This window comes from Burkholderia puraquae, from assembly GCF_002099195.1.
GTDB lineage: Bacteria > Pseudomonadota > Gammaproteobacteria > Burkholderiales > Burkholderiaceae > Burkholderia > Burkholderia puraquae.
In genome coordinates this window covers 1-57,411 of the sequence record NZ_NBYX01000029.1, presented here as the reverse complement: position 1 = coordinate 57,411, position 57,411 = coordinate 1, and the positions used below count along the sequence as shown (strand labels likewise).

Below are 57,411 nucleotides of genomic sequence, written 5' to 3'. Positions count from 1 at the left end.
TCGCGAAACGCGTGATGCCGAGCAGCGGCACCTCATAGCGCGGAAAGAGCGGCGATGCATCGAGATCGTGCTGCAGCAGCGTATCGGCCACGACGACATCGCCCACGCGCACCGTGCGCGACACGCCACCCGCGACGCCGGTAAACACGACGCCCGCCACGCCGAACACGTGGATCAGCGCGCTGACCGTCGCGGCGGCCGCCACCTTGCCGACCCGTGCGAGCGTCACGACGCAGGCCGCGCCGTGCACGGTGCCGACGTGATAATCGCGACGGCCGAGCGTGACCGTCTTCATCGCACCGTCAGCACGCATCGCGGCGATCAGGTCGCCGAGTTCCTCGGGCAGCGCGGCCAGAATGCCGAGCGGACGGGGCGAAGCCGTACCCGCCATGTCGATGCCCATCATTCCACCGCCTGCAGTTTCGCGACCGCGAGCGCAAGCCACTTCTCGCCGTGCCGCTTGAATTTCACCTGCGCCTTCGCATCGGTGCCGTTGCCTTCGAGCGCGGTGACCGTGCCTTCGCCGAACTTGGTATGGAACACCTGCTGGCCGACCCGGAAGCCGGCGTCGGCCGCGCGCTGCTTGTCGGCAAATGCGGGCAGCGGCGCGGACACGGCCGGGTCGACGATCTGCTCGCGGCTGCCGCCGCCCGGCCGCGCGAACCAGTCGCGCCCGTACCCGGCGTTGTCCGACCGGCCGCCCCAGCGCGAACCGGCCTCGACCTTCGGCGTCAGCCACTTGAGCACGTGTTCGGGCAGCTCGTCGAAGAAGCGCGAGCGCACGTTGTAGCGCGTCTGGCCGTGCAGCATCCGGCTCTGCGCGAACGACAGGTAGAGCCGCTCCTTCGCGCGCGTGATCGCGACGTACATCAGCCGGCGCTCTTCTTCCAGGCCGTCCGATTCGAGCACGCTGTTCTCGTGCGGGAACAGCCCTTCCTCGAGGCCCGTGATGAACACGGCCGAGAATTCGAGCCCCTTCGCCGCGTGCACCGTCATCAACTGCACGGCGTCCTGCCCGGCCTGTGCCTGGTTGTCCCCGGCCTCCAGCGACGCGTGCGACAGGAAGCCGGCGAGCGGCGTCATCGTGTCGGGGTTCTGTGCCGGGTCGGCGGGCGATACCGGATCGAGCACGTCGACCGCCGGATCGTCCGTCGCGGTGCCGAGCTCGGGCGCCGCGATCGCACCGGCGCGCAGCGGGATCGAACGGGCCGGCGTGTCGAGCCCGTAGCCTTCCTCGGCGATGAACGCGGTGGCCGCGTTCACGAGTTCCTGCAAGTTCTCGAGACGGTCCTGGCCTTCGCGCTCGCCCTGGTAGAAATCGGCGAGACCGCTGGCGCGCACGATGTGCTCGACGGTGTCGGGCAGGTTCATGTGCTGCGTATCGGCGCGCATCTTCGCGACCAGGTTCGCGAACCCGCCGAGGCTCGTGCCGGCCTTGCCGGTCACGTACGGAATCGCGGCGGCCATCGAACAGCCGTACAGGCGCGCGGCGTCGGCCAGCTGCTCGATCGAGCGCGCACCGATCCCGCGGGTCGGGAAGTTCACGACGCGCACGAACGCGGTGTCGTCGTTCGGGTTGTCGATCAGGCGCAGGTACGCGAGCGCGTGCTTCACTTCCTGGCGCTCGAAGAAGCGCAGGCCGCCGTACACGCGATACGGGATGCCCGACGACATCAGCGTGTGCTCGATCGAGCGCGACTGCGCGTTGCTGCGGTACAGGACGGCCACTTCGCTGCGCGCCATCCCCGTGTTGATCAGCGAGCGGATCTCCTCGACGATCCAGCCGGCTTCCTGCGAATCGGTGCTCGCCTCGTACACGCGCACGGGCTCGCCGTGGCCCGCATCGGTGCGCAGGTTCTTGCCGAGACGGTGCGCGTTGTTCGAGATCAGCTGGTTCGCCGCGTCGAGGATGTTGCCGTGCGACCGGTAGTTCTGCTCGAGCTTGATCAGGTTGCGCACGCGGAATTCGTCTTCGAAGTCGCGCATGTTGCCGACGTTCGCGCCGCGGAACGCGTAGATCGACTGGTCGTCGTCGCCGACCGCGAAGATCGCGTTCTCGCCGCCCGCGAGCATCTTGAGCCACGCGTACTGCAGCTTGTTGGTGTCCTGGAACTCGTCGACGAGGATGTGCCGGAAGCGCGCCTGGTAGTGCGCACGCAGCGGCGCGTTGTACGCGAGCAGCTCGTAGCAGCGCAGCAGCAGCTCGGGGAAATCGACGACGCCCTCGCGCTGGCACTGCTGGTCGTATGCCTGGTACAGCTCGACGAACTTGCGGTTGAAGTTGTCGGACGCGTCGACCTTGTCGGGGCGCAGCCCCTGCTCCTTCGCGTTGTTGATGAAGTACTGCACGTTCTTCGGCGGGTACTTCTCGTCGTCGACGTTCGCCGCCTTCATCAGCCGCTTGATCGCGGACAGCTGGTCGGCCGTATCGAGGATCTGGAAGGTCTGCGGCAGGCCGGCGTCGCGCCAGTGCGTGCGCAGCATCCGGTTGCACAGGCCGTGGAACGTGCCGATCCACATCCCGCGCGTGTCGATCGGCATCATCGCGGACAGGCGCGCCATCATCTCGCGCGCGGCCTTGTTCGTGAAGGTCACGGCGAGCACGGTGGGCGGCGACGCGTAGCCCTGCTGGATCAGCCACGCGATGCGGGTGATCAGCACGCGGGTCTTGCCGCTGCCCGCCCCTGCAAGGATCAGCGCCGGTTCGTTCGGCAACGTGACGGCGGCGAGTTGTTCGGGGTTCAGATTGGCGAGCAGGTCGGGCATGGAGCGGCAGCTAACGGGCGAGAAAAATGCGGACCCGACATTATAAGTCGACCGCGCGATGCCGTTCCCGATCCGTTCGATCGACCGTCGCAGCCGCGTGGCGACCGCGTCGCGACGGGCCCGCGCCGGCAACGCGATGGCTGGTCGATGTGCATCCATTTATAATTGTCAGATTCGGCATCCAATTCACGCATTTTTCGGCAGATTTCCAACATGAGCGACAACACGCTTGCGAAGAGTTTCGAACCCCACACCATCGAGTCCCAATGGGGGCCGGAGTGGGAAAAACGCGGCTATGCGGCCCCGGCATTCGACCCGGCCCGCCCCGATTTCGCGATCCAGTTGCCGCCGCCGAACGTGACGGGCACGCTGCATATGGGGCACGCGTTCAACCAGACGATCATGGACGGCCTCGCCCGCTACCACCGGATGCTCGGCGAGAACACGCTGTGGGTGCCCGGCACCGACCACGCGGGGATCGCGACCCAGATCGTCGTCGAGCGCCAGCTCGACGCGCAGGGCGTGTCGCGCCACGACCTCGGCCGCGAGAAGTTCGTCGAGCGCGTGTGGGAATGGAAGGAAAAATCCGGTTCGACGATCACCGGCCAGGTGCGCCGTCTCGGTGCGTCGACCGACTGGTCGCGCGAATACTTCACGATGGACGACAAGATGTCGGGCGCCGTGCGCGACGTGTTCGTCACGCTCTATGAACAGGGCCTGATCTATCGCGGCAAGCGCCTCGTCAACTGGGATCCGGTGCTGCTGACCGCCGTGTCGGATCTCGAAGTCGTGAGCGAAGAGGAAAACGGCCACCTGTGGCACATCCGCTACCCGCTCGTCGACGGCTCGGGCTCGCTGACCGTTGCAACGACGCGCCCGGAAACGATGCTCGGCGACGTCGCGCTGATGGTCCACCCGGAAGACGAGCGCTACGCGCACCTGATCGGCAAGCTCGTCACGCTGCCGCTGACGGGCCGTGAAATCCCGGTGATCGCCGACGACTACGTCGACCGCGAGTTCGGTACGGGCGTCGTGAAGGTCACGCCCGCGCACGACTTCAACGACTACCAGGTCGGCCAGCGCCACAAGCTCGCACCGATCGAGATCCTGACGCTCGACGCGAAGATCAACGACAACGGCCCCGAGCAGTATCGCGGCCTCGACCGCTTCGACGCGCGCAAGGCGATCGTCGCCGACCTCGACGCGGAGGGCTTCCTCGACTCGGTGAAGCCGCACAAGCTGATGGTGCCGCGCGGCGACCGCACGGGCGTCGTGATCGAGCCGATGCTGACCGACCAGTGGTTCGTCGCGATGACGAAGCCGGCGCCGGAAGGCACGTTCCATCCCGGCAAGTCGATCACGGAAACGTCGCTCGACGTCGTGCGCAGCGGCCAGATCAAGTTCGTCCCGGAAAACTGGACGACCACCTATTACCAGTGGCTCGAGAACATCCAGGACTGGTGCATCTCGCGCCAGCTGTGGTGGGGCCACCAGATTCCCGCGTGGTACGGCGAGAACGGCGAGGTGTTCGTCGCGCGCAACGAGGAAGAAGCGCGCGCGCAGGCTGCCGCGAAGGGTTATGCGGGGGCGCTGAAGCGCGACGAAGACGTGCTCGACACGTGGTTCTCGTCGGCGCTCGTGCCGTTCTCGTCGCTCGGCTGGCCGAACGAAACGCCTGAACTGAAGCACTTCCTGCCGTCGTCCGTGCTCGTCACGGGCTTCGACATCATCTTCTTCTGGGTCGCCCGGATGGTGATGATGACCACGCACTTCACGGGCCAGGTGCCGTTCCATACCGTCTACGTGCACGGCCTCGTGCGCGACGCGGAAGGCCAGAAGATGTCGAAGAGCAAGGGCAACACGCTCGACCCGATCGACATCGTCGACGGCATCGACCTCGACACGCTGGTCGCGAAACGCACGACGGGCCTGATGAACCCGAAGCAGGCCGCGACGATCGAGAAGAAGACGCGCAAGGAATTCCCGGACGGCATCGCTGCGTTCGGCACCGACGCGCTGCGCTTCACGATGGCATCGATGGCGACGCTCGGCCGCAACGTGAACTTCGACCTCGCACGCTGCGAAGGCTATCGCAACTTCTGCAACAAGCTGTGGAACGCCACGCGCTTCGTGCTGATGAACTGCGAAGGCCACGATTGCGGCAGCGACAAGCCGGAAGTCTGCGGCGCGGGCGATTGCGGCCCGGGCGGCTACCTCGACTTCTCGGCGGCCGACCGCTGGATCGTGTCGCTGCTGCAGCGCACCGAGGCGGACATCGCGAAGGGCTTCGCCGATTACCGCTTCGACAACATCGCCAGCAGCATCTACAAGTTCGTGTGGGACGAGTACTGCGACTGGTATCTCGAACTCGCGAAGGTGCAGATCCAGAACGGCACGCCGGAACAGCAGCGCGCGACGCGCCGCACGCTGCTGCGCGTGCTCGAAACGGTGCTGCGCCTCGCGCACCCGATCATCCCGTTCATCACCGAAGCGCTCTGGCAGAAGGTCGCGCCGCTCGCGGGCCGCTATCCGCAGGGCATGGCCGAGGGCGTTGCGTCGCTGATGACGCAGGCGTACCCGGTCGCGAACCTGCAGAAGATCGACGAGGCGTCCGAGCAGTGGGCGGCCGACCTGAAGGCGATCGTCGACGCGTGCCGCAACCTGCGCGGCGAGATGAGCCTGTCGCCGGCAACCAAGGTGCCGCTGCTTGCAGCCGGCGATGCCGAACGCCTGCGCTCGTTCGCGCCGTACGTCCAGGCCCTCGCCCGCCTGTCGGAAGTGCAGATCCTCGCGGACGAAGCGACGCTCGACAAGGAAGCGCACGGCGCGCCGATCGCGATCGTCGGGCCGAACAAGCTGGTGCTGAAGGTCGAGATCGACGTCGCGGCCGAGCGCGAGCGCCTGTCGAAGGAAATCGCGCGCCTGACGGGCGAAATCGCGAAGTGCAACGCGAAGCTCGGCAACGAGGCGTTCGTCGCGAAGGCACCGCCGGCCGTGGTCGAGCAGGAGCAAAAGCGCGTCGCGGAATTCCAGAGCACGCTCGAGAAACTGCGCGCGCAGCTCGATCGGTTGCCTGCGTAACAAACCGTAAGGTCGTTTGCGTTCACTATAATGCGAACGTGAACATAGACCCGTCTGACAAGTCGATTACAGGAATAAAGGTTCGATCATGTTGAAAGTTACCAAGGCGGTGTTCCCCGTGGCCGGTCTCGGCACGCGGTTCCTCCCGGCTACGAAAGCAAGCCCGAAGGAAATGCTGCCGGTCGTCGACAAGCCGCTGATCCAGTACGCAGTCGAGGAAGCGATCGCCGCCGGCATTACCGAGATGATCTTCGTCACCGGGCGCAGCAAGCGCGCGATCGAGGACCACTTCGACAAGTCGTACGAGGTCGAGGCCGAACTCGAGGCGCGCGGCAAGGAAAAGCTGCTCGAACTCGTGCGCAGCATCAAGCCGAGCCATGTCGACTGCTTCTACGTACGCCAGCCGGAAGCGCTCGGCCTCGGCCACGCGGTGCTGTGCGCGGAAAAGCTCGTGGCCGACAACCCGTTCGCGGTGATCCTCGCCGACGACCTGCTCGACGGCAACCCGCCCGTGATGAAGCAGATGGTCGACGTGTTCGACCACTATCACAGCTCGGTGATCGGCGTCGAAGAGATCCCGCCGTCGGAGACGAAGTCGTACGGGATCGTCGACGGCAAGGAGTGGGAGGAATCGATCGTCAAGATGTCGGCGATCATCGAGAAGCCGGCGCCGGAAGTCGCGCCGTCGAACCTCGGCGTGGTCGGCCGCTACATCCTGAAGCCGCGGATCTTCGAGCACCTGCGCGCGCTGAAGCCCGGCGCGGGCGGCGAGTTGCAGCTCACCGACGCAATCCAGGCACTGCTCGCCGATGAACAAGTGCTCGCCTACAAGTACCAGGGCACGCGCTACGACTGCGGCAGCAAGCTCGGCTACCTGAAGGCGACGGTCGAATTCGCACTGCGCCACGCGGAAGTCGGCGCGGAATTCGACGCGTACCTGCGCGCGCGCGGAGGCGCACACCCGGCCGACTGAACACGGCAAGGGCACAAGGGCTCGCCCCGCGGCGGCCCCGCCCTCACCTCACCGGCCGCCGCTCAGCGTGCTTCGGCCGGCTTCACCGAGACGACGCCCGGCATCCCGCCCGCGTCGTCTTTTTTCGTCTTGACGAGCCAGCCGCCGCCGTCGCCGAACGGCACCTTCGCGAGCGCGCTCTTCACGAGCGCCGGCACGGCCTGCTGTGTACCGGGGTCGCGATCGCGCAGCGCGGCCGATACGCGATAGACGTCCGCGCCCGATTTCGCGTCGACGAAACGCAGCGTCAGCACATGGCGATAGACGCGGCCCATGAACGGCAGCGCGAACGGCGCCGGCCCGTCGACCGTCACGCATGCGCTGCTCGCGGCACCGCACCCGTCGGCGCTCGCCGCGACCGCGGCCGGCTGCGTTGCATACGCGATCGACAGCCGGTAGCGCGCAGCCGCGAGCGGCTTCGCATCGAAGCCGCGGTGCGCGAGTTCGTCACGCACGAGCGTCTCGATCCGCCGGTATTCGGCATCGTCGGCCTGTGCGGCCGTCCGCACGAAATCGTAGCCGTGCGCGCCGGATGCGAACGCGCTCGGCTGCCCGACCGTGCTCACGCCGCTCGTCACGCCGGCGCAACCCGTCAACAGCGACGCCGCCAGCGCGGCCGCTGCCCATTCCTTTCTCATGGCTTTCCCCAAATGCCTGCCGTCGTGCCCGGCCCTGTCAGGCGGACGGCTCGTCGATCGCGGGCAGCGACACCGTCACCGCGGTGCCGACACCCACCTCGCTGTCGACCGACACGCTGCCCCCATGGCGCGTGACGACCGTCTTCACGAATGCCATGCCAAGCCCGGAACCCGAGATTTCGGGCCGCTCGCCGGCATGGAATCGCTTGAAACGCTCGAACAGATGCCGCTGATCCTCCGGCGCAATGCCGTATCCCTGATCGCGAATCGTACAGAACAACCGTTTCGACACGTGCTCGACCGCCAGCGTACACGTGATCACGGTATCGGACGGACTGTATTTGACTGCATTGTTGAGCAGGTTCACGAACGCGCGCGTGATCAGCGAGCGGTCCGCGCGCACCCAGCACATGCCGGTGCCGACGTCGGTGTCGACACGGATACGCTTCGCCTGCGCCTGCGGCCACACCTCGTCGCTCGCATCGATCAACACGTCGACGAGGCTCGTCACCTCGAGCTGGTACACCTGCGACTCCGCACGCGCCAGCTGCACGAACTCGTCGGCCAGCGACAGCGCACGGTGCGCATAGCGCTCGATCCGCGCGAGCAGCCCGCGCATCGCATCGCTCTCGGCGCGGTCGCGCTCGATCTCGACGAGCGCGAGAATCGACGACTGCGGCGAGCGCATGTCGTGCGACAGCAGGTGCAGCGCTTCCTCGCGCTGCCGCTCGGCCGCGTGCAGTTCGGTCACGTCGACGAGGCCGGCGATCCAGCCCGTCACGCGGCCCTGCGCGTTCGTGCAAGCTGCGTAGCGTAGCAGATGGTCGAGCCCGTCGCGATCGCGCACCTCGATGCCGCGCGCCATCGCGTCGTGTTCGGCCTCGAGCGTCGGGTCGAGCACCGCCGGCCAGTGCTCGCGGATCGCCACGTCGTGTTCGGTGTTGCCGTCGACGGTCTTCATGAAGGTCAGCTCGCCGAGCGCGGTGCGCAGCGGCCGACCTTCCGGCAGCGGCAGCGACAGGCGTGACCCGTAGCGCTTGGCCGCATGGTTCGCGATCAGCACGGTGCCGGCCAGGTCGGTCACGAAGATCGGCTCGGGCATGCTGTCGAGGCTGTCCCACACGAAGCGCTTCATGTCCTGCACGCGCTGCGCGGCTTGCGCCATCAGCGCCATCTGCCGCTCGAGCACGTCGCCGCCGACGCTGCGCGTGCGCGGCGCCTCGGGCAGCAGGTGCGGCTCGTCGGCGAGCCGCTGCAGCTCGCGTCGCAGGTACGACATCGTCATTTCCAGGCGCCGCCAGTTCCAGATCGGGTAGACGGCGACCAGCCCGAAAATCGCGGGCGCCGGCGACAGCCAGATGCGCGCCTCGAACAGCAGCGCCAGGCTCGCAACGACAGCGAGCACGGCAAGGCTCAGCGTCAGCAGCAGCGCGCGCCACGGCGACAGCATCAGGAAGCCGCCCAGCAGCACGGCGAGCGGCAGCAGCGACGCGACGAACAGCGCGGCGCGAGACGCGGGCGAGATCGCGCTGCCGGTCGCCAGCATGTCGAGCACGTTGGCATGGATATACACGCCGGCGAGCGGCCCGAACTCGCCGGACACGGGCGTCGCGAAACGGTCGTACAGCCCCGACGCCGTCACGCCGACAACGACGATCTTGCCGCGCAGCGCGTCGGGCTTCACGCGCCCTTCGAGCACGTCGTCGAACGACAGCGTCGGGTACGCGGGCGTGTTGCGGCTGAACGGGATCAGGTAGCGGCCCTCGCCGGCTGCGTCGCGCGACAGGTCGTGCGCATGCGCGCCGGGTGCGCCGCCGACCGGATGCAGGCGGCCGGCCTGGATCGTGCGATACACGGGCACCATCAGTTGCGGCCAGCGTACGCGGCCGTCGCTTTCGAACAGCGCAACGCTGCGTACGATGCCGTCGCGGTCGACTTCGAGGTTGATGTGGCCGAGCCCCACCGCGCGCGCCGCGAGCGCGGCCACCGGCGGATCGACCACACGCGAGCCGTCGGCCTGCTCAGGGCTCAGCAGCACGGGCAGGAAGGTCGGCACGCGGCTCATCGCGTCCGCGAATGCGCGATCTTCCGGCGACGGTTCGGTAAACAGCACGTCGTAGACGACGGCGGCCGGCTGCGCGCGCGCCAGCGTGTCGAGCAGCCGCGCATGCACGTCGCGCGACCACGGCCAGCGGCCGAGCGCGGTCACGCTCTGGTTGTCGATGTCGACGACGACCACGTCGGGCGACAGCGGCAGGCTGCGCAGCATCAGTAGCCGGTCGTAGATCAGGCCATCGACGCTCGACGACAGGCGGCCGAGCGCGCACGCGAGGATCACCGCGATCCCGAGGCAGCCGATCGCGATCCATTCGATCAGGAAGCGGCGGCCGAGGTGCCGCCGCGGGGAAACGGAATCGGGTTTCATGCGCCGCGGATCAGCGCGACAGCGTGAACGCGCTGACCGGACTGGTCTTCTCGTAGAACTTGCCGCCTTCGAACTCCTCGACGGTCACGGCCCAGAAATAGTCGCCCGGCGGCAGGTGCGCGACGGTGATCTGGCGCGCATGCAGGCCAACCTGGTCGATGACCGGTGCGCTCAGGTCCTTCGAGCGCGACAGCACGAACCGGTAGCGCGCATCCTTGCCCGAACCGTTCGGCGACCAGCGGAACTCATAGCCGCCGGCACCCGGCGACGCGCTCGCGTCGAGCCCCATCACGCGGCGTTCGAACGCGTACGTGCGCGGCCGGCCCTCGAGGCCGTTCGAATCGATCGCGGCGACCCGCACGAAGTAGTTCCCGTTCGGTACGTCGTGAAAGACCGCGCGCGGCGAATCGGTACGTGTTTCGCGGAACAGGTCGAGCAGCCCCGCGTCGTGCGCGAGCTGCACGCGGTACGCATGCGCCTGTGCGAGCGGTGCGACGTCGAATGCGACGTCGGGCTCGTCCTGCACCTTGTCGGGATGCGCGAGCGCCGGCGCAGGCAGCAGCTCGACGGGCGCACCGACCGCGCCGGACGATGTCGCGACGCTACCGAAATTCGCATGCACGAGCGTCGGGTCGGCCGGCTGCTGGCCGCCCGCGACGCCGACGGTGCCATCGAGCACTTCGACGCGCGTCGACGCATTGCCGGCCGCGTCGTAATTCACGCGAAAGTGCGTGCCGCGCACGCCGGCCACGACCGACGGTGAACGGATCTGGAAGCGGTCGTCGCGTTTCTTCAGATGAGTGACCTCGCTGTCGACCGAGCCGCGCGTGAGTATGAACTCACGATCGAGCGTACCGGTCAGCACCGTGCGGCGCAGCGCCTTCAGGTCGAGCTGGCTGTCGGGCGGCAGGCTCATGTGCGTGCCGTCGGCGAGCTCGATCGTCACGAAGCCGTTCGGGCCCGTGCGCACGCGATCGCCCTCGGCGAGCGTCGCATCGTTCGCGAGCGGCGCGTAAGCGTCGCCGGACGCGCGTTCGGCCGTGCCCTGCACCGCGATGACGCGTGCGGTCAGCTTTTCCTTGCGCAGACGCGCGACCGGCAGCTTCAGCGCGATGCCGGGCTGCAGGTGCTTCGGTGCGGGCACGCCGTTGATCTGCTGAAGCAGTTGCCAGTCGTCCGCGCCCTGCAGGTAGCGTGCGGCGACGTCGTACAGCGTGTCGCCCGCCTGCGTGCGGTAGACGACCGTCTTGCCCGCCGCCGCGGGCGGCTGGGCCACTGCATGCTGCGCGGCGAACGAAAACGCGACCGCGCAGGCTGCGCGCAGCGCTGCCGTGCGCAGGCCCGCCGTGCGCTGCGTGATTCCCGTGGTCACTCCGGTTCTCCCTGGCCGACCCGCTCGAGCCGGTAGCCGTAGCCGTAGATCGGCGCGAGGCGATAGCCGTTTTCGGGCCGCAGGCCGAGCTTGGTGCGCAGCATCGAGATGTGCGTATCCATCGTGCGCGACGGGATGTCGGTCGCCTGTTTCCACACGAGATCGAGAATGTGCGCGCGCGACAGCGGCCGGTCGAGGTGCTGGAACAGCAGCAGCGCGAGTTCGAATTCCTTCTGCGTGAGGCTCACGGCCTTGTCGCCGACGTAGGCCTGCTTCAGGTTCACGTCGAAACGGAACTGATCGAATTCGCGGACCGTGGCCTCGGCATTGACCGGATACGCGCGGCGCAGCAGCGAGCCGATGCGCGCACGCAGGATCGGGCCCGACACGGGCTTGACCACGTAATCGTCGGCGCCGGCGTTGAGGATCTGCGTGATCCCGGCCTCGTCGTCGCGGCTCGTCATGAAAATGATCGGCAGGCTGTGCTCGGTCTGATTGGCACGCACCCACTTCAGCACTTCCTCGCCGGACATGTCGGGCACGTTCCAGTCGAGCACCAGCAGATCGAACGTCTCGCGCTGCAGACGCTTCTTCAGGGCCTTGCCTTCCTTGAACGCATAGCACGTATGGCCAACGGCCGTCAGCGTTTGACTGACGAAATCCGTCTGGGCCGGATCGTCATCCAGTACAGCAATTCTCATAGCACCCCGCAAATCGAAAACGATTCGTCCAGTTCAGCTCCCCGCCCCCACCCGGCCGCGCAGCACGCACGCGGCTTCCGGATACCGGCCGGCGAGCCGTCGTTCGCCGCTCGCGCCACCTGCGCAAACCGGCGACCCCGGCTGAATATCTCAAAAACGGGGTACGGACGAACCGGCGATTTCATCATAGTAGTATGAAATTCGCCAATAAATTGCGCGGACTACCGTCTTTTCTTCGAATAATCCTTCCCGCCGCGCAATCGAGCGCCTAGTCGATGCCCGCCACCGGCTCGGCGACATCGTCGGCCGGCACGCGCTGCGACAGCGGTTCCGGACGCGCCGGTTGTGCAAGCATCTGCTGCAGCTGGCCGCGCACGCGCTCCCACGCGGTGGCCGCGTAGTCCGGCTGGCTCGCCGCCCATGCCTGCGCCAGATCGAACACGCGCTCGATCGTCGCACCGCAGTAGGTCAGGCCCGAGCCGTCGTCCTGTGCAGCATCGCGCAGCCGTTCGTCGAGCCACTCGGCCAGCCACGGCATCTCGGCCGCGGCCGAATCCGCGTAGGCCTCCAGCGCAGCACGCGCGTGGCGATCCTGTTGCGGGTCGAGCTCGATACGGCTCAGTCCCGATACGCTGCGTTCCGCTCCGGACGGACTTCGAATGGTCCCTGGTCTGAAGGACATGTCCTCTCCCGTTGTACGACGGTAGCATCAGGCATGGCCCCCGTGCCCGCCATACGACGTACCGTGGCCGGCGCATCCGCCTGGAGCGGACGACCGGCCGGGTCAGTATACGCAGCCGATCACGAAGCGAGGTTTAAGAATTGTCAGAGAAGCGTGGCCGGTGCCAGGGGCAGCCGGCACCGTGATGCGGGCCGTCAGCGGCGGCGCATCAGGAACACGAAGGTCTTGTCCTGCGTCGTCGATTCGACGATCTCGTTGCCCGTCTGCTTCGCAAACGCGGCGAAATCGCGCTGCGAGCCCGGATCGGTCGCGAGCACCTTGAGGATTTGCCCGCTTTCCATATCGGCGAGCGCTTTCTTGGCACGCAGGATCGGCAACGGGCAATTAAGCCCGCGCGCATCCACTTCCTTGTGAATCTGCATCGGCTGTCGACCTTCGAATGACGCGCCATCCAAGGCGCGGGAAGAAGCCGGGATTTTACCGCAGCGCCGCCATGCCTGCCCGGGCCGCCCGCGGCCCGACGCCCTCGGGCACCGGGCTCAGGTACCCGAAAAGCCGCCCGCGAGCCGTTCGCGCAGGTGCCGCACGAGCGCACGCACCGCGCTCGGCACGACCGGGCTGTACGGGCGGATCGCGAAGATGTGGTCGCCGAACGCGCCCGACGGCCGCCAGCCATCGAGCAGCGCGACCAGCCGGCCGGCGTCGAGATCGCGCTGCGCGCTGAAATCCGGCAGCAACGCGATGCCGAGACCGCCGAGCGCGGCTTCGCGCATCGCCTCGCTGTTGTTCGCCGCGAAGCTGCCGCGCACCGGCACGCTCACGCGCTCGCGCCGCCGGCCGTGCGGCTCGAAGCTCCATGCGGCCGGTTCGTTGTCGCGCAGGTAGCACAGGCAGCTGTGCTCGACGAGTTCGCTCGGGTGGCGCGGCGCGCCGCGCGCGTCGAGATAGTCGCGGCTCGCGACGAGCAGCGAGCGCGTGTCGCACAACTTCCACGCGACGTGGGTCTGCGGCGCGGTGGTCGTATGGCGGATCGCGAGGTCGAAACCTTCCTGCGTCAGCGAATGCAGCCGGTCCGACAGGTCGAGCTCGATCTGCACGCCCGGATGCTGCCGCAGGAAATCGGGCAGGTGCGGCACGACCTGCTGGCGCCCGAGCGCGACCGGCACCGTCACGCGCAGCAGGCCGCGCGGCTCGCCGGCCAGGTCCTTCACGCGTGCAAAGTGCTGCCCGATCGACTCGAACGCGTCGCGCGTGCTGTCGACGAGCGTCTGGCCCGCGTCGGTGAGCCGTACGCTGCGCGTCGTGCGGCGCACGAGCGGCACGCCGGCTGCCTTCTCGAGATCGGCGATGCGCTGGCTCATCGCGGCCTTGCTAATGCCGAGCCGCTGCGCGGCGGCCGTGAAACTGCCGGCCGCGGCCAGCACCGTCAGCGAATGGATATGCGGCCAGAGCGCCTGGACATTTTGCTGATTCATCCAGTGATTATTCAGAATTCTGAACAGTGAATCAAGCTGCGCGGCCTTCTCCCGCCCTGCGCGTTTGCCTAGACTGGGTGCTGTCCACCCCACCCCGATCCCCCAGGAGACACGATGAATCCGGTTCCCGCGTATACCTCCGACGCCGACGTCGGCCACTATGTCGACGGCGCGCCCGTCGCCGGCCGCAGCGGCCGCTTCCAGGACGTCCTCAATCCCGCGCTCGGCCGCGCGGTGCGCCGCGTGGCGCTCGCCGACGACAGCGAAGTGCAGCAGGCCGTCGCGTCGGCCCATGCCGCGTTCCCGGCCTGGGCCGCGACGCCGCCGATCCGCCGCGCACGCGTGCTGCACCGCTTCCTGCAACTGATGAACGAGCACCGCGACACGCTCGCGGCAATCATCACGGCCGAGCACGGCAAGGTGTTCTCCGACGCGCAGGGTGAAGTCGCGCGCGGCATCGACATCATCGAATTCGCATGCGGCGTGCCGCAACTGCTGAAGGGCGACTTCACCGACCAGGTCAGCACCGGCATCGACAACTGGACGATGCGCCAGCCGCTCGGCGTGGTCGCGGGCATCACGCCGTTCAACTTCCCGTGCATGGTGCCGTGCTGGATGTTCCCGGTCGCGATCGCGACGGGCAACACGTTCGTGCTGAAGCCGAGCGAGCGCGACCCGTCGGCGGCCTTGTTCATCGCCGACCTGCTCACGCAGGCAGGCCTGCCCGCCGGCGTGTTCAACGTCGTGCAGGGCGACAAGGGTGCGGTCGACGCGCTGCTCGACCACCCCGACGTGCAGGCCGTCAGCTTCGTCGGCTCGACGCCGATCGCGGCCTACGTGCAGCAGCGCGCGGTGCAGTCGGGCAAGCGCGTGCAGGCGCTCGGCGGCGCGAAGAACCATCTGGTCGTGATGCCCGATGCGAACCTCGAGCAGGCCGTCGACGCGCTGATCGGCGCCGCGTACGGCTCGGCCGGCGAACGCTGCATGGCGATCAGCGTCGCGGTGCTGGTGGGCGACGTCGCGGACCAGATCGTGCCGCTGGTGGCCGAGCGCGCGCGCAAGCTGGTGATCGGCGACGGCATGTCGCCGGAAGTCGAGATGGGCCCGATCGTCACCGGCGAGGCGCTCAAGCGCATCGAAGGCTATATCGAGCAAGGCGTGAACGAAGGCGCACAACTGGTGGTCGACGGCCGCGGGCTGCGTGTGCCGGGCCGCGAGGCAGGCTTCTTCACCGGCGGCACGCTGTTCGACCACGTGACGCCCGACATGCGCATCTACAAGGAAGAAATCTTCGGGCCCGTGCTCGGCTGCGTGCGCGTGAAGGATTTCGGCGAGGCGGTCGACCTGATCAACGCGCACGAATTCGGCAACGGCGTGTCGTGCTTCACGAGCGACGGCGGCATCGCACGCGAGTTCGCACGGCGCATCCAGGTCGGCATGGTCGGCATCAACGTGCCGATTCCGGTGCCGATGGCGTGGCACGGCTTCGGCGGCTGGAAAAAGAGCCTGTTCGGCGACATGCACGCATACGGCGAGGAAGGCGTGCGCTTCTATACGCGCCAGAAGTCGGTGATGCAGCGCTGGTCGTCGAGCATCGGCAAGGGCGCCGAATTCGCGATGCCGACCGCGAAGTAACCGCCTGACGGCACGCCGCCCGCCGATCGGTCACGCGGGCGGTGCGCCGGCAGCCTGCGTCAGCCGGCCTGCGTGCCGTGCGCGCCGTCGGCGGTGGGCAGGTACGACAGTTCGAGCCGGTACGCGAGCGCGACGAACAGGCTCTGCGCAAGGCCCATCGTGGCCGTCAGCGCGCGGAAGCCGAACGTCGCGCTGTCCTGCACCATCAGCGTCACCTCGGCCTCCCGCGCAAGCGGGCTCATCCGGCTGTCGGTGATCGCGATCAGCCGCGCGCCGCGCTGCACGGCCTGCTGCGCGACCTGCACGGTTTCTTCCGCATACGGCATGAACGAGATGACGATCATCACGTCGCCCTCGCGCACCGAGCGGATCTGCCCGAGATGCATGCTGCCGAGCGCGCTGAACAGCCCGATGCGCTTGTCGGTGTGCTGCAGCGCGTAGTCGAGGTACACGGCAATCGGAAACGCGCGCCGCGAGCCCGCGATCCAGATCGCCTGCGTATCGGCGAGCAGGTCGACGGCCTGCGCAAGCGCCTGCGAATCGAGCGTCTGGCGCAGCTGCTGCATCCCCGCGATGCTGCCCTTGATGAACTCGTCGGCGATCTGCTCGGGCTGCAGGCTCGACGAGCCCGATTCGATCACGTCGCGCAGCCGCAGGTTGTACGCACGGCCCGGCGCGATCTGCTGCGCGAGCCCCTCGCGGAACAACCGCTGCATCTCGGAGAAGCCGGAGAAGCCGAAATGCTTCGCGAAGCGCACGACGGCCGACGGCTGGACGCCGCACGCTTCCGCGAGCGACTGGATGCCTTCCAGGCCAAGCTGGTCCCGATGCGTTTCCACGTGGCGCGCAATCACCTTCAGGCGATTGCTGAGGCCGTCGTACTCCTGCGTCAGATGCTGCAGGAACTGCTCGACGGTGGCGGGAGGTTTCTCGGATGAACTCATCGGATAGCGCGAAGTTGACGGCCCCGGCATGCGCGCAATGTCGACGAACGCGGCGCGGGGCTCACCTGGATACATGCATGAAGGGCGAATTTAATCACGTTTGCGACGCGGCCCGCGCCGCGTGCTCGCTCCCACGCGCTCGATCATCACTTGCCTACGCTCCACGGCGATACTGGAAGCGATTGTCCAACGCTCTCGCGGCGTCGTAAAGATTAGGGCGTCTACCAAGCCGGCCATCGGTGCGAAGCAGCGCGAAATCGCCCGCCGCGCGCCGATGGCCGGCCCGTGCCGCTGGTTCAACGATAGTCGACCCACACGCCGCCCGCATCGGCGGAACGCACGCAGTTCTCGACCCAGCGCACGCCTTCCACGCCTGCGTGGACGTCCGGAAAGTGAATGCGCTTCAGCGCCGCGGCGTCGCCGCGATCGGCTGCATCCATCGCGAGCGCGAAGCGCGCATAGAGATTCGACCAGGCCTCGAACAGCCCTTCCGGGTGCCCGGCGCCGATGCGATCCTCGCGCAATGCGTGCGGATGCAGATAGCCCATCCCGCGATCGAGCACCTGCGCGGGCTGCCCCTGCACTTCGTAGCGCAACTGGTTCGGATGTTCGTCCCACCACTCGACGCTCGCCTTCGAGCCGATCACGCGCACCTTCTGGCTGTGCATCGAGCCCGCGTTCACCGCGCTCGACCACACGTAGCCGACCGCACCCGTGTCGTATTCCATGATCGTGAACGCGTTGTCTTCCAGCGGCGCGCGGCTCTTCACGAAGCTCTGCCGCGAACACATCAGCCGCCGGATCTTCAGTTCGGGCGCCATCACCTCGGAGATGTACAGCGGATGCGTGCCGATGTCGCCGAGCACGTAGCTCGGCCCCGCGAACTTCGGGTCGACGCGCCAGCGCGCGGCCGCGCTCGCCGCCTCGACACCCTCGCTGTGGAACCCGTGCGCGAACTGCATCTGCACGATGCGGATCTCGCCGAGATCGCCGCGTGCGATCATCTCGCGCGCCTGTTCGATCATCTGGTGTCCGGAATAGCCGTACGCGACGCCGACGATCAGGTTCTTCTCGACCGACAGCCGCTCCAGCGCCTCGGCCTCCTCGGTCGTGAAGCACAGCGGCTTCTCGCAGACCACGTGCAGCCCCGCGTTCAGCGCGGCGCGGCAGATCTCGAAGTGCGTGTTGTTCGGCGTTGCGATCGACACCGCGCGAACGCCGTCCGGGCGGCGCGACTCGGCGTCGAACATCGTCGCGTAGTCGGGATAGCAGCGCTCTGCCGCGACGCCGAGCTTCACGCCGAACTGGCGGCCGCGCTCGGGATCGATGTCGAACGCGCCGGCGACCAGCTGGAAGCTGCCGTCGCGCAACGCGGCCGACCGGTGGCTGTAGCCGATCTGGCTGCCGAGCCCGCCGCCGACCATGCCCCAGCGAATCGAATGTCCAAGCAGAATCTGTCCGTCAATCATGATGGTGGTGTTCCTGGTCCGTTTTCAGGGTGTGCGTGATGCGGTGGATCATGCGAAGCCGGCCGATGCAAGAAACGCGCGGCTCGCGGCGACGTCGCGCAGGCTCGTGCCGGCATTGCGCGGGTCGCGCTCCTGCTCGATCGTGATGGTGCCGGCGTAGCCGATCTCGTCGAGCGCCTGCTTGATCGATCGGTAGTCGAGCACGCCGGTGCCGATCGGGCACATCACGCCGCGCGCGCATGCGGCGAAGAACGCGATGTGCTCGCCCATCACCGCGTCGTACACGGCCGCGTCGATGTCCTTGAAATGCACGTAGTCGAGGCGTGCCGCGTGGCGGCGCAGCCACGTTTCCGGATCCATGCCCGAGTAGTACAGGTGGCCGGTGTCGAGACAGAGGCCGGCCGTGTCGGCCGGAATGTCGGCGACGATCCGGTCGATCTCGTCCGCGAACTCGATGTAGCCGCCCGCATGCGGATGGATCACCGTGCGCACGCCGAATTCGTCGCGCGCGATCGTCGCGATCTGCCCGATGTGCCCGATCATCGTTGACCAGCTCTCGTCCGATAGCCGCGGCGCGCGATCGGCGTGGCCGGCCGCGTAATCGCGCGCTTCATGCCCCCAGTCCATCACGACCAAGTACGGCGCAGCGTAGCGCTGGCCGTCCTGCGTCGGCAGTTTCGGCAGCCGTGTGATCAGCGCGCAGATGTCGCGCGTCTGGCGCAGCAGGTTCGGCAGGTTCTCGGGCGACACGAGATCGTCGAAAATCGTGCCGGCCGTGATGCTCAGGCGCTGCCGCTCGAGCTCGGCGCTCACCACGTCGAGGTCGAGCGGGATGTAGCCGTACGGCCCGAGCTCGATCCCCGAGTAGCCGGCCTGCGCGGCCTCGGCGAGCACCTGGCGCCACGGCGGCAGGTGCGGGTTCTTCACGTCGTCGACGCCCCAGCAGCACGGGGCGCAACCTATCTTCATCGTCATGTCGGTCGATCCGGTAGATAAGTGTTGCGGTTCAGCCGCGATAGAACGCGGGGCGTTCGGCCATCGCGATCGGCTCGACCGCCCCGCTCTTTTGCGCACGCACGCAGGCGTCGGCCGCGACCGCCGCCGCGTAGCCGTCCCAGGCCGACGGCCCGGTGAGCGCGTGTGCCCGCACGCCGTCGATGAACGCCTGCAGCTCGACGTCGTACGACGCGATGAAGCGCGCCTTCCAGTCGGTCATGATCTCGACCGACTGTCGCGCCGCATGCTTGAGCCCCACGGCCGGCGGATCGGGCAGCTTCGCGATGCCCTGCTCGCCCACCACCTCGCACTGGATGTCATAGCCGTACTGGCAGTTCACGAAGATCTCGACGTCGATGCGCACGCCGCTCGCGGTTTCCAGCAGCACGATCTGCGGATCGGCGAGATGCGCGGACGCATGGCGCGTCTTCTTCGGATAGACGACTTGCGTGCTCACGTAGTCCTCGCCGAGCAGCCAGCGCAGCACGTCGAGCTCGTGGATCAGCGTGTCGGTGATGGCCATGTCGGTCGTGTAGCGCTCGCCAACCGACTGGTTGCGGTGCGCGCAATGCAGCATCAGCGGTGCGCCGATCTCGCCGCTGTCGATCACGCGCTTCAGCGCGCGATAGCCTTCGTCGTACGGACGCATGAACCCGACCTGCACGAGCCGCTTGCCGTGCGTGACTTCGGCTTCGACGATCCGCATGCAGCCTTCGGCCGTGACGGCGAGCGGCTTCTCGCAGAACACCGGCTTGCCGTGCGCGATCGCATCGAGCACGAACGCTTCGTGCGTCGGCCCCCACGACGTGACGAGCACGGCCTGCACGTCGGCAACCGCGACCACCTCGTGGCCATCGCCGTAGATCTCGGCGTCGAGCCCGTATTTCGTCACCGCGTCGCGCGCCTGCTGCGGATCGATGTCGTTGACGGCCACGACACGCGCACCGGACAGCGTGCGGGTCAGTCTACGAATATGGTCCTGGCCGATCGCGCCGCAGCCGATCACGCCAATTTGCAAGGTCATCTGAAAGTCTCCAGTCGTTCATTTGCGGTGCGGCATTCGCCACACCGGTCAGTCATCCTTCAGCGCGCCGTACGATCGAAATGACTCTCGACGTAGCGCCGGATCGTGTCGCACATGTAGCGCGACGACGCTTCCGCGCGGTCCTCCCACGCGAACACGCACGACGACATCACGCCGTCGAAGCCTGCCGCGCCGAGCGCGCGGAAAAACACGTCCCAGTCGATCTCGCCCTGCCCGATGTCGAGATGCTGGTGCACGCGGATCTGGTTCGAACCGGGCGGGTTCACGATGTAGCGCAGCTGGCTGCTCTTGCGGTGGTCGAAGGTGTCGGCCACGCGCACGTGCGCGAGGATCGGCGCGGCCTGCGCGATCATCGCGGCCATGTCGTCGCCGTAGTAGAACGTGTGCGGCGCGATGTACGACAGCTTCAGCGACGGCGAAGCGAGGTTCGTGACGATGTCGATCGCCGGCTGCAGCTGCTCGATCCAGTCCTCCGGATGCGGCTCGACCGACAGCACGATGCGTTCGCGCTCGAGGATCGGCAGCAGCTCGTCCATCGACCGGAACCACGCGGCTTCGCACAGCTCCTTCGGGTTCGCACCCGGCCGTTCGCCGACCGAGCGCTCGGGCGACGCGCCGCGCCCGAACTCGGACACCATCAGCGCGCACTCCATCTCGACCGCCACTTCGATCGCCTTCTTCCAGCAGCGCACCGCCCATTGGCGCTCGTCCTCGAACGGGCTCGCCCAGCGGTACATCGGCTGCAGCGACGCGAGGCCGACGCCGCTCGCGCGCATCGCCTGCCGGAACGCGGCCATCCGCTCGCGCGTCGCGCGCGGCATCACCCACCAGTCGAGGAAGTCGCTGCGCGGCGACAGCTCGATCTGGTCGTAGCCGAGCTCGGCCACCGCGTGCGGCAGGCGGTCGAGCGGCAGGTGGCGAATCATGTAGGGGTCCAGAGCAATCTTCATCGAATGTCCTCGTCGGTGGCGGGTTCCGGACGAAGGCGGCGGCACGTGCCGCCCTCGTCCGGCGATGCATGACAGGTCAGCGGCGCTTCTTCTTGTTGCGGTACTGGTCGGCGATCACGGCCGCGACGATGATCGCGCCCTTGACCATCTCCTGGTAATACGCGTCGATGCGGATGAACGTGAAGCCCGACGTCATCACGCCGAGGATCAGCACGCCGATCACGGTGCCCGTCACACGGCCGAGACCGCCCGACAGCGACGTGCCGCCGATCACGACGGCCGCGATCGCGTCGAGCTCGTACATCACGCCCATGCCCGACTGGCCCGAGATCGCACGCGCGGCCGTCACGGTGCCGGCGATCCCGCTCAGCAGGCCCGCGATCGCGTAGACGAAGATCAGGTGGCGCGTGACGTTGATGCCCGACACGACGGCCGCATGACGGTTCGCGCCGATCGCATACGTGTATTTGCCGAAGCGCGTGTAGCGCAGCACGACGTGGAAGATCGCGGCGACCACGAGAAAGATGATCACCGGATTGGCGCCTGCGCCGATGGCCGCGAACGAGTCGGTCAGCATCGACACCGGCATCCCGTTGGTGAACCACTTCGCGAACCCGCGCGCGGCCACCATCGTGCCGAGCGTCGCGATGAACGGCGGGATGCCCGTCATCGCGATCAGCGAGCCGTTCAGCAGGCCGACCAGCAGCCCGACGCACACGCCGGCCAGCACGGGCCAGATGATCGGCAGGTCGGTCAGGTGCGGAAACACCGCGCGCGGGAAGTCGGACACCTGCGCGAGACTCGCCGAGACGACCGCCGCGGCGGCCACGACCGAGCCCGACGACAGGTCGATCCCGCTGGTGATGATCACGAGGTTCACGCCGACCGCGATGATGCCGATCACGGCCATCTGCAGCACGATGATCTCGAGCCGCTCGGTGTTGAACAGGAAGCTCTGGCCGACGACGATCCAGCCGACGATCTCGAAGAACAGGCTGATGCCGACGAGCACGAGGAAGATGCTCAGCTCCGGCGGCCACTTCGTGTGCCGCGCCTTGATGGTCATGGTCTGCGCATCCGCGACCGGGTTCAGGTTGCCCATTTCTTTGTCTCCAATCTTGTTTCGGCTCAGCGCGACGCGAGATCCATGATGCGGACCTGGTCGGCGTCCTTGCGATCGACGATGCCGGTCATGCGCCCTTCGTGCATCACCATCACGCGATCGCTCATTCCCAGCACTTCCGGCATCTCCGACGAGATCATCAGCACCGCGACGCCCTTGCCGGCGAGCGCGCTGACGAGCCGGTGGATCTCGGCCTTCGCGCCGACGTCGATGCCGCGCGTCGGTTCGTCGAGGATCAGGATGCGCGGCTGCGTGAGCAGCCAGCGGCCGATCAGCACCTTCTGCTGGTTGCCGCCCGACAGGTTCTGGATCTCCTCGTGCAGCCCGGGCGACTTCACGCGCAGCATCCGGCTCATTTCCTCGCAGTCGCGCTTCAACTGCGCCTGCCGCACGAAATTGAACTTCACGTAGCGATTGCTGAGCACTGCCGCTTCCATGTTCGCGAGCAGGTCGAGATTCAGGAAACAGCCGGTGTCCTTGCGGTCTTCGGTCAGGAAGGCCATTCCGTGCTTCATCGCCTGCGCCGGCGTCGCGATGCGCACCGGCTTGCCGTCGATCCGGATCTCGCCCGACGTGGCCGGCACGACGCCGAACAGCGCCTCCGCGACGTTCGAGCGCCCCGAGCCGACGAGGCCGGCCACGCCGAGGATCTCGCCCGCGCGCAGCTCGAAGCTCACGTCGCGGAACACGCCGTCGACGCCGAGGTCCTTCACCGACAGCACGACGTCGCCGATCGGCACCTCCTCCTTCGGGAACATCTGCGTGATCTCGCGCCCGACCATCATGCGGATGATGTCGTCGCGCGTGACGTCGCTCGACGCATGCGTGCCGATGTACTTGCCGTCGCGGAACACCGAGAACTCGTCGGCGATCTCGAACAGCTCGTTCATCTTGTGCGTGATGTAGACGATGCCCTTGCCCTGCTCGCGCAGCTGCCGAATGATCCGGAACAGGTGCGTGACTTCCTTGTCGGTCAGCGCAGAGGTCGGCTCGTCCATGATCAGCACGTCCGAGTCGAACGACACGGCCTTCGCGATCTCGACCATCTGGCGGCTCGCGACGGTCAGCGTGCGCACGTCGGTTTCCGGATCGATGTCGATCGACAGCCGCTCGAACAGCTCGGCCGTCTGGCGGCGCAGCGCGGCGTGATCGATCAGGCCGAAGCGGTTCTTCGGTTCGCGGCGGATCCAGATGTTCTCCGCGACCGTCATGTACGGCATCAGGTTGAGTTCCTGGTGGATCATCGCGATGCCGCGGTCGAGCGCATCGAGCGGGCCGTTCAGCACGACGGGCTCGCCGTTGATCAGGATCTCGCCCTGGTCGGGCGTGTAGACGCCCGCGATGATCTTCATCAGCGTGGACTTGCCCGCGCCGTTCTCGCCCATCAGCGCATGGACGGTGCCGCGGCGCACGCGGAACTGCACGCCGTCGAGCGCGACGACGCCGGGAAAGGACTTGCCGACGCCGCGCACCTCGAGCACGCAGTCGGCCGCGGAAGAAGCCGGCGGGGCCGACGAGCCGGACGAAGCGGCCGGCGCATCGTCGCCGGCCATCGGGCGCGCGATCCTGGCTGTAAACATGGACGTTCCTCGACGAGTCGCGCGCGAGCCCGGTCATGCCGGGCCCGCGCAGTTCAACGGATCACCGGTCAGTGCTTCGCGTACTGGTTCATGTTCTCTGGCGTCACGAGCTCGAACGGCACGTTCAAGTAGCGGTCGACGGGCTGCTTCTTCGCGAGCTTGAGCGCGGCCGCGACGGCCTGCTGCCCCTGCCCGGCCGCGTTCTGGTACACCGATACCTTCAGGTCGCCGCTCTTCATCGATGCGAGGCCGTCCGGCGTCGCGTCGATGCCCGCGACGATCGTCTTCGGCGTCCACTTGCGCGCGGCCTTCAGCGCATTGATCGCGCCGATCGCCATCTCGTCGTTGTTGGAGATGATCGCGTCGTACTTCGTGCCGGAGCTCAGCCAGTTCATCGTGATGTCCTGGCCCTGCGTGCGGCTCCACTTGCCCTCGCGCTTGTCGACGATCTTCATGCCCGCGCAATCCTTCGTCGCGATCACGTCCTCGATGTCCTTGGTGCGGGCGCGCGCCGATTCGTTGGACAGCTCGCCCATCAGCACGAGCAGGTCGCCCTTGCCGCCGAGCAGCTTGCACACCTGGCGCGCCTGCAACGTGCCCGACTGCTTCTCGTCGGACGCAACGACCGCGACGCCGGCCGGCAGCTTGTCGAAATCGACCGGCTTGCGGTTCACGTAGATGAGCGGGATCTTCGCCGCGGTCACCATCTTCGTAATCTTCGGCGTCGCGTCGGTATCGACCGGATTCACGATGATCGCGTCGACTTTCTGCGCGATCATGTTCTGGACCTGGCTCAACTGCTTGCCGACGTCGTTGCCGCCGTCCTCGATCTGTACCGTCGCGCCGTCCTTCTTCGCCGAATCGGCGATGCTGTTGCGCAGGATGGTCAGGAACGTGTCGTCGAACGACGCCATCGTCACGCCGATCTTCTCGGCATGCGCGAGCGGCGCAGCCAGGATCGCGGCGGCCGCGACGGCCATCAGCTTGGTCTTCATGATCAATCTGTCTCCTCATCTCCGGGGGGCGGAAGACGGCACGTTGCGCGCCGCCGGGCCGAGTCCGATCGAATCCGATGCGGACTGAAGCATCCGGATGAAACTGTAGATCACTTCCTCGAAAATTTGGAAATTTATTTCTACGTGATTTCACCTAGGGAACTGGATTTCCAAAAAGTCTAGACTCCGTTCCGTAGCCCGATTCCTTGCGGCAGGCAGTCCCGCGTCGTGCAGTCGACGTTGCGGACGGCTGCGATCGGATCGGTCCCCTAATCCGCCGGCATCGCCGACCGCCGGCCGCGAGCGTGACACGTGATATGAGCCTGCTGAACTTTCCGAGTGACCGCCCCATCGATCTCGCCTGCCTCGGCCGCGTGGCCGTGGATCTCTATGCGCAGCAGTACGGCAGCCGCCTCGAAGACGCGCGCAGCTTCCAGATGTATCTCGGCGGCTCGTCCGGCAACGTCGCATTCGGCGTAGCCCGGCTCGGGCTGAAGACCGCGATGATCTCGCGCGTCGGCGACGAGCAGATGGGCCGTTTCCTGCGCGAGACGCTCGAGCGCGAAGGCTGCGACACGAGCCAGCTGCAGACCGACCGCGAGCGACTCACCGCGCTGGTGCTGCTCGGGCTGAAGGATCGCGACACGTTCCCGCTGCTGTTCGTGCGCGAGAACTGTGCGGACATGGCCGTGCGCGCCGACGAGATCAGCGAGGACTTCATCGCCGGCTGCCGCGCGCTCGCGATCACCGGCACGCACCTGTCGACGCCGGCCACGCGCGAAGCGTCGCTGACCGCGCTCGGCTACGCGCGCCGCCACGGCGTCGTGCGGGTTCTCGACATCGACTACCGGCCCGTGCTGTGGGGGCTGACCGCGCGCGGCGCGGGCGAGAACCGCTACGTGCCGGACGCACAGGTGACGCGGCAGCTGCAGCAGGTGCTCGGCGAATTCGACCTGCTGGTCGGCACCGAGGAAGAATTCCTGATCGCGGGCGGCGTGCCGCACGACCTGATCGGCTCGTTGCAGGCGGTGCGCAACATCACGAACGCGACGCTGGTCGTCAAGCGCGGCGCGCTCGGCTGCTGCGTGATCGAAGGCGACATTCCCGCCCGCATCGACGATGCGCCGACCTTCCTCGGCGAACGCGTCGAGGTGCTCAACGTGCTCGGCGCGGGCGACGCGTTCCTGTCGGGCCTGCTGTCGGGGCTGTTGCGCGGCCGCGACTGGGCCGAGTCGACGCGCATCGCGAACGCGTGCGGTGCGATCGTCGTGTCGCGCCATGCGTGCTCGGCCGCGATGCCGACGCCGGCCGAGCTCGCGCACTGGTTCGACGGCAGCCGCAATCCGGCGGTCGACGCCGACCGCACGCTCGCGCACCTGCATCGCGTGACGGTGCCGCGCCGCAAATGGGACGAGCTGTGCGTGATGGCATTCGACCATCGCAGCCAGTTCTACGAACTCGCGGTGCAGGCCGGCGCGGACGAAGCGCGGATCAAGACGCTGAAGCGCCTGCTCGTGCGCGCGGTCGAACAGGTCGAGCGCGATCGCCGCCTCGAAGGTCACGTCGGCGTGCTGATCGACGGCGGCAGCTACGGCAGCGACGCGCTTGCGTCGGCTACCGGGCGCGGCTGGTGGGTCGGCCGCCCGGTCGAGCTGCCGGGTTCGCGGCCGCTGCGTTTCGACGAGACGCGCTCGGTCGGCTCGTCGCTCACGCACTGGCCGACCGAACAGGTCGTGAAGTGCCTCGTTCACTATCATCCCGACGACGATGTCGACCTGCGCGTCGAACAGGAGCAGCGTGTGCTGGAACTGTGGGAAGCCACGCGCGCCAGCGGCAACGAGCTGCTGCTGGAAATGATTCCGCCGCGCGCGGTCACGCCGGCCGGCACCGAGGACGACGCGGTGCTGCGCACGATCGCACGCTTCTACAACCTCGGCGTAATGCCCGAATGGTGGAAGCTCACGCCGCTGAGCGCCGACGGCTGGGCGCGGCTCGCCGCGCTGATCGCCGAGCGCGACCCGCACTGCCGGGGCGCTGTGATCCTCGGGCTGAACCAGCCGCTGCAATACCTGGTCGACAGCTTCCGCTCGGCGACCAACCCGATCGTCAAGGGCTTCATGGTCGGGCGCACGCTGTGGGCCGATGCATCGCTGAACTGGTTCGCCGGCCGGATCGACGACCAGGCGCTGATCGACGAAGTCGCCGGCAACTTCGCGCAGCTGGTCGACGCGTGGCTCGGCCGCCGTGCCGCGGCCGAGCGCGCCGCCGCGGCCTGACGCGACGCCCCGCGATGATCCACCCGAATCCTCTTCACCGATCGACATGACCTCTACCGTAAGACTGACCGTCAGCCAGGCGCTCGTGCGATACCTGGCCGCCCTGCGCGCCGAAGTCGTCCAGCCCGACGGCCGCACCGAGATCCTGCCGTACTGCGGCGGCGTATTCGCGATCTTCGGCCACGGCAACGTGGCCGGGCTCGGCGAAGCGCTGCACGCGGAACGGGACCGGCTGCCGACCTTGCGCGCCCACAACGAGCAAGGGATGGCCAATGCGGCCGTCGCGTTCGCGAAAGCGAATTTCCGCCAGCGGATGATGGCCGCGACGTCGAGCATCGGCCCCGGTGCGACCAACATGCTGACGTCGGCCGCGCTCGCGCACGTGGGCCGGCTCCCGCTGCTGCTGCTGCCCGGCGACGTGTTCGTGTCGCGGCTGCCCGACCCCGTGCTGCAGCAGGTCGAGGATTTCGAACAGGGCGACGTCAGCGCGAATGACTGCTTCCGGCCGGTGACGCGCTACTTCGACCGGATCACGTCGCCCGAGCAGTTGCTCGTCGCGCTGCCGCGCGCGATCCAGGTGATGACCGACCCGGCACAGTGCGGCCCCGTCTGTCTCGCGCTGCCGCAGGACGTGCAGACCTTTGCGTACGACTGGCCCGAGAGTTTCTTCGCGCCGCCGGTGATCCGGATGCGCCGGCCGCCGGCCGACGCGCTCGAGCTCGCCGATGCGCTCGACGCGCTGAAGGCCGCGAAGAAGCCGCTGATCGTCGCGGGCGGCGGCGTGCTGTACAGCCAGGCATGGGATGCGCTGCGCGCGTTCGCCGATACGCATGGCGTGCCGGTCGCCGAATCGCAGGCTGGCAAGGGCAGCCTCGCGTGGGACCATCCGCTGAATCTCGGGTCGATCGGCGTGACGGGCTCGCCGGCCGCGAACCGCGCGGCCGCGCAGGCCGACGTGGTATTCGCGGTCGGCACGCGGCTGCAGGACTTCACGACCGGCTCGCATGCGCTCTACGGCAACGCAACGCTGCTGAGCCTGAACGTGCAGCCGTTCGACGCGGGCAAGAAGCGCGGCCGCCAGTTGGTAGCCGATGCGCGCACGGGCCTCGGCCAGCTGTCGGCCGCACTGGCCGGCTGGCAGGCCGACCCGGCATGGACCGCGAGCAACCGCGACCAGGCCGCCGCGTGGAACGCACGCGTGACCGAACTCACGACGCGCGTGCCGCAAGACACGCTGCCATACGACGCGGAAGTGATCGGCGCGGTGCGCGACTCCGCGGCCGACGCGGGGCGCGACAGCGCGCGCGACGACCTCGTCGTGTGCGCGGCCGGCACGCTGCCGGCCGAGCTGCACAAGCTGTGGCGCAGCGGCGTGCCGGGCAACTACCACATGGACTATGCATACTCGTGCATGGGCTACGAGGTCGCGGGCGGCCTCGGCGCGAAGCTCGCGCGGCCCGAGCGCGAAGTGATCGTGATCGTCGGCGACGGCTCGTACATGATGCTCAACGCGGAACTCGCGACGTCCGTGATGCTCGGCCGCAAGATCATCGTCGTGATCCTCGACAACCGCGGCTACGGCTGCATCGAGCGGCTGCAACTGAATTGCGGCGGCGCGAGCTTCAACAACATGCTCGACGACTGCGTGCCGGAAGGCGGCGAGCGCTCGACGATCGACTTCGCGATGCATGCGCGCGCGATGGGCGCCGAAGCCGTGCACGTGCGCGACATCGGCGAGCTGCGCAGCGAAATGAAGCGCGCCCGCGCGGCGAAGAAGAGCCAGGTGCTCGTGATCGACACCACGCACCGGCGCACGACCGACGACGGCGGCGCATGGTGGGAGGTGGCGGTGCCGCAGGTATCCGAACGTTCCGGCGTCGCCGACGCGCACCGCGCGTATCTCGACGCAAAGACCCGGCAGCGGCGCTGATGGCGCGCACTGCCCACGAACCCTCCCTGCGAAAAACACCTTCGAACCAAGGAAGCACGCCATGAGCTGGAACGTCCGCATCGGTATCAATCCCCTGTCGTGGATGAACGACGACCTGCCGTCGCTCGGCGGCGAGACGCCGCTCGAAACGGCGCTGAAGGAAGGCGCCGAAATCGGCTACGCGGGCTTCGAGCTCGGCAACAAGTTTCCGAAGACGGGCCCCGAGCTGAAGGCGAAGCTCGCCGAATTCGGCCTCGTGTGCGTGTCGGGCTGGTATTCGGGCTTCCTCGCCGAGGTCGAGCCGGGCATGAGCGACGCCGATGCAGTCGCTGCGGAAATCGAGCGCTGCCGCGCGCACATGACGAAGCTGCAGGTCAACGACGTCAAGGTGGTGGTCTACGGCGAATGCGCGGGCACGATCCAGGGCAACATCGACATGCCGGTCGCGAAGCGGCCGCGCTTCGTCGACGATGCTGCGTGGCGGCGCTACGCGGCGCGCCTCGACGCGTTCGGTGCGCACCTGCTCGACACGTACGGCATCAAGCTCGCCTACCATCACCACATGGGCGCGTACGTCGAGTCGCCCGACGACGTCGACCGGCTGATGGCGCTGACCGACCCGGCGAAGGTGTTCCTGCTGTTCGATACCGGCCACGCGTATTTCGGCGGCGCGGCCGACCCGGTCACGCTGCTGAAGAAGCATGTCTCGCGCGTGGTCCACGTGCATTGCAAGGACGTGCGGCCGCAGGTCGTCACGCAGGCGCGCAACGACGGCTGGAGCTTCCTGAACGGCGTGATCAACGGCACCTTCACGGTGCCGGGCGACGGCGCGCTCGACTACGACGCGACGCTGCGCACGCTGAAGGACGCCGGTTACGAAGGCTGGCTCGTCGTCGAGGCCGAGCAGGATCCGGCCGTCGCGCCGAGCTATGCGTATGCGAAGAAGGGCTACGAATCGCTGCGCGCAATTGTCGACCGGTTGAGCGCGTAAGCGTTCGAACGCCCGAGCCCTACCCTGTTGCGGAGCCCCACCCCATGACGATTTCTCCCCTGCTGGTCAAGGCCTCTGCCGACCGCGAAATCTGCAACGTCACGCCCGAGTCGGCCGGCTGGAAGCACGTCGGTTTCCGGGCACTGCGCCTGAAGGCCGGCGACACCGAAACGCTCGACACCGGCACGCGCGAGCTGTGCGTCGTCGTTCTCACGGGCACGGTGCGCGCGGACGTCGACGGCAACACCTACGATGCGCTCGGCAAGCGCGACAGCGTCTTCGAGGACGTTTCGCCGGACGCGCTGTACGTGCCGGGCGGCAAGACGGTCACGCTGGTCGCGACGCGCGATGCGGAAATCGCGCTGTGTACCGCCCCATACGCCAGCGGCGACAAGCCCGTGCAACGCCTCGACGGCGAGCGGATGCGCCGCTCGGTGCGCGGGCAAGGCACCAACACGCGCTACGTGTGCGACATCCTGATGGGCGACAACCCGGCGGCCGACCGGCTGCTCGTGGTCGAGGTCGTCACGCCGGCCAGCCATTCGAGCAGCTATCCGCCGCACAAGCACGACCGCGACGCGGCACCTGAAGAAACCTCGCTCGAGGAAACCTATTACCACCGCATCGATCCGCCGCAAGGTTTCGCGTTCCAGCGCGTGTACACGGACGACCGCAGCCTCGACGAAGCATGCGCGGTCGAGAACCACGACGTCGTGATGGTGCCGCGCGGCTACCACCCGGTCGTCGCGCCGCACGGCTACAACCTGTACTACCTGAACGTGATGGCCGGGCCGAGCCGCGCGTGGGCGTTCAAGAACGATCCCGCGCACGAGTGGATGCTCGACGCGGCGCCGAAGCGCTGAACGGAAGACGGGCCCGCGCGCGGCCCGTGACAATGCAACGCCCGGCACGCGCACCCAGAGCCGGCGATGCCACGGAGCCGCCATGGTGACGACCCTCTTTCGCCTCGCCCCCCATCCGTTCGACGACGATGCGTCGCATCCGGCGCTGCCGCGCTTCGATGCGGCGATCGCTCGCCGGATGGGTGAAATCGCAGTCAACCTTGCCTCCCGCCGCGGGCTGCCGATCGCAGTAAGCGTCGTCGGCGAGCAGGCGCCGCTGTTCTATTGCGCGCTCGACGGCAGCGACGCCCGCGACAGCGACGCCATCCGCCGGCGACAGAACACGGTATTGCGCTTCGGCCTCAGTTCGCTCGCGGTCGGCGAGCGCTTTCGCCGCGCCGGCTGGTCGCTGCAGTCGCAGGGACTGTCGGATGACGACTATGCGCTCGACGGCGGCGGCGTGCCGTTGCGGATCGACGGAACCGGCATCGTCGGCGCGATGACGATCGCAGGGCTCGATTCGGAACGCAATCACGCGCTCGTCGTCGAGAGCCTGCAGTGGCACGTCGGCCGTTACGCGCTCGCGATGCACGCGTAACGGCACGGGCAGCGCGACCGGCGCACGTGCACCGAGGCGCCGCCCGGCACGATCAGTTCAACCCGCCGCTCACGACGAGATGCTCGCCGGTCATCCAGCGTGCATCGTCCGACGCGAGGAACACGGCAACCGACGCGATGTCGTCCGGCTCGCCGAGGCGGCCGAGCGGCGTCTCGCTGCGCACCTGCTTGTCGAGATCCGAACCGATGATGCCCGCGCTGTGCGTGCCCTCGGTCACGATCATCCCCGGGTTGATCGCGTTCACGCGAATCTTGCGCGGGCCGAGTTCGAGCGCGAGCACGCCGGTGATCGCATCGACCGCGCCCTTGGTGCCGCTGTACACGGCGCTCGCGGGCGGCGTGATGCTGGTCACCACCGAGCTGATGTTGATGATGCTCGCGCCTTCGCCGAGATGCTTGACGGCGGCCTGCGTCGTCAGCAGCACGCCGAACACGTTCGTATCGAACTGCCGGCGGTAGTGCTCTTCGGTGATCGCTTCGATCGGTGCGAATTCGTACACGCCGGAATTGTTGACGAGCACGTCGAGACGGCCGTACGTGTCGATCGCCGTATCGACGATGCGCTGCGCGTCGGCTGCCTTCGACACGTCGCCACCGACCGCGACCGCGCGGCCGCCGGCTTCGACGATCGCGCTCACGACCGAGTCGGCGCCCGCCTTGCTGCTCGCGTAGTTGACGACGACCGACGCGCCTTCCGCGGCCAATGCCTTCGCGATCGCGGCACCGATGCCCTTCGATCCGCCCGTGACGATCGCTACCTTGCCTGCCAGCTTGCTCATGATTTCATTCCTCAGTCAGAAGACACTCGATGGATGGCGCCGGTTGCGCATCGATGCGGCGAACCGGCATGACTGGCAATGTAGGGTGCCGGACGGCGGCGATAAAGCGGCTCGACACGAATTGACTGGCGGGGATAACCGAACAATCGCGTCGGCGCCGTCAGGCGGCGCTCAGCCACGCGTTCGCGACCTCGCCGCCCAGGCCGTCGAGCGCGCCGTCGTAGACGATCCGTCCGCGCCCCATGACCGCGACGCGCCGCGCGAGCCGCGGCGCGAACTGCAGCCGCTGCTCGATCAGCACGATCGCGACGCCGTCGGCCTGCAGCGCAGCCAGGCACGCGCCGACTTCGTCGACCGCGAGCGGCGCGAGCCCTTCGGCCGGTTCGTCGACGATCAGCACGCGCGGGCGGCCGGCCAGCGCACGCACCAGCGCGAGCACCTGCTGCTCGCCGCCCGACAGCCGCCCCGCTTTGACGCCCGCACGGGCGGCCAGCAACGGAAAACGGTCGAACAGGCGTTCGAGCGCCGCGCGTTCGGCCGCACCGCTGGCACCGCGCAACCCGAGCCGCAGGTTATCGCGTACCGTCAGCAGCGGAAACACGTCGCGGCTTTCGGCAACGTAAGCGACGCCGCGCCGCGCGATCTCGAACGTGCGTGCGCCCACGCATTCGGCGCCGGCGATGCGCACCGAGCCGGCCGTGCGCACGAGCCCCATCACGGCCTTCGCGAGCGTCGAGCGCCCCGAGCCGTTGCGGCCGAGCAGCGCGAGCGTCTCGCCCGGCGCAAGCGCGAGATCGACGCCGTCGAGCACGGGCTGCAGGCCGTACCAGGCGCGCAGGTCGCGAATATCGAGCAACGCGCTCACCGGCTGCCCTCGCCCAGATAGGCCGCGCGCACGACCGGGTCGGTGCGGATCGCATCGGGCGCGCCGGTCGCGACCACCGTGCCGCGCACGAGCACGGTGATGCGTTCGGCGAAGCCGAACACCGCATCCATGTCGTGTTCGATCAGCAGTACCGTGCGGCCCTGGGTCGTCGCACGAATCAGCGCGATCATCCGCGCCGCCTGCGCACGGCTCATGCCGGCTGTCGGCTCGTCGAGCAGCAGCGTGCGCGCACCGCTCGCGAGGGCGATCCCGAGATCGAGCGCACGCTGTTCCGCATAGCTCAGCTCGGCGGCCGGCGTGGCGCGGTGCGCATCGAGGCCGATGTCGTGCAGCACGCGCTCGGCCGCGCGATCGACCGACGCCGATTCGCGCAGCCGGTTCCACCAGCGCCGCCGTTCGGCGGGCGCATGCAGCGCCGCGCAGCGCAGGTTGTCGAACACGGTCAGTCGCGCAAACGCGCTCGTCTGCTGGAAACTGCGGCCGACGCCGAGCCGGCTCGCGACGACCGGCCCGCGCCCGCGCAGCTCGACGCCATGCAGCATGACACGCCCGCGCGTAGGCCGCACCGCACCGGCGATCACGCCGAACAGCGTCGACTTGCCCGCGCCGTTCGGGCCGATCAGCGCATGGCGCTCGCCGGCCGCGATGCTCAGCTCGACGCCGTCGAGCACCGTCTGCGCGCCGAAGCGCTGCACGACGCCGTGAAGCGCGATCGCGTTGCCGTTCATCGCCCGTCCTCCCGCCTGCCGGGCCGCCCGCCCGGCACGAGCCGCGCGCGCCAGCCCCACAGCAGCGTGCCGATACCGGCTGCCGAGCACGCGACGGCCCAGCCAACCGGCGTATCGGCATCGATGCTCCATGCGCCGAACGCGAAGCCTGCGCCGTCGTCCTGCCCGAAGCGCCACGCATAGCCGAGCTCGGCCGCGCAGACGATCGCCACGCCCCAGAACACGCACGCGCCGGCCGCGCACAGCATGCGCCACCGCTCGGCCACCGGCGCGCCGCGCCGCATTGCATGCGCGAGCGCTTGCACGATCCCGGCGATGCCGCGCGGCGCGGCCACGACGATCGCGACGAACAGCACGCCAAGATACAGCGCCCATGCACGCGACACGCCCGCGACGACGATGCTCAGCGCGGTCAGCACGGCCGCACCGGCCGCCGGCCCGAAGAACGCGCCGGTGCCGCCGATCACCGCGGCAATCAGCACGGTCGCCGAACGCGCCATCGATACGCTGTCGGGCGTCGCGATCTCGACGTCGATCAGCGTCAGCGTGCCGGCGATGCCTGCGAAGAACGACGCGCAGGTCACCATCGCGAGCCGCACACGGCGCGGATCGGTGCCGAGCGCGGCGACGCGCACGGGGTTGTCGCGCACCGCATTCGCGAGCCGCGCGAACGGCGTGCGCGTCAGTGCATGCATCGCCCACGCCGACGCGACGCACCACGCGGCGATCACCGCATAAGCCTGCGCCGGCGCGCCGAAATGCCAGCCGCCCCACGGCGTGCCGCTTGCGCGGTCGATCGGCACACCGCCGATCCCGCCAAACCAGGCGGGCACGCTCCACGCGGCGGCGGCGACGCATTCGCCGAGCCCGAGCGTGATCATCGCGAACGCGGTGCCCGAACGGCGCGTCGCGAGCAGCCCGGCGGCGAAGCCGAAACCGGCGCCGGCCACGCCGCCGACGAGCGGCAACAGCGGCAGCGGGCCGCCAAAGTGGTTGAACCAGTGCGCGGCCGCGAACGCACCGAGGCCCGCGAACGCGGCGTGCCCGAACGACAGCAGCCCGGTCGTGCCGAGCTGCAGGTTGTACGACAGCGCGAGCACGACGAGCGCGGCCGTCTGCGCGAGATAGCCGAGCACCGCGCCATGCGGCCACAGCCACGCGGGCAGCGCGACGCATGCGGCGAACAGGAACCCGCGCGCGACGCCGGCGAACGGGCGGCTACGCATCGGCACGCTCGCCGAACAGCCCGCGCGGCCGCGCGACCAGCACCGCGACGAGCAGCAGGTACGGCACCAGCGGCGCAAGCTGCGCGATCGACACCGCGGCCACGCTGTCGGGCAGCGCGATGCCGGCCCATTGCGCGAGGTCGCGCAGCGACGTATCGCTCGAGGCCGCGAAGGTCTGCGCGAAGCCGACCGCGAGCGACGCCGCGAACGCGCCGCCGAGCGAGCCGAGCCCGCCGATCACGACGACTGCGAACACGACCGAACCGACGGTTTCGGCCAGCGCGGGTTCGATCACCGCGAGCGGCGCGCCGATCACGCCGGCCAGTGCCGCGAGCGCGGTGCCCGCGCCGAACAGCGCCGTCATCAGGCGCGGCACGTCGTAGCCGAGCGCCTCGACGGCCGCACGGTGCGTGAGCGCCGCGCGCACCACGAGCCCGATGCGCGATGCGCGCAGCAGCGCGCCGAGCGCGACCAGCATCGCCGTGGACATCCCCATCATGAACAGCCGGTAGCGCGGCAGCGCGAGGCCGAATACGGTCACGGGTGCGCCGTCGAACAGCGCCGGCACGGGGGCCGGCAGCGGCGCCAGGCCCCACACGAGTTTCGCGCCTTCGCCGATCAGGTATGCGAGGCCGAAGGTCAGCAGCAGTTCGCTCGTATGGCCGCGCGCCTGCACGCGGCGCAGCAGAGCACGTTCGCAGCCGGCGCCGAGCAACCCGACCGCGAGCGGCGCGAGCACCAGCGCGGGCCAGAAGCCCACGCTGGCCGCGATGCTGTAGCCGACATACGCGCCGAGCATGTAGAAGCTCGCATGCGCGAAGTTGAGCACGCCCTGCACGCTGAAGATCAGCGTGAGCCCGGCCGACAGCATGAACAGCAGCAAGCCGTAGCTGAGGCCGTTGAAGGCCTGGAGCGCGAACGCGTGCACGGCGGAGTCAGGCCGAGAGCGGCTCGAGCGCGGCGCGCAGCGCATCGGGCAACGGCACCGGCCGGCGCGTGCCGCGATCGACGTACACGTGCACGAAGTGCCCCTGCGCGGCGGGTGACGCGTCGCCCTGCGCGAACAGGCCGACCTCGTAGCGCACGCTCGACGTGCCGAGTTTCACCACCCGCAGCCCCGCGTCGACCGACTGCGGAAACACGAGCGGCGCGAAGTAGTTGCACTGCGTCTCGACCACGAGGCCGATCGTCTGCCCGTGCTCGACGTCGAGCACGCCGGCGCGGATCAGGTATTCGTTCACGACCGTGTCGAAGTAGCTGTAGTAGACGACGTTGTTCACGTGGCCGTAGACGTCGTTGTCCATCCAGCGGGTCGTGATCGGCAGGAAGTGGCGATAGGCGTCGCGCGGACGCGGTTGCGGCTTGTCGGACATGGCGATGGCGATGGCGGTCAGGACGATGGAAGCGATGAGGACGAAGCGCGGCGGCCGCATGACGCGGCGCGCCGGCAAGAAGCAGCGCGCCGCGCCGCGATCGCTCGCGGCACGGCGGATGCAACGCTGCTGGCGGCCCGGCCCGTCACTGCCCCGGCCGGTCGACGAACTCGAAATCGAGGCCGCGCGCCCGCATCCAGTCGGCGAGCGCGACGCCCGTGCCGGCGCGCCACGGGCGCAGCAGCGGCGGATCGACGAGCTTGTATTCGAGCAGTTCCGGCGACAGCGCGACCGTGCCCGACGCGCGCACGTGGTACGCGATGATCAGCTCGTTCTTGCGGATGAATTCGTAGACGCCGACGAGCGACACGTGCTCGGCCTTCAGCGCGGTTTCCTCGAATACCTCGCGCGCGATGCCGTCCTCGGGCGTCTCGCCGTTCTCGAGGAAGCCGGTGATCAGCGCGAACATGCCTTCGGGCCAGGCCGCGTTGCGCGCGAGCAGGATCTTGCCGTCGAGCTCGACGATCGCGGCGACGACGGGCAACGGGTTGTTCCAGTGGACATAGCCGCAGCCGTCGTCGGGGCACGCCTGGCGAATGCGGCCGCCTTCATGGTCGGGATCGGCGCGCTCGGTGAGCGGGCTCGCGCAGCGCGGGCAAAAGCGGTAATCGGCGGTGGTCATCGATGGGGATCTGGCAGGCGCCGGACGGCCGCCAGCCGGCTGCCCGCGCACCCGCTCGGCGCGGGAAAGGCTTCATTCTAGCGAGTTTGCCCGTGCCGCAGACGATCCGTCCCCGCCGGGATCAGGGTTGCAGGCGCCCGCGTGCGGCGGTCGCCGCGAAGCCGGCGGCGCCGACCAGCAGCGCGGCCACCGCAACCCACAGCGCCGGGGAGAACGACCCGAAGCGCGCGGCCAGCGGCGCCGCGACGAGCGGACCGAGAATCTGCCCGACCCCGTACGACGCGGTCGCATAGCCCATCAGCCCGGCCGCCCGTTCGCCGTGCAAACGCCGTGCCTCGCGCATCGCGAACAGCGTGATCGCGGTGAACGGCAGGCCGAGCAGCGCGCTGCCGACCGAGAAACCGGCCGCGTTCGGCCACACGACCCCGGCGGCAATGCCGAGCGCCTGCGTCGCGCAACCGGCCGCCAGCAGCAGCCGGTTGTCCCAGTGCCCGGGCAGCCGTGCGGCGGTGATCGCGCCGACGATCAGCGCCGCGCCGAACATCGGCCAGAACAGGTCGGGCCACGGCGAACCGGCCGGCAGCGCGGTGCGCGCGATCACGGGCAGGAACGTCGCGGTGATGATGTAGCCGAAGCCCGGCATGCCATAGAGCACGACGAGCCATGCGGCGTCCGCGCGCGGGCGGCGCGAGTCGGCCGGCGCCACGGAGGCTGCGGCGGCCGCATGCGGCGCGGCACCGCCCGATGGCACGGCTTGCGCCGGGGTGGCCGCGAATGTGCGCCAGATCGCGACCGACAGCACGGCCGACAGCGCCGCGAAGCCGAGCCAGCCCGACGCAGCGCGCTGGCCGGCCAGCGCGCTGCCGATCAGCCCCGTCACCACGATGCCGACGCCGGGCCCCGCGTAGATCACCCCGCTCCACTCCGGCGCATACAGTTCGGCCAGCCGCCGCAGCCCCCATTGCGAGATGAATACAAAGGTCCATGCGCTGACTACGCCCGCGACGAAGCGCACCGCAAGCCACACCGGCAGCAGGTGGCCGACGCCCATCGCGGCGGTGAGCAACACGGTGGCCGCGAGCCCGAAGCGCACCATTCGCGCGGGCGCGACGCGCAGCGCAGCGCAACTGACCGCGCCGACGAAATAGCCCGCGTAGTTCGCCGACGCGAGCCAGCCGCCGGCTTTCAAGCCGATCGAGCCGTCCGCGAGCATCAGCGGCAACAGCGGTGTGAACGCGAAGCGGCCGACGCCGAGCACGACTGCGAGGCCGACCATGCAGGCCAGCGCGGCCGTGCGGGCGCGGCGGTCGGCGTCATCGGCAGGAGGCGCGCCGGCGGCGGCGGTCGGGGCATTCGAGCGGGACATGGCGGCAAGGGCCGGCGCTCAACGCGCCGGCCGGATCGGGAATCGGAATGTTTCCATCGTAGCTTGACCAAACGTTCTCGAAAAATGAATAATTAAGAATCAACTCATCGCTCGGAGAGAATCATGGACCTGGCGGCGCTGGCGATTTTCCGGGCCGTGGTGCGCGAGAACGGCGTGACGCGTGCGGCGGCGAAGCTCAATCGCGTGCAGTCGAACGTCACGACGCGCATCAAGCAGCTCGAGGAAGAACTCGGCGCGGCGCTGTTCGTGCGCGACGGCCGCCGGCTCGTGCTGACGCCGGCCGGGCACACGCTGCTGCCGTATGCGGAGCGCCTGCTCGCGCTCGCCGACGAGGCGCGCGACGCGGTGCGCGAGGACACGCCGCGCGGGCGCCTGCGGCTCGGCACGATGGAGAGCACGGCCGCCAGCCGCCTGCCGACTGTGCTCGCGCGCTATCACCACGCATGGCCCGACGTGTCGCTCGAACTGCTGACGGGCACGACGGGCTGGCTGATCGACCGCGTGCGCGACTTCGAGATCGACGCCGCGCTGTTCGCGCGACCGCCCGCGCCCGACACGCTGCCCGACACGTTCGAGACGGTGCCGATCTTCCGCGAGGATCTGGTGCTGCTCACTCCCCGCGGCCATCCGCCGGTGCGCACGCCGCGCGACGTGATCCTGCCGACGCTGATCGCATTCGAGCGCGGCTGCACATACCGGAAATACGTCGAGCGGTGGTATGCGGCGCACGGGGTGAAAGCCGCGCGCGTGCTCGAGCTCGGTTCGTATCACGCGATCGTTGCGTGCGTCGCGGCCGGCGCGGGCGTCGCAGTCGCGCCAAGGTCGGTGCTCGACCTGCAGCCCGAGACCGGCAACATCACCGCGCACGTGATCCCCGAACTGGAAGGCATCGATACGCTGCTCGCGTGGCGGCAGGGTTATGCGTCGGCCGCGTTGGCCGCGTTGCGCGATGCGTTGAGCGACGCAGCAGCAGGGCAGCCGGATGGTGCGGCGAAGCCGCGCGCAGCGCTGCCGGCCTGAGACGGACAGGTGCGAGTCAGGCTGAGCACGCAACGATCTTAAATGCCGGGCGTCTTGTCCGGGCTACCCGGACACTGCCGTTTCGCTATGCGCGCCCGGATGTAGCAAGCGACGCAATCAAGGTTGCTCCGCACGAGGTCTTGTGTCCGTCGAATGCCGCAGACTGCCCTTCTACGTCGAACGCCACATCGCCTTCGACGATCACACAGGGGCCGTGTATCGGGCACGTGCGTCGTGAATGATGCACTTGAGATCAGGAACCGCCACACCGGCGTTGCGTGCAGCCTGATCGATAGCCGCTGAACCCCGACCAATGCAAAACGACCCGACCGGCCAATGCCGATCGGGTCGTTTCAGGCAATCCCGGTAACGGATTGCTTGCCAGTCATGCGACGCAGTGCTCTCGCAAGCACCCGGCGCAGCGCAGGATCAGAGCCGCTCTTCGACCCAGCCCTTCACGCCGGCCAGCGCGCCCGGCAGGTTCGCCGGCTCGGTGCCGCCAGCCTGCGCCATGTCCGGACGGCCGCCGCCCTTGCCGCCGACCTGCTGCGCGACGAAGTTCACGAGCTCGCCGGCCTTGACCTTCTTGCTCGCGTCGGGCGTGACGCCCGCGATCAGGCTGACCTTGCCGCCTTCGACGGCCGCCAGCACGATCGCCGCACTCTTCAGCTTGTCCTTCAGCTTGTCGACCGTTTCGCGCAGCGTCTTCGCGTCGGCACCGTCGAGCGTCGCGGCCAGCACGAACACGCCGCCGATTTCGACGGCCTGCTGCGCGAGCTCGTCGCCCTGGCTCGATGCGAGCTTCGACTTCAGCGCACCCAGTTCCTTCTCGAGCGACTTCACCTGGTCCTGCACCTGCGCGATACGCTGCGTGAGTTCCGACGGCTGCGCCTTCAGCGCGGCTGCCGCTTCGTTCATGCGGGCGTCGAGATCCTGCACGTAACGCACCGCGTTGTCGCCGGTGATCGCCTCGACACGGCGGATGCCGGCCGCGACACCGCCTTCGACGACGATCTTGAAGAAGCCGATGTCGCCGGTGCGATGCACGTGCGTGCCGCCGCACAGTTCGCGCGAGAAGCCGAGGTCGAGCACGCGCACTTCATCGCCGTACTTCTCTCCGAACAGCGCCATCGCGCCGCCCTTCACCGCTTCGTCGTACGGCATCACGCGCACGATGCCCGGCGCGTTCGCGAGGATTTCGTTGTTGACGATCTGCTCGACGCGACGGATTTCGTCGTCGGTCATCGGCGCGTTGTGCGCGAAGTCGAAACGGGTTTTTTCCGCGTCGACCAGCGAACCCTTCTGCTGCACGTGCGCGCCGAGCACTTCGCGCAGCGCCTTGTGCATCAGGTGGGTGGCCGAGTGGTTGCGCTGCGTGCGCGCACGACGGTGCGCGTCGATCTCGGCGCGCAGCACGTCGCCGACCTTCAGCGTGCCCTGCTCGAGCGTGCCGTGGTGGCCGATCACGTCGGCCTGCACCTTCAGCGTGTCGGCCACCGCGAAGCGCGTCGCGGCGTTCGCGAGCACGCCCTGGTCGCCGACCTGGCCGCCCGATTCCGCGTAGAACGGCGTGTGGTCGAGCACGACGACCGCGTCCTGGCCGGTCTTCACTTCGTTGACCGACGAGCCATCGACGTACAGCGCGACGATCTTCGCGTCGTCGAACGCGATTTCTTCATAGCCGTGGAACGTGGTCTTCGCGCCCGTATATTCGAGGCCCTGCGCCGCCTTGAACTTGCCGGCCGCACGCGCCTGCTCGCGCTGGCGCGCCATCGCGTCGTCGAACGCCGGCTCGTCGACCGTCATCCCGCGCTCGCGGCACACGTCGGCCGTGAGGTCGAGCGGGAAGCCGTAGGTGTCGTGCAGCTTGAACGCGAGCTCGCCGTCGAGCACCTTGCCGCCCTTCGCCTCGACGTCGGCCAGCGCGGCTTCGAGGATCGACATGCCGTGCTCGATCGTCTCGAAGAAGCGCTCTTCTTCCTGGCGCAGCACGTCGGTCACGCGCTGTTCGGCTTCCTTCAGCTCCGGATATGCAACGCCCATCTCGGCAACGAGGTCGGCCACCAGCTTGTGGAAGAACGAACCCTTGCGGCCGAGCTTGTAGCCGTGGCGGATCGCGCGGCGCACGATCCGGCGCAGCACGTAGCCGCGGCCTTCGTTGCCGGGAATCACGCCGTCGACGATCAGGAACGAGCACGCGCGGATGTGATCGGCGATCACCTTCAGCGAGTTGTTCGTGAGGTCGCTGATTTCGGTCACGCGCGCGGCGGCCTTGATCAGGTTCTGGAACAGGTCGATCTCGTAGTTGCTGTGCACGTGCTGCAGCACCGCAGCGAGGCGCTCGAGGCCCATGCCGGTGTCGACCGACTGCTTCGGCAGGCGCGTCATGTTGCCCTGCGCGTCGCGGTTGAACTGCATGAACACGAGGTTCCAGATCTCGATGTAGCGGTCGCCGTCTTCTTCAGGCGACCCCGGCGGGCCGCCCCACACGTCCGGGCCGTGATCGTAGAAGATTTCGGTGCACGGGCCGCACGGGCCGGTGTCGCCCATCGTCCAGAAGTTGTCCGACGCGTAGCGCGCGCCCTTGTTGTCGCCGATCCGGATGATGCGCTCGGTCGGCACGCCGACTTCCTTCGCCCAGATGTCGTAGGCCTCGTCGTCTTCCTGGTAGACCGTGACCCACAGCTTCTCCTTCGGCAGCTGGTAGACCGTGGTCAGCAGTTCCCACGCGAACTTGATCGCGTCGTGCTTGAAGTAGTCGCCGAACGAGAAGTTGCCGAGCATCTCGAAGAACGTGTGGTGGCGCGCCGTGTAGCCGACGTTCTCGAGGTCGTTGTGCTTGCCGCCCGCGCGCACGCTGCGCTGCGCCGTCGTGGCGCGCGAGTACGGACGCGGATCCGTGCCGAGGAACACGTCCTTGAACTGGACCATGCCCGAGTTCGTGAACATCAGCGTGGGGTCGTTACCGGGCACGAGGCTCGACGAGCGGACGATCGTGTGGCCCTTCGATTCGAAGAATTTGAGGAATTTCTCGCGGATTTCGGCAGCTTTCATGGCGTGCGGGGACAGTCTGGCAAAGACGGCTTCAAACGCCGGCGCCCCAGGCGGGGCGCGCGGCGGCATGGATTCGGAAACGATCGATTATACGGGATCGGGGCCGGCTTCCGGGCAAAGCGCCGGCAAAGCGGCTCGGCCCTCCGGCCGGCCCGGCTGGGCCACTCCCGCGGCGAATTCGCCTTAAGATGCTTGGCATGCCAACCGGCCTGGCCCGACAAGGCCAGCCATGAAAGGAGACGATTCGACGATGGGTGCCCTGAGCCATATCCGCGTGCTGGACCTCACCCGCGTGCTCGCGGGCCCGTGGTGCGCGCAGACGCTTGCCGATTTCGGCGCGGACGTGATCAAGGTCGAGCGCCCGGGCGCCGGCGACGACACGCGCCACTGGGGGCCGCCGTACCTGAAGGACGCGGACGGCGCGGATACCGCGGAGGCCGCGTACTACCTCGCGGCGAACCGCAACAAGCGCTCGGTGACGGTCGACATCGCGACGCCCGAGGGCCAGCAGATCGTGCGCGAGCTCGCCGCGCAGAGCGACGTCGTGCTCGAGAACTACAAGGTCGGCCAGTTGAAGAAATACGGGCTCGATTACGAATCGCTGCGCGCGGTGAAGCCCGACCTCGTCTACTGCTCGGTCACCGGCTTCGGCCAGACGGGCCCGTACGCGCATCGCGCGGGCTACGACTTCATCATCCAGGGGATCGGCGGCTTCATGAGCATCACCGGCGAGCGCGACGGCGAGCCGGGCGGCGGCCCGCAGAAGGCCGGCGTCGCGATCGCCGACCTCGCGACCGGCCTCTACTCGACGATCGCGGTGCTCGCCGCCCTCGCGCACCGCGACCGGACGGGCGAAGGCCAGTACATCGACATGGCGCTGCTCGACGTGCAGGTCGCGCTGCTCGCGAACATGAACACCAACTTCCTCGCGAGCGGCAAGCCCCCGGTGCGCTGGGGCAATGCGCATCCGAACATCGTGCCGTACCAGACGTTCCAGACGCGCGACGGGTGGATCATCGTCGCGGTCGGCAACGACGGGCAGTTCCGCAAGTTCGTCGAGGCCGGCGGCCGGCCCGAGCTGGCCGACGACGAGCGTTTCGCGACGAACCCGTCGCGCGTGCGCCACCGCGACACGCTGGTGCCGATCCTCGCGGAGATGGTGAAGACGCGCGACAAGGCCGACTGGATCGGTGTGCTCGAAGCGGCCGGCGTGCCATGCGGGCCGATCAACGACCTCGACGAGGTGTTCGACAACGAGCAGGTCGTCGCGCGCGGGATGCAGGTGTCGCTGCCGCACCCGTGCGGCGCCGATGCGAAGCTCGTGCGCAACCCGATCCGGATGAGCGCGACGCCGCCCGACGCACGCACGGCGCCGCCGCTGCTCGGCGCGCAGACCGATGACGTACTGCGCGACATGCTCGGCTACGACGACGCGAAGATCGCCGCGCTGCGGGCGAAACAGGCGATCTGAGCACGGCGGCCGGTGCGGGTGCGGGTGCGGGTGCGGGTGCGGGCGGGCAGGCGGAGGTGGCCGCATCGACTGCCCCGCCCCGCACGGTCAATCGCAGTGGGCGAGCGCGTCGAGCCAGCCGCGCGCATCGGGCCAGTCGCCGAGCCCGCTGTCCGCATTGATGTGGCCACGCGCTCCGATCTCGCGGAATGCGCTGCCCCATGCGTTCGCGCAGGTGCGGGCAAAGGCGAGCGAGCCATACGGATCGTCGCTGCTGGCGACGACGCAGGTCGGAAACGGCAGCCGTTCGTACGGCACGGGCCCGAAGCCGTGCGCATCGGCCGGAAACGCGGGGCCGTGCGGATCAGGCAGCGCGACGAGCAGCGCGCCGCGCACTTTCGCGAGCGCCGCCGGGCGCGCATAGCGCGTCGCCCACCACGCGGTGGTCAGCGTACCGAGGCTGTGGCCGGCAATCAGCACCGGCCCGCGCGCGGCTTCGACTGCGCGATCGAGTGCGAGACACCAGCCGTTGCGGAACGCCCGGTCCCAGTCGGGCATCGCGACGCGCGAGAAACGTGCATCGGCACGCTCCCAGCGGCTCTGCCAGTGAAGCGGGCCCGAATTGGCGTAGCCCGGCAGGACGAGAACGGGGAATCGGCTCATGGAAGGTGCGTCGACGAGTGAAATCGTTATGTGGCGTCGACGCAGTGTCGCATACCCGTTCCTCCCTGATGCTGCCTGTCTGATACCGGAAGGATGTGCGTGGGGTCGGGACGCGTCGAACGCAGCGTCGCGACCGGACGGCAAGCCGCCTTGCAGGCGGCCCGCGTCATGTCAACGGTCAGCGCACGTTCGCACCGACGATGCCGCCCGCCGCGGCGCCCGCGACCGTGCCGAGCGGGCCGCCCGTCACCAGGTAGCCGAGCGCGCCGCCCGCGGCCGCGCCGATGCCGGCATTGCGCTGCGTATGCGTCATTGCGCATGCGCCGAGTTGCGACAGGGCCGCGACGATCACGGCGGTACGAACGATAAACGTGGTCTTCTTCATCATGATTTTTAGTTTCCTCCCGCCGCGCGGCAACCCGAACGGCGGCGTTGAATCGGTGAAGCCATCATAGGCAACGCCAAACGGCCCGGGCAATCCGATTTACGTCGTGTTACAGCCGACACAATATCGAGATAATCCGTCGAAACCCGCCCCCGCCATGCCGCAAGCCGCGCGGGACGGACCCCGGTCAGGTAGAATCACAGGATTAAACCGGCGCGACGCGCCGACACAACCTGACGCCATCCGCATGAGCACCGAACGCAACGACGCCCCCGCGGCTTCCAATTTCATCCGCAACATCATCGACGACGACAACCGCACCGGCAAATGGGGGGGGCGCGTCGAGACGCGCTTCCCGCCCGAGCCGAACGGCTATCTGCACATCGGCCATGCCAAGAGCATCTGCCTGAACTTCAGCGTCGCGCGCGACTACGGCGGCGTGTGCCACCTGCGCTTCGACGATACGAACCCGGAAAAGGAAAGCGTCGAGTACGTCGACTCGATCGTCGACGCGGTGCGCTGGCTCGGCTTCGACTGGCGCAAGGACGCGGTCGATCACCAGTACTTCGCGAGCGACTACTACGACAAGCTGTACGAGTTCGCCGAGCTGCTGATCCAGCGCGGCAAGGCGTATGTCGACAGCCAGAGCGCCGATGAAATGCGCGCGAACCGCGGCTCGCTGACGGAAGGCGGCAAGCCGTCGCCGTTCCGCGAGCGCACGCCGGCGGAAAACCTCGACCTGTTCCGCCGCATGAAGGCCGGCGAGTTCAAGGAAGGCGAGCACGTGCTGCGCGCGAAGATCGACATGGCTTCGCCGAACATGAACATGCGCGACCCGGTGATCTACCGGATCCGCTACGCGCACCACTACCGCACCGGCGACGCGTGGTGCGTGTATCCGATGTACGACTACACGCACTGCATCTCGGATGCGCTCGAAGGCATCACGCATTCGCTGTGCACGCTCGAATTCGAGGATCACCGCCCGCTGTACGACTGGGTGCTGAACGAACTCGCGGACGCCGGCATGTTCACGCGCCCGCTGCCGCAACAGATCGAATTCTCGCGGCTGAACCTCACGTACGCGATCACCAGCAAGCGCAAGCTGCTGCAGCTCGTCACCGAAGGCCACGTCGACGGCTGGGACGATCCGCGCATGCCGACGATCGTCGGCGTGCGCCGCCGCGGCTTCACGCCGGAGAGCATCCACCTGTTCTGCGAGCGGATCGGCGTGACGAAGATCGACTCGTGGATCGACATGAGCATCTTCGAAGGCGCGCTGCGCGACGACCTCGACGACAAGGCAGCGCGCACGGTCGCCGTGCTCGATCCGCTGAAGCTCGTGATCGACAACTATCCGGAAGACCTCGAGGAAGCCTGCACGGCGCCTGTGCATCCGCACCACCCGGACCGCGGCGTGCGCACGTTCCCGATCTCGCGCGAGCTGTGGATCGAGCGCGAGGATTTCGTCGAGAACCCGCCGAAGGGCTATTTCCGCCTGTTCCCGGGCAACAAGGTGCGCCTGCGCTACGGCTACGTGATCGAGTGCACGGGCTTCGACAAGGACGCCGACGGCAACGTGACGGCCGTGCACTGCAACTACTTCCCGGACAGCAAGTCGGGCACCGAAGGCGCGAACACGTACAAGGTCAAGGGCAACATCCACTGGGTCAGCGCGAAGCATGCGCAACCGGCCGAAGTGCGGATCTACGACCGCCTGTTCAAGGAGCCGCATCCGGACGCGGGCGGTGCGAACTTCCTCGAGGCGCTGAACCCCGATTCGAAGAAGATCGTGCAGGCGTACGTCGAGCCGGGCAACGGCGACGTCGCACCGGAAACGCGCCTGCAGTTCGAGCGTCACGGCTACTTCGTTGCCGATCGCGTCGATTCGAAGCCCGGCAAGCCGGTGTTCAACCGGATCGTCGGGCTGCGCGACAGCTGGGGCAAGCCGGCATAACGGCGTGCTGCGCGCGCGGCGGTGCGCGGCTTCGAAAGCCACCGTCGCGTGACCATGAAAAACCGGCCCCTGGGCCTAATGCCGTTCAGTCAAGAACTGAACGGCATTTTTTATTAGCAGCGCCACCCGATAGAACGGGTGGCGTTTTTTTTGCAATCGCGTCGCATGACGCGCCGGGTTGCCATCGCGCTTCGGATTTCAGTGCGCGGATTCGTGGGTGGCGCAAGCGCGCCGAAGACGCTGGGCGATAGTCAGGCACTCGCCAGGACGATCCGATGAGCCTGGCTTTCACACGTCTCAAAATGGAGCATTGGCCATGAGCAGCCCGTCGGGAATTAACCGTTCGTCACCGAGCATGCGGCAGTTGGAAACATCCCAGGTTATCGCCCCGCGCCCCGACAATTCGCGTCCCGGCGGGAGCGTATCGGAAGGCGGATCGTCACCGCAGCTCCAGGCTTTGACGCCTCATTCGAGTACGGCGACACTGGTAACGAACAGGGCCCCCCTGCCCTCCGCACGCGCGTCATCGGCATCGGCACCCGCACCGGAAACCGGCTTTTCACCGGCGCCGACGAGAGGAGGCGCCAAGGACTGGGCGGAATGGTATGCAGCCAATGCGTCGAAAGTCGGCACGTCGGCGGGCGACGTAGCGGCAGGAAAACAAAGGAAGCTGCCGGAAGAACTCCCTCCTAGGCTCCAGGAGGCGCTCAGATTCCTCGAGAAAACGGATGCCCTCAAACAATATAGCTCTCCGAAAGAACTTATCGACCACCTCAAGCAAGTGAACAACTCTCGGCCGGGTGTGGAATTTTTCGACGAGACCAAGAGCCAGTTTCGCGTTTTCCCCGGTGAAATGGACCCCTCCAACGATGGGTTCCCGAAGAATTGGGACCTTGGAACACCCACGGCGCATGCGGTTCCGACCGAACTGAACCCGGCGACCACGACCTCCCTCGCACACGTCACCCGGCCGAGTGCGCTTCGCCACTTCGATCACGCACGGGTCAATGTGGACAGTGGAGAGGGAGAATTCGGCAAAGGATTCTATCTGACGACCGGGCACGAGACCGCCGCACAAAACCAAATTGCTTCGGTCTGGAACAAGCCGGGCGCCAAGGAGAACCTTCAGGAGGTGCTTCGCTTCGACGTCGGAAACAACGCGTTGCGCAAGATGGTCGAGACGGATGGACAGCGCGATTTCCTCGTCCATGTGATGCAGAATCGCAATGGTTACCCGGAGGACATGACCGAGCAGGCTGCCGTCGAGATGATCAATCAGATCAACGCACAGGGAAAGGTTCTGATCTTTCCCGACAACAAGGACACCAAGGTCAAGATCGACTCGACCAACGAGAAGAGTTGGCACGAGTATGTCGAAATGAAAGGCGGGACCGGCGATCACTATATGGTGATCGGTCCGCAAAAGCCGGACGACCTGCAAGGCATCCGGCAAATCGCGATGCGTTATCAGATGGGCGAGTTCATGATCAATTCGGTTCCGCGCTCGCATCAACAGATGTGAACCGAACAGGTGGCGGTGGCCCGTACCGGCCCCGCTTCTGGAAAAGACCGGGCATCGCCCGGCCCCTGGGCCGGTTTTTTATTGCGTGCGCCGCAGCGAAGGCAGATCACGTGGCAGCGGAATCTGCCGCGCTCATTCACCCGCCCATCAACCGCCGATGCAAATCCACCAGCGACAGCTTCGTGCGAAACAGCCGCGCGAGACTGCGGCTCGCATAGGCGTCGATGTCGACGGGCATGGTCCAGCGATACGCATCCATCTCGGGAATCATCGAGCCGTCCCGACGGCTCGGAAACAGCGACGTGCACGTGCACTGCGCGAGATCGATCTCGCCTTCGGCCACCTTCACCGCGAACAGGTGCAGGTCCTTGTCGTGCCGGTAAGCAAAGCGGCCGAGATCGAGCAGCCGGGCCGGCGCGAATGCGATGCCGGTTTCCTCGAGCAGCTCGCGCAGCGCCGCGTCGGCCGGCGACTCGCCCGGCTCGCCCTGCCCCTTCGGGATGTCCCAGTGCGTGGTATCCGTCGCGTGCGCGAGGAACACGCGGCCGGCCGCATCGAGGATCACGACGCCGCACGACACCGTGCGCGGCGCGCCGCCCCGCTTCATCGCGCGCGTGCTCAGCGCTTCTGCAGCTGCCACTTGCCCGCGTCGGTCTTGCAATAGACGGGCTTGAGCGTCATCGTCTGGCCCTTCGCGGTGATTTCGGTGGCGATTTCACGGCAGGTCTTGCCGTCCGTCTCGGTCGTGGCCGGCGTCAGCTTCGCATCGATCTGCGTGCCGCGGCCGCTGCTCTGCCACGTCGTGGCCTCGCCGTCCTTGCCTTCGTCGCGCACCTGCGTGACAGCCTTGGAGAGCGACGCACGGTCGGTCTTGCTGAAGTAGCTGAGCGGCGTGTCGTTCAGGAAGTTCAGGTTGTTCTGCGCATGGGCGGGCAGCATCGCGGCTGCGCACGCGGCGCCGGCCAGCACACGCGTGACGACGGAAAGGGATGCACGCATCGACATGTTGTTCTCCTTGGATGTTCGATCGAACGGCGCGGTGCATGCCGGCGAACCGGCACGCACACTGCGCCTGTCAGCGAGCGAGGATAGCATGCGTGCCGTGGACGCCGCCTTCTAGTGGCCGGCCGGCGCGGCCGTTGGCTGATATCCGTCAGTCAGCGTGCCGAGGAATGCGATCACGTCCTTGATCTCGGCCGCGTTCAGCGCCGGCTGCTCGCCGCGCTTGCGGTCGAACGGCGCCTCGCGGTTGATGTTCGGCCAGTAGCGCTTCGGCAGGTCGTCGTAGATCTGCACCTTGCCGTGCACGACCGGGTAGAACTTCTCCGGATGGATGTCGCGCTCGACGTAGAAGCGCATCACGTCCTCCAGCGTGTGATACACGCCGTTGTGGAAGAACGTCTTGCGCAGCGCGACGTTGCGCAGCGACGGCGTGCGGAACAGCCCGCAGAATTCGTCGCGGCCCTTCAGGTCGGTACGCTCGGGGCCGCACGCGCCGAGATCGTGGAAACGCGGGTCGCGATTGACGGGCAGCGCGCGGTTGCGCGGCACCGCGATCGCGATCAGCCCGAAATCGCTGAACTGCGGCGGCGTGCCGTCGAGCGCGCGCTGGCTGATGTGGCAGCTCGCGCAGTTGCCCTTCTTCTCGTCGTTGAACAACTGTAGACCGCGCAGTTCGGCCGGCGTGAGCTGCGCATGGCCGGCGAGATACGCGTCGTACTTGCTCGTGTACGGCGAGAACAGTTCGGGCGTCTGCTCGAACGTCTCGAGCGCGCGCAGCACGGCCTTGAACGTGGCCGCGTCGTCGTCGAGCACCTTCACACCGAACACCGCGCGGAACTCGTCCGCATACGGCGCGGCCTTCACGGCCTGCACGACCCTCGCGGGCGAGCTGTTCATCTCGAACGGCGACGTGAGCGGAATGCGCGCCTGCTCGGCCCCCGTGTCGACGCGGCCGTCCCACGTGAGGCCGCCCGTCGGGCCCGCATCGACGCTCTCGTCGCCTTCGTCGTCGGAGTCGTGGAAGTGCTCGGTGAACTGCGGCACGCCCTGCAGGTACTTGAGCGACGGCACCGCACGAAAGCCCGGGCGCTTCATGTCGTCGCCGCCGAACTGCACGGCGAGCGCATTGGGCGGGCCGAATGCGTGATCGGGGCGGTGGCACGACGCGCACGCGAGCTTGCCGGAACCTGACAGCGCAGGGTCGAAGAAGAGTTGCTTGCCGAGCGCCGTCATCCGGCGCACGCCTTCGTAAACTTGTGCCCGCGTCTGCGGCCGGTTCGTCTCGACCACCGCGCCGCTGGCGGAAACCGTTGCGGACGCAACCACGTTCGCGGCGCCCGGCGCACTCGCCGCGCTCGCGGCCTGCACGGGCGGCGCGCCCGCTCCCGGCTGTCCGTCACAGCCGGCAAGGGTTGCAAGCGTGGTGGCCAGCGCGAGCGCGCCGGTCAGGTGCAGCCACGAACGCGCGAACGCGGCGGCTGTCGGTTGGCGAGGCTTCATCGATTCGTCGGAAAGTGGGTTCAGGAGCGGCCGGAGTTTATGTCAGCCGCATGACCGTTACATGACGCCTCGCCGACAGGCAATCGAAAGGACGCCTACACCCGCCTGTCAAATCGCACCCTCAAAATGCTTACAGCCGGACATGCCACGGTCACCTCGCGAACCGGCGGTACACGAATGCTCCGGTTCCCCACGCGACAAGAGAGAGATAGAGAGTACAACGGATGAAAAACCACGCCTGGATTCGCTTTACACCGATCGCCGTTGCCGCGGCCGCCGCCCTCACCGCCTGCGGCGGCGACGACGTGCAGCAGCAAGGCCTGTCGACGGTGAAGAACGTCGTCGTGATCTACGCGGAAAACCGCAGCTTCGACAACCTGTACGGCAACTTCCCGGGCGCGAACGGCCTGCAGAACGTGACTGCGGCAAGCGCGCAGCAGAAGGACCGCAACGGCCAGCCGCTCGCGACGCTGCCGAAGGCCTGGGGCGGCCTGACCGCGAAGGGCGTCACGCCGGCCGTGACCGAGGCGATGACGGCCAACCTGCCGAACGCACCGTTCGCAATCGACGACCCGAACGGCTTCAATACGCCGATGAGCGTGACGACGCGCGACCTGTATCACCGCTTCTACGAGAACCAGATGCAGATCAACGGCGGCAAGAACGACATGTTCGCCGCGTGGGCCGATTCGGGCGGCCTCGTGATGGGCCACTACACGCCCGACGCGACGAAGCTGCCGCTGTGGAAGATCGCGCAGCAGTTCACGCTGGCCGACAACTTCTTCATGGGCGCGTTCGGCGGCTCGTTCCTGAACCACCAGTACCTGATCTGCGCGTGCGCGCCGTTCTACGCGAACGCGGACAAGAGCCCGGCCGCCGGTTCGATCTCGGCCGTCGCGGCCGACGGCAAGTCGCTGCAGCTCGCGAGCAACTCACCGGCTTCCGCGCTCGACGGCGTGCCGAAGTTCGTGAACTCGGGCAACCTGACGCCGGACTTCTACGCGATCAACACGATGCAGCCGCCGTACCAGCCGAGCGGCAACAAGGCGGCATCGGGCGGCGACCCGAACCTTGCGGATCCGTCGGCCGCGACGACGCTGCCGCCGCAGTCGCAGCAGAACATCGGCGACCTGATGACCAACGCGGGCGTGTCGTGGGCATGGTACAGCGGTGCGTGGAACCAGGCACTGCAAGCCGCACAGAGCGGCACGGCGAACGTGATCTACGGCCCGAACATGACGGCGCCGAACTTCCAGCCGCACCACCAGCCGTTCAACTACTACGCGAACCAGGCGCCGGGCAGCGCGAACCGCGCGCAGCACCTGCTCGACGGCGGCACCGACGGCAGCGAGTTCATCAAGGCGATCGACGCGGGCACGCTGCCGCAGGTCGCGTTCTACAAGCCGCAAGGCAACCTGAACGAGCACCCGGGTTACACGGACGTCGCGAGCGGCGACCAGCACATCGCGAACGTGCTCGCCCACCTGCAGGCGAGCCCGCAATGGAAGAACATGGTCGTGGTCGTCACGTACGACGAAAACGGCGGATTCTGGGATCACGCGTCGCCGCCGAAGGGCGACCGCTGGGGCCCGGGCACGCGGATTCCGGCACTCATCGTGTCGCCGTTCTCGAAGAAGGGCTTCGTCGACCACACGCAATACGACACCGCGTCGATCCTGCGCTTCATCACGCGCCGCTTCTCGCTGCCGCGCCTCGCGGGCCTGCAACAGCGCGACGACGCGCTGAAGGCCAACGGCGGGCAGCCGATGGGCGACCTGACGAACGCGCTCGCGCTGTCGCCGAACCTGTAACGGCATCGCGATGCACCGGCCGGCGCAATGCCGGCCGCAACACGGCAAAGGGCGGCTTCAGCCGCCCTTTGTCATTGCGCAAACGCATGCACGTGCGCGACGCGTCACCCGCCGCGCGTCCGCTCGGCGCCGTCGAGTGCGATGGCCAGGATCATCGCGCGTGCATTCGGTGGCGCCGGCCGTCCGCTCGGGCGGAACACGTCGTCCCCGCACGCGATCCGCGCGCCCGACAGCACGCAGATACCGGCCTGCCGTGCGCGCCCGGGTTTCCAGTGCTGCTCGCCGAAGTGCGCACGCCCCGGTTCCACCCAGCGCACGACCAGCAGCTGCGCCGAGCGCTCGAGCACCTGTACATGCGGGCGGACCGTCGGTGCGCGCGGACGCTCAAGCGCCGCAGCCAGGATCATGGCATTCGGGTCGAATGGCGTACACCCGCGCGGGCTGAAGACGGCATCGCCGCAAACGATCTTCTCGCCGGACAGCGCGCAACGGCCCGAGCGGAGCGCACGCCCGGGCGTCCAGCGCTGCGCCGCAGCGCCCGGCGCAAGCCTGCGTACGATCAGCTTCTCGTCCGAAAAAGCGAGCACCTGCACACGCGCATTCATCCGGCACCACGCATCGGGCGGCCACTCGCCGGTGCACGCGCCGCGGCAAGCGTGCTACCACCCATACTTCAGCTCGACCCCGACGTAGTCGGCGTTGTGCCCGCCCGCCTGCCGGATCGCATCGCCGACCTGGAAATGCACGGCCTCGATCGCGCCGATCAGGTTCGCGGCGATCGTCCAGTCCGCACGCAACTGCACGTACATCCCCGTCCACAACCCGCCCTTGCCTGCCGTGCCCGGCACCACCGCGTTGCCCTGCTGGTAGACCGCATCGCCGGTCGTCTCGCGCCACTGGAAGCCAAGCGCGCCGAGCAGCGACAGGTTCGGCGACGGCTTCAGCGTCACCGACGGCTTCACGTGGATCAGGTTCGAATACCCGGTGAAGCTGGCCAGCGTGAAGTAATAGCCGTTCGGAAACAGCGGGTTGAAGGTTTCGACACGACCGTCGTGCGGATGCCGGTCGCCCGACGCCGCATCGACCTGCAACGCGACGCGTGGCGACCACGGTGCATCGAGCTTGTAGCCGGCAATCGAACCGACCGCCCACGCCCCGATCGTATTCCTGCCGACCGTCCCGGTCTGCAGCATCGTTTCGAGGTCCCAGTCGAAACGACCCTGCGTCCCGGTGTACCGCAGGTCCCACACGTCGCGACGCTCCGCGCCGCTCGCATCGAGAAAACGCGCGTTGCTGCGGTTGTAGCGCGACCAGTAGCCCGACAGGTCGCCGGGCCCCACCGACTGCCGCTCGAAGCGCACGCCGCTGAACGTGAGGTCGCGGTTCGACACGTCGTCGAACGCGGACACCGTGCGGCTCTGCACGGGCTGCGTCGCATACGCGATGAAGCGCCACTTCCGGTATTCGTAGTCGGCCCACACCGCATCGAACGCCTGCCGCACGTTCGGGCCGTCGCGCGCGGCGATGAAGCGCTGCAAGTCGAATGCCATCTCCTGCCGGCCGACGCGGAGCTTGAAGGTGCCGCCGCCGAGCGCGCCCGTGTAGGTCGCGAACGCCTGCTCGAGATCGAGCGGGTTCCTGTCGACCGGCGAGATCGTGTTCTTGCCGAACGCACGGTCGTCCTGCAATTGCACGAAGAACTGCCAGTGCTGGCCGAGATGCGCATCGGCATGCACTTCGACGCGCTGGATCAGGTACGTATCCGATTGCGCGGAGCCGATGCCGAACAGCGGTGCGTCGTTGGTCTCGAGGCGCTCGCGCAGGTTCACGCCGAGCGACACATAGGAGGCCGGATCGTTGCCGAGCGGAAGGTATTTCAGGCCGTCGAGCGGTGCGCGCGGCACGCACGGATTCGCAAGCACCGACCAGTCCTCCTGCCAGCGGTTGAACAGCACGGTCGGCCGCTTGGCCGTGCATGTCGAGGCGGCGCTATCCGTGGCCGGCGCCGATTCCGGTGACGTTTCCGCGAACGCCGCACCGCGCCCGGCGAACAGCAGCCCCGCGACGACGGACGCGCGCGCCGCCCGATCGAAGCAGCGACCGCGATGCACCCGTTCCCGCTGCCCGCTCATGCGCGCTCCTTCGTCACGACAGCGACGGATTGCGCCGCGCACAGCGCGAGCACCGCGAGCGCGCAAACGGGCGCGAGCAGCGCCAGGAAGCCGACATAGCGGAACCCGAGCGCCCCGCACGCCGCGCCGAGCGCGAACGCGACGATCGCCGGCAGCATCTTCGCGAAACGCGCGCGCGCCGCCGCACGCACGCTGTCGGCCGTGCCGGCGGACAGCATGTCGACGACGTCGAGGATCGCCTGCGTGACGTTACCGGTCATCACCGTGTTCGGCACGCCCGCGCGCGGAATCACGCGCGGATGCGCATTCTGCACGCCCATCGCGAACGTGCCGACGATGCCGGCCACGAGCGCCGGCAAGCTGTCGGGCTGCGTGACGGGCGTCGCCCACACGCCGGCCGCGCAGAAGCCAAGCAGCAGCACGGCCTGCACCGCATGCAGTGCGCGTGTGCCCTGCCACGCAGGTCGCGCGGACAGCGCGCGCGCGATCAGGCTGCTCGCGATCACGCCGCACACGAAAGCGGGAAACACGCTGAGCTTCAGCACGACACCCTGGCCGAAGCCCGCGATGCCCGCGCCGATCAGCACGAAGTTGCCCGTCACGTGCGCAGTGAACAGCCCGAACAGCGCGACGAAGCTCAGCGTGTCGACGAAGCCGGCCACCGCGGCAAGAATCGTGTCCTCGTGCTTCATCGCGCCGCGCTCGCGTGGATCTCGGCGACGTAGCCGCCCGGGAACTGCACGAGCGCCGCATCGCGGCCGTCCGACGTGAACGGCGGCACGAGCACCGTCACCCCTGCGGCCTGCGCCTTCTTCAGCGTCGCGGCGAGATCGGGCACTTCGTAGCCGGTCATCTCGCGGCCGAACGGGTAAGGCAGGTGGCCGTCGGTCACGAGCACGGTCATCTTGCCGAAGCCCGATTCGATGCGGATGCGGCGGTACGTATCGTTCGGCCGGCCGATCTCGACGCCCGGCGCCTTGAGATTGTCGGACACCACCTTGCCGTTCGAGAACTTGACGAAATCGTGCACCAGCTTGCGCACGCTTTCCGGCGACACGTACACGCGGTTCTCGGGCACCGTCTCCAGCGCGTCGTAGTGCGGCGCTTCCGTATGCCAATAGAGCTGCATGTTCAGGCCGCCGGTCCAGCGGACGATCGCGTCGCGGCCGATCGGATCGGGGAACGTGTCGACGATCACGTCCGCGCCGTGCGCGCGCGCCATCTTCATCGCGACGTCCAGATCGGTGACGAGATAGCCGGTGCGCTCCGCGCAGAACGGATACGGGATCGGCGTCTTGAAGCCGAACACCGAGACCGTGCCGACCGGCGTGAGCACGAGCTGCGACATCGTCTGGCTCGGCGTGGGCGTAACCTGGAACACGCCCTGCTTCGACTTCTTGCCGCCGAACGTCGCGACGAAGCTGTCGGTGAAACGGTCGAAATCGTCGGGCGACACGCACACGTGCGTCGTATCGTACTGCGGCCCGACGGCCAGCACCGGTGCCGGCGCGGGCACGGCCGGCGGCTTCGCGTACACGACCGGCGCGACGGCAAGACCGCCCGCGATCATCGCGGCAAGCAATACGGAGCGAATGGTAGTCATCACAGGGTTTCCTGGTTGTTTCATCGTCATCGAGTAGTGCGGCCGTCGCCGGCCGGGTGCTTCGCATCGGCGAGCAGGGTCGCGAGCACGAGTGCGGCGATCAGCCCGAGATGCTCGAAAAAGCTGTTGAGCGCCATGAAATGCTCGGTGCCCGTGCGGTTCCAGAAATCGTTGGCCACCGCCATCGCGACCAGCGTCAGCATGCCGAGACTGCCGGCGCCGAGCCACGTGAAGCGGCCCAGCACGATGCACAGCGAGCCGGCGATCTCGACCGCGATCGCCAGCGCCGCCCATAGCGCGGCCGGGTGCAGACCGAAATGCGCCTGCTCTGCGACTGCGCCGTCGAAATCGAGCGCCTTCGCGACACCGCCGATCAGGTAGGCGGACACCAGCGCCAGACGCGCGAGCGGCAGGACCCACGGCTGCGCCAGCAGCGCTCGGACCCACGCCGGGTTGCCGGCGCCGCCGCCATTGCTCGGAGTCACCATGTCAGACCGCCCAGCACGAACAGCCGAACGCGCCCCAGAAGCCCTTCGCGTCCGAGGTCGGCAACGTGCGGCCCCATGCGCTTGCATGCGCATGACCGTGCATGCCGCACGCACTCGCGCAGCCGCACATCGCGGCGGCCGCCGCGCGCTGCAGCGGCGCGCCGTCGCGCTGCGTCGCACCCCAGCCGCCATAGCCGCCGTAGGCGCGCACCGGCGA

At 68.0% G+C, this 57,411-nt stretch carries 49 protein-coding genes and 2 pseudogenes (1 of these 51 only partly in view); 13 read left to right on the top strand and 38 right to left on the bottom strand.

Annotated elements, in window-relative coordinates; translation table 11 throughout:
* Nucleotides 1–406, bottom strand: the 5' portion of a protein-coding gene (locus B7G54_RS33885) for a 5'-methylthioadenosine/adenosylhomocysteine nucleosidase (protein ID WP_085043070.1). 392 nt of this gene lie to the left of the window's left edge; 406 of the gene's 798 nt are visible here — the first part of the coding sequence; it begins with the start codon at nt 404–406; its stop codon lies beyond the left edge, outside the window.
* Nucleotides 403–2,766, bottom strand: coding sequence for a UvrD-helicase domain-containing protein (locus B7G54_RS33880; protein ID WP_085043069.1), 2,364 nt, complete (start codon nt 2,764–2,766; stop codon nt 403–405). The genes B7G54_RS33885 and B7G54_RS33880 overlap by 4 nt, the downstream gene beginning before the upstream one ends.
* 213 nt (nt 2,767–2,979) lie before the next feature.
* On the opposite strand from B7G54_RS33880, the gene B7G54_RS33870 reads away from it, so the two are divergent.
* Nucleotides 2,980–5,847, top strand: coding sequence for a valine--tRNA ligase (locus B7G54_RS33870; RefSeq protein ID WP_085043068.1), 2,868 nt, complete (start codon nt 2,980–2,982; stop codon nt 5,845–5,847).
* An 88-nt stretch (nt 5,848–5,935) separates the two neighbouring features.
* A complete protein-coding gene (gene galU / locus B7G54_RS33865) occupies nt 5,936–6,820 on the top strand; it encodes a UTP--glucose-1-phosphate uridylyltransferase GalU (protein WP_085043067.1) in 885 nt (294 codons plus the stop codon).
* Between the two features lie 62 nt (nt 6,821–6,882).
* Here the strand turns inward: galU and B7G54_RS33860 are convergent, their stop codons facing one another.
* From B7G54_RS33860 to B7G54_RS33830, 7 genes are all read right to left on the bottom strand, one after another.
* Nucleotides 6,883–7,497: a DUF4136 domain-containing protein gene (locus B7G54_RS33860; RefSeq protein WP_085043066.1), complete on the bottom strand. Its 615-nt coding sequence runs from the start codon at nt 7,495–7,497 to the stop codon at nt 6,883–6,885.
* A gap of 37 nt (nt 7,498–7,534) precedes the next feature.
* Nucleotides 7,535–9,922 (bottom strand): CHASE2 domain-containing protein, encoded by a 2,388-nt coding sequence (locus tag B7G54_RS33855; RefSeq protein ID WP_085043065.1) that lies wholly within the window; start codon nt 9,920–9,922, stop codon nt 7,535–7,537.
* Between the two features lie 10 nt (nt 9,923–9,932).
* Complete coding sequence (locus B7G54_RS33850) at nt 9,933–11,294, bottom strand: FecR family protein (protein WP_085043064.1); 1,362 nt, start codon at nt 11,292–11,294, stop codon at nt 9,933–9,935.
* A complete protein-coding gene (locus tag B7G54_RS33845; RefSeq protein WP_006490421.1) occupies nt 11,291–11,995 on the bottom strand; it encodes a response regulator transcription factor in 705 nt (234 codons plus the stop codon). The genes B7G54_RS33850 and B7G54_RS33845 overlap by 4 nt, the downstream gene beginning before the upstream one ends.
* Before the next feature lie 268 nt (nt 11,996–12,263).
* Nucleotides 12,264–12,677, bottom strand: a complete 414-nt coding sequence (locus tag B7G54_RS33840) for a peptidase (protein WP_085043063.1) — start codon at nt 12,675–12,677, stop codon at nt 12,264–12,266.
* Between the two features lie 194 nt (nt 12,678–12,871).
* A complete protein-coding gene (locus B7G54_RS33835) occupies nt 12,872–13,099 on the bottom strand; it encodes a sulfurtransferase TusA family protein (protein WP_006402122.1) in 228 nt (75 codons plus the stop codon).
* Between the two features lie 117 nt (nt 13,100–13,216).
* A complete protein-coding gene (locus tag B7G54_RS33830; protein WP_071334345.1) occupies nt 13,217–14,152 on the bottom strand; it encodes a LysR family transcriptional regulator in 936 nt (311 codons plus the stop codon).
* 114 nt (nt 14,153–14,266) lie between these two features.
* On the opposite strand from B7G54_RS33830, the gene B7G54_RS33825 reads away from it, so the two are divergent.
* Nucleotides 14,267–15,787 (top strand): CoA-acylating methylmalonate-semialdehyde dehydrogenase, encoded by a 1,521-nt coding sequence (locus B7G54_RS33825; RefSeq protein WP_085043062.1) that lies wholly within the window; start codon nt 14,267–14,269, stop codon nt 15,785–15,787.
* A gap of 59 nt (nt 15,788–15,846) precedes the next feature.
* Here B7G54_RS33825 and B7G54_RS33820 read toward each other — a convergent pair whose 3' ends face one another.
* From B7G54_RS33820 to B7G54_RS33785, 8 genes are all read right to left on the bottom strand, one after another.
* The gene (locus B7G54_RS33820; RefSeq protein ID WP_085043087.1) at nt 15,847–16,731 is read right to left on the bottom strand and encodes a MurR/RpiR family transcriptional regulator; all 885 of its coding nucleotides are present in this window, start codon (nt 16,729–16,731) and stop codon (nt 15,847–15,849) included.
* A gap of 296 nt (nt 16,732–17,027) precedes the next feature.
* Nucleotides 17,028–18,200 carry a Gfo/Idh/MocA family protein gene (locus B7G54_RS33815; RefSeq protein ID WP_085043061.1) on the bottom strand — a complete coding sequence of 391 codons (1,173 nt, stop codon included), beginning with the start codon at nt 18,198–18,200 and terminating at the stop codon, nt 17,028–17,030.
* Between the two features lie 48 nt (nt 18,201–18,248).
* Entirely contained in the window at nt 18,249–19,175 is a 927-nt protein-coding gene (locus tag B7G54_RS33810) for a TIM barrel protein (RefSeq protein ID WP_085043060.1), read from the bottom strand.
* Nucleotides 19,176–19,206: 31 nt separating this feature from the next.
* Nucleotides 19,207–20,220 carry a bifunctional inositol 2-dehydrogenase/D-chiro-inositol 1-dehydrogenase gene (iolG, locus tag B7G54_RS33805; RefSeq protein WP_085043059.1) on the bottom strand — a complete coding sequence of 338 codons (1,014 nt, stop codon included), beginning with the start codon at nt 20,218–20,220 and terminating at the stop codon, nt 19,207–19,209.
* 59 nt (nt 20,221–20,279) lie between these two features.
* On the bottom strand, nt 20,280–21,191 hold the full coding sequence (locus B7G54_RS33800; RefSeq protein ID WP_085043058.1) for a sugar phosphate isomerase/epimerase family protein: 912 nt from the start codon (nt 21,189–21,191) through the stop codon (nt 20,280–20,282).
* A gap of 76 nt (nt 21,192–21,267) precedes the next feature.
* Entirely contained in the window at nt 21,268–22,293 is a 1,026-nt protein-coding gene (locus B7G54_RS33795) for an ABC transporter permease (RefSeq protein WP_085043057.1), read from the bottom strand.
* 26 nt (nt 22,294–22,319) lie between these two features.
* Nucleotides 22,320–23,894: a sugar ABC transporter ATP-binding protein gene (locus tag B7G54_RS33790; protein WP_085043056.1), complete on the bottom strand. Its 1,575-nt coding sequence runs from the start codon at nt 23,892–23,894 to the stop codon at nt 22,320–22,322.
* A gap of 68 nt (nt 23,895–23,962) precedes the next feature.
* A complete protein-coding gene (locus B7G54_RS33785) occupies nt 23,963–24,889 on the bottom strand; it encodes a sugar ABC transporter substrate-binding protein (RefSeq protein WP_085043055.1) in 927 nt (308 codons plus the stop codon).
* 317 nt (nt 24,890–25,206) lie between these two features.
* Between B7G54_RS33785 and B7G54_RS33780 the strand changes: the two genes are divergently transcribed.
* The 5 genes from B7G54_RS33780 (at nt 25,207) to B7G54_RS33760 (ending at nt 31,526) form a co-directional block, all read left to right on the top strand.
* Entirely contained in the window at nt 25,207–27,165 is a 1,959-nt protein-coding gene (locus tag B7G54_RS33780) for a bifunctional 5-dehydro-2-deoxygluconokinase/5-dehydro-2-deoxyphosphogluconate aldolase (protein ID WP_085043054.1), read from the top strand.
* Nucleotides 27,166–27,211: 46 nt separating this feature from the next.
* Entirely contained in the window at nt 27,212–29,095 is a 1,884-nt protein-coding gene (gene iolD / locus B7G54_RS33775; protein WP_085043053.1) for a 3D-(3,5/4)-trihydroxycyclohexane-1,2-dione acylhydrolase (decyclizing), read from the top strand.
* 61 nt (nt 29,096–29,156) lie between these two features.
* Nucleotides 29,157–30,086: a myo-inosose-2 dehydratase gene (gene iolE / locus B7G54_RS33770; protein ID WP_085043052.1), complete on the top strand. Its 930-nt coding sequence runs from the start codon at nt 29,157–29,159 to the stop codon at nt 30,084–30,086.
* A gap of 44 nt (nt 30,087–30,130) precedes the next feature.
* Nucleotides 30,131–30,949, top strand: coding sequence for a 5-deoxy-glucuronate isomerase (gene iolB, locus B7G54_RS33765; RefSeq protein ID WP_085043051.1), 819 nt, complete (start codon nt 30,131–30,133; stop codon nt 30,947–30,949).
* Between the two features lie 82 nt (nt 30,950–31,031).
* Nucleotides 31,032–31,526 carry a heme-degrading domain-containing protein gene (locus tag B7G54_RS33760; RefSeq protein WP_085043050.1) on the top strand — a complete coding sequence of 165 codons (495 nt, stop codon included), beginning with the start codon at nt 31,032–31,034 and terminating at the stop codon, nt 31,524–31,526.
* A gap of 52 nt (nt 31,527–31,578) precedes the next feature.
* Here B7G54_RS33760 and B7G54_RS33755 read toward each other — a convergent pair whose 3' ends face one another.
* The 8 genes from B7G54_RS33755 to B7G54_RS33720 form a co-directional block, all read right to left on the bottom strand.
* Nucleotides 31,579–32,325: a glucose 1-dehydrogenase gene (locus B7G54_RS33755; RefSeq protein ID WP_085043049.1), complete on the bottom strand. Its 747-nt coding sequence runs from the start codon at nt 32,323–32,325 to the stop codon at nt 31,579–31,581.
* A gap of 160 nt (nt 32,326–32,485) precedes the next feature.
* Nucleotides 32,486–33,190, bottom strand: a complete 705-nt coding sequence (locus B7G54_RS33750) for an ABC transporter ATP-binding protein (RefSeq protein WP_085043048.1) — start codon at nt 33,188–33,190, stop codon at nt 32,486–32,488.
* On the bottom strand, nt 33,187–33,939 hold the full coding sequence (locus B7G54_RS33745) for an ABC transporter ATP-binding protein (protein WP_085043086.1): 753 nt from the start codon (nt 33,937–33,939) through the stop codon (nt 33,187–33,189). Before B7G54_RS33745 ends, B7G54_RS33750 begins: the two co-directional genes overlap by 4 nt.
* The gene (locus tag B7G54_RS33740; RefSeq protein WP_085043047.1) at nt 33,936–35,165 is read right to left on the bottom strand and encodes a branched-chain amino acid ABC transporter permease; all 1,230 of its coding nucleotides are present in this window, start codon (nt 35,163–35,165) and stop codon (nt 33,936–33,938) included. The genes B7G54_RS33745 and B7G54_RS33740 overlap by 4 nt, the downstream gene beginning before the upstream one ends.
* A complete protein-coding gene (locus tag B7G54_RS33735; protein WP_085043085.1) occupies nt 35,158–36,093 on the bottom strand; it encodes a branched-chain amino acid ABC transporter permease in 936 nt (311 codons plus the stop codon). The genes B7G54_RS33740 and B7G54_RS33735 overlap by 8 nt, the downstream gene beginning before the upstream one ends.
* A gap of 7 nt (nt 36,094–36,100) precedes the next feature.
* Entirely contained in the window at nt 36,101–36,538 is a 438-nt protein-coding gene (locus tag B7G54_RS33730; protein ID WP_060196811.1) for an acyl-CoA thioesterase, read from the bottom strand.
* A 145-nt stretch (nt 36,539–36,683) separates the two neighbouring features.
* The gene (locus B7G54_RS33725) at nt 36,684–37,220 is read right to left on the bottom strand and encodes an NUDIX domain-containing protein (RefSeq protein WP_085043046.1); all 537 of its coding nucleotides are present in this window, start codon (nt 37,218–37,220) and stop codon (nt 36,684–36,686) included.
* Between the two features lie 121 nt (nt 37,221–37,341).
* Nucleotides 37,342–38,586, bottom strand: a complete 1,245-nt coding sequence (locus B7G54_RS33720; RefSeq protein WP_085043045.1) for a YbfB/YjiJ family MFS transporter — start codon at nt 38,584–38,586, stop codon at nt 37,342–37,344.
* A 123-nt stretch (nt 38,587–38,709) separates the two neighbouring features.
* Between B7G54_RS33720 and B7G54_RS33715 the strand changes: the two genes are divergently transcribed.
* The gene (locus B7G54_RS33715; RefSeq protein WP_085043044.1) at nt 38,710–39,627 is read left to right on the top strand and encodes a LysR family transcriptional regulator; all 918 of its coding nucleotides are present in this window, start codon (nt 38,710–38,712) and stop codon (nt 39,625–39,627) included.
* Between the two features lie 85 nt (nt 39,628–39,712).
* Here B7G54_RS33715 and B7G54_RS33710 read toward each other — a convergent pair.
* Together B7G54_RS33710 and alaS are read right to left on the bottom strand one after the other, a co-directional pair.
* Nucleotides 39,713–39,862, bottom strand: a pseudogene (locus B7G54_RS33710) (PAAR domain-containing protein); the annotation flags it as partial.
* Nucleotides 39,863–40,056: 194 nt separating this feature from the next.
* Nucleotides 40,057–42,681: an alanine--tRNA ligase gene (alaS, locus tag B7G54_RS33705; protein ID WP_085043042.1), complete on the bottom strand. Its 2,625-nt coding sequence runs from the start codon at nt 42,679–42,681 to the stop codon at nt 40,057–40,059.
* 250 nt (nt 42,682–42,931) lie between these two features.
* Here alaS and B7G54_RS33695 point away from each other — a divergent pair, with 250 nt between their 5' ends.
* Complete coding sequence (locus B7G54_RS33695) at nt 42,932–44,152, top strand: CaiB/BaiF CoA transferase family protein (RefSeq protein ID WP_085043041.1); 1,221 nt, start codon at nt 42,932–42,934, stop codon at nt 44,150–44,152.
* 87 nt (nt 44,153–44,239) lie between these two features.
* Here B7G54_RS33695 and B7G54_RS33690 read toward each other — a convergent pair whose 3' ends face one another.
* A complete protein-coding gene (locus B7G54_RS33690) occupies nt 44,240–44,794 on the bottom strand; it encodes an RBBP9/YdeN family alpha/beta hydrolase (protein ID WP_085043040.1) in 555 nt (184 codons plus the stop codon).
* Nucleotides 44,795–44,972: 178 nt separating this feature from the next.
* On the bottom strand, nt 44,973–45,182 hold the full coding sequence (locus tag B7G54_RS33685; protein ID WP_011351716.1) for an ornithine acetyltransferase: 210 nt from the start codon (nt 45,180–45,182) through the stop codon (nt 44,973–44,975).
* Nucleotides 45,183–45,426: 244 nt separating this feature from the next.
* Between B7G54_RS33685 and B7G54_RS33680 the strand changes: the two genes are divergently transcribed.
* Nucleotides 45,427–47,136 (top strand): glutamine--tRNA ligase/YqeY domain fusion protein, encoded by a 1,710-nt coding sequence (locus tag B7G54_RS33680; RefSeq protein ID WP_085043039.1) that lies wholly within the window; start codon nt 45,427–45,429, stop codon nt 47,134–47,136.
* A 316-nt stretch (nt 47,137–47,452) separates the two neighbouring features.
* Nucleotides 47,453–48,658 carry a hypothetical protein gene (locus B7G54_RS38835; protein ID WP_133059244.1) on the top strand — a complete coding sequence of 402 codons (1,206 nt, stop codon included), beginning with the start codon at nt 47,453–47,455 and terminating at the stop codon, nt 48,656–48,658.
* A 136-nt stretch (nt 48,659–48,794) separates the two neighbouring features.
* Here B7G54_RS38835 and B7G54_RS33670 read toward each other — a convergent pair whose 3' ends face one another.
* From B7G54_RS33670 to B7G54_RS33660, 3 genes are all read right to left on the bottom strand, one after another.
* Nucleotides 48,795–49,265: an NUDIX hydrolase gene (locus B7G54_RS33670; protein ID WP_085043084.1), complete on the bottom strand. Its 471-nt coding sequence runs from the start codon at nt 49,263–49,265 to the stop codon at nt 48,795–48,797.
* 11 nt (nt 49,266–49,276) lie between these two features.
* Complete coding sequence (locus B7G54_RS33665; protein WP_085043037.1) at nt 49,277–49,663, bottom strand: hypothetical protein; 387 nt, start codon at nt 49,661–49,663, stop codon at nt 49,277–49,279.
* 111 nt (nt 49,664–49,774) lie between these two features.
* Nucleotides 49,775–51,160, bottom strand: a complete 1,386-nt coding sequence (locus B7G54_RS33660; protein ID WP_085043036.1) for a cytochrome-c peroxidase — start codon at nt 51,158–51,160, stop codon at nt 49,775–49,777.
* Nucleotides 51,161–51,384: 224 nt separating this feature from the next.
* On the opposite strand from B7G54_RS33660, the gene B7G54_RS33655 reads away from it, so the two are divergent.
* Complete coding sequence (locus tag B7G54_RS33655) at nt 51,385–52,971, top strand: acid phosphatase (protein WP_085043035.1); 1,587 nt, start codon at nt 51,385–51,387, stop codon at nt 52,969–52,971.
* A 104-nt stretch (nt 52,972–53,075) separates the two neighbouring features.
* Here the strand turns inward: B7G54_RS33655 and B7G54_RS40285 are convergent, their stop codons facing one another.
* From B7G54_RS40285 to B7G54_RS33625, 6 genes and pseudogenes are all read right to left on the bottom strand, one after another.
* Nucleotides 53,076–53,576: a DUF3331 domain-containing protein gene (locus tag B7G54_RS40285; RefSeq protein WP_085043034.1), complete on the bottom strand. Its 501-nt coding sequence runs from the start codon at nt 53,574–53,576 to the stop codon at nt 53,076–53,078.
* Between the two features lie 54 nt (nt 53,577–53,630).
* On the bottom strand, nt 53,631–55,103 hold the full coding sequence (locus B7G54_RS33645) for an alginate export family protein (RefSeq protein WP_085043033.1): 1,473 nt from the start codon (nt 55,101–55,103) through the stop codon (nt 53,631–53,633).
* Nucleotides 55,100–55,795 (bottom strand): YoaK family protein, encoded by a 696-nt coding sequence (locus B7G54_RS33640; RefSeq protein ID WP_085043032.1) that lies wholly within the window; start codon nt 55,793–55,795, stop codon nt 55,100–55,102. Before B7G54_RS33640 ends, B7G54_RS33645 begins: the two co-directional genes overlap by 4 nt.
* Complete coding sequence (locus B7G54_RS33635; RefSeq protein WP_085043031.1) at nt 55,792–56,706, bottom strand: VOC family protein; 915 nt, start codon at nt 56,704–56,706, stop codon at nt 55,792–55,794. The genes B7G54_RS33640 and B7G54_RS33635 overlap by 4 nt, the downstream gene beginning before the upstream one ends.
* A 26-nt stretch (nt 56,707–56,732) precedes the next feature.
* Nucleotides 56,733–57,194 carry a DoxX family protein gene (locus tag B7G54_RS33630; protein ID WP_085043030.1) on the bottom strand — a complete coding sequence of 154 codons (462 nt, stop codon included), beginning with the start codon at nt 57,192–57,194 and terminating at the stop codon, nt 56,733–56,735.
* A gap of 1 nt (nt 57,195) precedes the next feature.
* Nucleotides 57,196–57,411, bottom strand: a pseudogene (locus tag B7G54_RS33625) (amidohydrolase); the annotation flags it as partial.

Bases quoted from the DNA above. Each gene is read 5' to 3' on its own strand.
- B7G54_RS38835 (WP_133059244.1), top strand. From the start codon at position 47,453: ATGAGCAGCCCGTCGGGAATTAACCGTTCGTCACCGAGCATGCGGCAG.
- B7G54_RS33830 (WP_071334345.1), bottom strand. From the start codon at position 14,152: ATGAATCAGCAAAATGTCCAGGCGCTCTGGCCGCATATCCATTCGCTG.
- B7G54_RS33880 (WP_085043069.1), bottom strand. From the start codon at position 2,766: ATGCCCGACCTGCTCGCCAATCTGAACCCCGAACAACTCGCCGCCGTC.
- B7G54_RS33760 (WP_085043050.1), top strand. From the start codon at position 31,032: ATGGTGACGACCCTCTTTCGCCTCGCCCCCCATCCGTTCGACGACGAT.
- B7G54_RS33715 (WP_085043044.1), top strand. From the start codon at position 38,710: ATGGACCTGGCGGCGCTGGCGATTTTCCGGGCCGTGGTGCGCGAGAAC.
- B7G54_RS33740 (WP_085043047.1), bottom strand. From the start codon at position 35,165: ATGCGTAGCCGCCCGTTCGCCGGCGTCGCGCGCGGGTTCCTGTTCGCC.
- B7G54_RS33640 (WP_085043032.1), bottom strand. From the start codon at position 55,795: ATGAAGCACGAGGACACGATTCTTGCCGCGGTGGCCGGCTTCGTCGAC.
- B7G54_RS33635 (WP_085043031.1), bottom strand. From the start codon at position 56,706: ATGACTACCATTCGCTCCGTATTGCTTGCCGCGATGATCGCGGGCGGT.
- B7G54_RS33825 (WP_085043062.1), top strand. From the start codon at position 14,267: ATGAATCCGGTTCCCGCGTATACCTCCGACGCCGACGTCGGCCACTAT.
- B7G54_RS33755 (WP_085043049.1), bottom strand. From the start codon at position 32,325: ATGAGCAAGCTGGCAGGCAAGGTAGCGATCGTCACGGGCGGATCGAAG.
- B7G54_RS33690 (WP_085043040.1), bottom strand. From the start codon at position 44,794: ATGAGCCGATTCCCCGTTCTCGTCCTGCCGGGCTACGCCAATTCGGGC.
- B7G54_RS33810 (WP_085043060.1), bottom strand. From the start codon at position 19,175: ATGACGATGAAGATAGGTTGCGCCCCGTGCTGCTGGGGCGTCGACGAC.
- B7G54_RS33860 (WP_085043066.1), bottom strand. From the start codon at position 7,497: ATGAGAAAGGAATGGGCAGCGGCCGCGCTGGCGGCGTCGCTGTTGACG.
- B7G54_RS33870 (WP_085043068.1), top strand. From the start codon at position 2,980: ATGAGCGACAACACGCTTGCGAAGAGTTTCGAACCCCACACCATCGAG.
- B7G54_RS33815 (WP_085043061.1), bottom strand. From the start codon at position 18,200: ATGATTGACGGACAGATTCTGCTTGGACATTCGATTCGCTGGGGCATG.
- B7G54_RS33665 (WP_085043037.1), bottom strand. From the start codon at position 49,663: ATGTCGATGCGTGCATCCCTTTCCGTCGTCACGCGTGTGCTGGCCGGC.
- B7G54_RS33840 (WP_085043063.1), bottom strand. From the start codon at position 12,677: ATGTCCTTCAGACCAGGGACCATTCGAAGTCCGTCCGGAGCGGAACGC.
- B7G54_RS40285 (WP_085043034.1), bottom strand. From the start codon at position 53,576: ATGAATGCGCGTGTGCAGGTGCTCGCTTTTTCGGACGAGAAGCTGATC.
- B7G54_RS33800 (WP_085043058.1), bottom strand. From the start codon at position 21,191: ATGAAGATTGCTCTGGACCCCTACATGATTCGCCACCTGCCGCTCGAC.
- B7G54_RS33660 (WP_085043036.1), bottom strand. From the start codon at position 51,160: ATGAAGCCTCGCCAACCGACAGCCGCCGCGTTCGCGCGTTCGTGGCTG.
- iolE (WP_085043052.1), top strand. From the start codon at position 29,157: ATGAGCTGGAACGTCCGCATCGGTATCAATCCCCTGTCGTGGATGAAC.
- B7G54_RS33780 (WP_085043054.1), top strand. From the start codon at position 25,207: ATGAGCCTGCTGAACTTTCCGAGTGACCGCCCCATCGATCTCGCCTGC.
- iolG (WP_085043059.1), bottom strand. From the start codon at position 20,220: ATGACCTTGCAAATTGGCGTGATCGGCTGCGGCGCGATCGGCCAGGAC.
- B7G54_RS33670 (WP_085043084.1), bottom strand. From the start codon at position 49,265: ATGAAGCGGGGCGGCGCGCCGCGCACGGTGTCGTGCGGCGTCGTGATC.
- B7G54_RS33725 (WP_085043046.1), bottom strand. From the start codon at position 37,220: ATGACCACCGCCGATTACCGCTTTTGCCCGCGCTGCGCGAGCCCGCTC.
- B7G54_RS33795 (WP_085043057.1), bottom strand. From the start codon at position 22,293: ATGGGCAACCTGAACCCGGTCGCGGATGCGCAGACCATGACCATCAAG.
- B7G54_RS33685 (WP_011351716.1), bottom strand. From the start codon at position 45,182: ATGATGAAGAAGACCACGTTTATCGTTCGTACCGCCGTGATCGTCGCG.
- B7G54_RS33655 (WP_085043035.1), top strand. From the start codon at position 51,385: ATGAAAAACCACGCCTGGATTCGCTTTACACCGATCGCCGTTGCCGCG.
- galU (WP_085043067.1), top strand. From the start codon at position 5,936: ATGTTGAAAGTTACCAAGGCGGTGTTCCCCGTGGCCGGTCTCGGCACG.
- B7G54_RS33855 (WP_085043065.1), bottom strand. From the start codon at position 9,922: ATGAAACCCGATTCCGTTTCCCCGCGGCGGCACCTCGGCCGCCGCTTC.
- B7G54_RS33820 (WP_085043087.1), bottom strand. From the start codon at position 16,731: ATGAGTTCATCCGAGAAACCTCCCGCCACCGTCGAGCAGTTCCTGCAG.
- iolD (WP_085043053.1), top strand. From the start codon at position 27,212: ATGACCTCTACCGTAAGACTGACCGTCAGCCAGGCGCTCGTGCGATAC.
- B7G54_RS33695 (WP_085043041.1), top strand. From the start codon at position 42,932: ATGGGTGCCCTGAGCCATATCCGCGTGCTGGACCTCACCCGCGTGCTC.
- alaS (WP_085043042.1), bottom strand. From the start codon at position 42,681: ATGAAAGCTGCCGAAATCCGCGAGAAATTCCTCAAATTCTTCGAATCG.
- B7G54_RS33785 (WP_085043055.1), bottom strand. From the start codon at position 24,889: ATGAAGACCAAGCTGATGGCCGTCGCGGCCGCCGCGATCCTGGCTGCG.
- B7G54_RS33835 (WP_006402122.1), bottom strand. From the start codon at position 13,099: ATGCAGATTCACAAGGAAGTGGATGCGCGCGGGCTTAATTGCCCGTTG.
- B7G54_RS33730 (WP_060196811.1), bottom strand. From the start codon at position 36,538: ATGTCCGACAAGCCGCAACCGCGTCCGCGCGACGCCTATCGCCACTTC.
- B7G54_RS33845 (WP_006490421.1), bottom strand. From the start codon at position 11,995: ATGAGAATTGCTGTACTGGATGACGATCCGGCCCAGACGGATTTCGTC.
- iolB (WP_085043051.1), top strand. From the start codon at position 30,131: ATGACGATTTCTCCCCTGCTGGTCAAGGCCTCTGCCGACCGCGAAATC.
- B7G54_RS33720 (WP_085043045.1), bottom strand. From the start codon at position 38,586: ATGTCCCGCTCGAATGCCCCGACCGCCGCCGCCGGCGCGCCTCCTGCC.
- B7G54_RS33680 (WP_085043039.1), top strand. From the start codon at position 45,427: ATGAGCACCGAACGCAACGACGCCCCCGCGGCTTCCAATTTCATCCGC.
- B7G54_RS33630 (WP_085043030.1), bottom strand. From the start codon at position 57,194: ATGGTGACTCCGAGCAATGGCGGCGGCGCCGGCAACCCGGCGTGGGTC.
- B7G54_RS33645 (WP_085043033.1), bottom strand. From the start codon at position 55,103: ATGAGCGGGCAGCGGGAACGGGTGCATCGCGGTCGCTGCTTCGATCGG.
- B7G54_RS33790 (WP_085043056.1), bottom strand. From the start codon at position 23,894: ATGTTTACAGCCAGGATCGCGCGCCCGATGGCCGGCGACGATGCGCCG.
- B7G54_RS33745 (WP_085043086.1), bottom strand. From the start codon at position 33,939: ATGAACGGCAACGCGATCGCGCTTCACGGCGTCGTGCAGCGCTTCGGC.